The following is a 41703-nucleotide window of genomic DNA, read 5'->3' on the forward strand; positions in this document are numbered from 1 at the left end:
CTGGCCGGCCTGCCGGTGTCCATCAAGGATCTGTTCGATGTGCGCGGCCAGATGACGCGCGCCGGCTCGGTGGCGCTCGACGACACCGCCCCGGCCCAGGCCGATGCGCCCGCCGTGGCCCGCCTGCGCGCGGCTGGCGCGGTGCTGATCGGCCGGACCAATATGAGCGAGTTCGCGTTCTCGGGCCTGGGGCTGAACCCCCACTACGGCACGCCGCGCACCCCGTTCGACGCCGAGCGTATCGCCGGCGGCTCTACCTCGGGCGGCGCGGTCAGCGTGGCCGAGGATATGGCCGTGGCGGCGCTGGGCACCGATACGGGCGGCTCGATCCGCATTCCGTCGGCATTCTGCGGACTGACCGGCTTCAAGCCGACCGCGCGCCGCGTGCCGCTGTCCGGCGCGGTGCCGCTGTCCACCTCACTCGATTCGGCCGGCCCGCTGGCGCGCTCGGTGGCCTGCTGCGTGGCGGTGGACGCCGTGCTGAGCGGCGAGACGCTCGACACCCGGCCCGCCGACCTGTCCGGCTTGCGCCTCTACGTCACGCGTGACTTTGTGATGGATGGCGTGGAGGCCGAGGTGGCGCAGGCGTTCGAGGCCACGCTGTCGCGGCTGTCGGCCAAGGGTGCGCAAATCGTCACATTCGATTTCCCCGAACTGCGTCGCCTGCCCGAGATCAACGCCGGTGGCGGCCTGACCGCCGCCGAGTCGTGGACCTGGCACCGCGAGCTGCTGGCCAGGCAGGGCGACCGCTACGACCCGCGCGTGGCCCAGCGTATCCGTCGCGGCCAGCAACAAAGCGCCGCCGACTACATCACGCTGCTGGCCGAGCGCGCCGCCATGCAGGCACGCGCCGCCGAGCGCCTGCGCGATGCCGATGCCTGGCTGATGCCGACCGTGGCGGTGCGCCCGCCGCGCCTGGATGCGCTGACGCGTGACGAGGACTTCTTCGCCACGAACGGCCTGGTGCTGCGCAATCCGAGCGTGCTCAATTGGCTCGACGGCTGCGCGGCGTCCCTGCCGATGGGGCAGGGCATCGGCCTCGGCATCTGCGGCCTGCACGGGCATGACGCCCGCGTGCTGCAGGTGGCCGGCGCCATCGAGCAGGGCCTGGCGTAAGCCGGGCAGCAGCAAATCGGCCGGATTCCCACGGCCGCGGCCATGCGCTCCAGCACAACACAGCGCAAGCCAGAGGGCGCCGCCAATGTAGCGGCGCCCCGCCCACCACACCCAAGGAGTAGTCACCGATGTCTTCCGTGATGACCGGCGCCCCTGGCGCCCTGGAGAGCCTGCCGCCCGCGGAATTGGCTCAGCAACGCAACGAGGCGTACCGCAAGATCACCGTGCGCCTGATCCCATTCCTCGTATTCCTGTTCATCCTGGCCTGGATCGACCGCGTCAACGTGGGCTTCGCCAAGCTCCAGATGCTCCAGGACCTGCAGTTCAGCGAGGCCGTGTACGGCCTGGGCGCGGGGATTTTCTTCATCGGCTACTTCCTGTTCGAGGTGCCGAGCAACCTGCTGCTGGAGAAGATCGGCGCGCGCAAGACGCTGGCGCGCATCACCATTCTTTGGGGCCTGGCCTCGATGGCGATGATCTTCGTCAAGACGCCGGGGCAGTTCTACGCGCTGCGCTTCCTGCTGGGGATTTTCGAGGCGGGCTTCTTCCCGGGCGTGGTGCTGTACCTGACCTACTGGTTCCCGGCTGACCGCCGCGCCCGCATCAACGGCCTGTTCATGACCTCGTTTGCGATTGCCGGCGTGATCGGCGGCCCGCTGGCCGGCTTCATCATGAGCGCGATGGACGGCGTGGACGGCCTGGCCAACTGGCAGTGGCTGTTCGTGATCGAGGGGATTCCGTCGGTGCTGGCCGGTGTGGCGGTGCTGATGTTCCTGCCCGAGAAGCCGGTCAACGCCAAGTGGCTGACGGCCACCGAGCAGACGCTGGTGACACGCGAGGTGGAGGCCGAGGCGCGTGACCCGGCCAAGCATTCAGCGCTCAAGGACGCCTTCTCCAATTCGCGGGTCTGGATTTGCGCGGCGATCTACTTCTGCGTGGTGAGCGGCAACGCCACCATCGCGTTCTGGTCCCCGTCGATCATCAAGGAACTGGGCGTCAAGGGCAACCTGCAGATCGGGCTGATCTCGGCGATTCCGTTCGTGGCCGGCACCATCGCCATGGTGCTCAACGGCATCCACTCGGACCGCTCGGGCGAACGCCGGATGCACTGCGCGATGGCCACGCTGCTGGCGGCGGTGGGCCTGACGCTGACCGGCATGTGGCTGCACAGCGCCACGCTGGCGCTGGTGGCGCTAACCATCGCCTCCGTCGGCATCCTGGCCGCCTTCCCGGTGTTCTGGTCGCTGCCGTCGGCCTTCCTGGCCGGCACGGCGGCGGCGGGCGGTATCGCGCTGATCAACTCCATCGGCAACCTGGCCGGCTTCGTGGCGCCGTACATGATCGGCTGGTTCAAGACCAACACGGGCCAGCTGTCGTCGGGCCTGTATTTCGTGGCGGCGCTGGAAGCCTGCGCCACGGTGCTGGTGCTGGCTTTCATCCGCACCCGCCGCTAGGCCCCAACCGGGGCCGGATGGGGCGCAGGCCGGGGCAGGGGGCTGGATTCCCGCTTCGGCTTGCGCTACAATCCGCAGCCTTGTCGACCGTTGGAAGAAGTTACGCCAGCGGCACGGCCGGCATCCGACGGCAGATCATGAAAGGCGGGCAGTTCCAGCCGCCTTTTTTGCTTTGTCGAGGATGCGCAGCGCCAACCGACAACACGCGGCCGCCCGCCAGGGCAACCGCCGCAAGGACCGCGAGGGTGGCGAAATTGGTAGACGCACCAGGTTTAGGTCCTGACGCCAGCAATGGTGTAGGGGTTCGAGTCCCCTCCCTCGCACCAAAGTCCTTTTTCGTTGCGTCGCCGCAACGATTTCACTCCCCACCATTCAATACCCCTTCATGCCGATAGCCCTTATTCTATAAGGCGTGGCGGGTATCAACCCGGGTTTACGCTACACCCCCTCCCTGACCCTATTTGCCACTATCCGTTCGCTGGGCTCTCCCATTTTTCTCCCACGGTCCTCCCACGAACTCATGGCATCCATTCTCAAGACGGCAACCGGTTGGCGCGTACAGCTCACAGTAAAGGGCGCTCGGGACAGCCGCATGTTCGACACCAAGGCGCAAGCTCAGGAATGGGCGGTGAAGCGCGAGGCCGAGATGCGATCCATCGACGGCGGCATGGGGAGCAAGACCCACACGGTGGGCGACGTGCTCGACCAGTACCAAAAGACGGTCAGCCCGACCAAGCGCGGCGAGCGGTGGGAGAAGTTGCGGCTTGAGCTGATTGGAAAGAAGATGGTCGAGGGGAAGCCGTTCCGCGACATCCGGCTGGCCGACCTGAAGCCTCACCACATTGCCGCGTGGCGCGACGCGCGCGCTCGAGACACCGTCCCGGGATCTGGGGCGAAGATTTCCGGGTCGTCTGTATCCCGCGAAATGTCCCTGCTGTCTCATGCACTGGAGGTCGCCCGTAAGGAATGGGGCTGGCTGATCGCCGATCCGATGAAGGAGGTGCGCCGGCCGCCGGACAACCCGCCGCGCGACCGGCTCATCTCGGACAAGGAGATCGAGAAGATCACCCTGGCTCTCGGGTATCAGGAAGGGATGCCGGTGGTCCTGCCGTCGCAGCGGGTCGCTGTGGCATTCCTGCTGGCGATCGAGACGGCCATGCGCTCGGGGGAGATGCTGGGCTTGACCAGCAACACGGTGGACTTCGAGGCGCAGGTTGCCCACTTGCCCCTGACCAAGAACGGCGGCGCGCGGGACGTGCCGCTCTCCATGCGCGCGCTCGAGCTGTTGCGGATGCTGCCGAAGGTGGAAGAGGGCAAGCCGCTGTTCGCGCTCTCGGCTGCCAGCCGGGACGCGCTGTTCCGCAAGGCAAAAGAAAAGGCCGGCATTGCCGACCTGACCTTCCACGACACCCGCCATGAGGCGATCACCCGCCTGGCGAAGAAGCTACAGCCACTGGATTTGGCCCGGATGACCGGGCACACCAACCTCCAGGAGTTGCTGACCTACTACAACGAGTCCGCGCGGGACATTGCGCGCCGGCTCGGCTAGTCCGTCTTTCTCGGCCGGCCCGCCGGCTGCTCGCGGTACGACTCAGCCCAGGCGATGACCTCGGCCGCCTTCCAGCGAGGGAGGGCCTTCGCCAGCTCGTCCTTGCCCGACTGCACCGAAGGGATGCGAATCGGCTTCGGGAACCCGGGCAGAGTCACCACCCGCTCCCGCACCACCTTGGGCGAGCGGACCAGGTATTCGGCGATGCGCTCCACGTCCCACAGGGTAACGCTCACGGGCAGCGCTGGCCGCACGTGATTGGCCACGGCCACTGCAATGCGTTCGATCAGGTCTGCTTCACTCATGGTGATGCTCCAGTTTCTGGCTGTTGTTTCGATAATTCGTGCTGCTGCTTCGGTCATACCTTCCTGAACTCCACCACCCACACCCACGGATTCGCCTCCCACGCGCCGGCGCCGTTGATGCGGTCCCACAGGTCCGCGTAGACCGCGCGCGGGTCATGGTCGGCGAGGCCGGCGTACTGCTCGCCTGGGCTGACGACGTAGCGACCACTGGCAGGCAGGATGTGCAAGCCTTCGGCGACTGCGTCCGCGTCGCTGCACTCATTCAGCCGCTCGACGCGCACGCCGGTGATTTCCAGCACGAGGCGGCTATCCTCTCGCCGCATATGGATGGACGGGTGCCAGCGGTCTTGAATCGGCGCATCAGGATGTGTAGCGCGGTAGTACAGGTCTGGCGCGTATGCATCGCCGCCATAGCCGTGCGTCTCGCGCACCCACAGGCGGTCGCCGGCCTGGCCGTAGGGGCATGCCCGGTTTGCCGGGTCGGCAACATACTCCGGCGTGAAGTTGTCCGACTGCAGCCAATCCAGCGCCCAGCCTTTGACCGGCCGCCGCGTCTGCGTCTTCCGGCCGTCCAGGATGGCGCGCACCATGGCGCCGGAGAAGAGGATGGGGCGTTCTTTGGTCATGCTAGGATGCCTCCAGAATAACGACCGGTCATGGCCTCATGGACGCAACCACGCAAGCCTTCGTCACTGCCGTAGTGGCGCGCACGATTGTCGAGAACTGGGTTTACTGGATGCTGATGTTCTCGGTCTCTTTTCTCGCTGTCTTCCTCGGTGGGTACGTGCGTAAGCGGGCTGAAAATCTGGCGACGCGCGATGACTTCGAAGAGTTGAAGCGGCAGGTGCGCGAAACCACAAAGCTCACAGAAGAAGTGAAGCGTGAAATAGGGCACGCCGAATGGAAACTTCGCGAAGTCAATGCAATCAAGCGTGAGAAGCTCGAAGAATTGGTTCGCCATCTCGCCACTCTTGACACCTCCCTCAGGAGATACGTCAAGAAGGTCGCCGCAGGAAAAGACGCCGACGTAGATTCCGAGGGCCTCGACATCCTCAAGGCTATGGTGTCGCTCTATTTCCCCGAAATGGAAGAGGCGATGATCGATTATGCTGAGAGCTGCCGCGACATGATCCTTTGGGCAATGACCAGACGAGATCAAGTCAGAGCGACGGAGCGAGAAGGAGGGGATGCTGGTCGGTTGGCACTGGTACATCAGGCCACCGTAGATGGTTCGATTCAACATTTGAAAGAGAATTTCCGCTTGAAGGGCGAATTGGAACGAACCGCATGGACTTTGATGCAGACGCTTCTCGCAATGCCCGCGCGTGCACCTGATTCCGCTCATTGAGGATCCTCCGCCTGCTGGACCACCGACAAAGCCACCGCCACCGGCCTCACCCAAACGGGTGTAGCCGACAACATGAACGTCTCGCCAGTCTCGGCCAGAAGCAGGGTGGTACCCATCACCTCGGCAATCGCGCGCGCGGCGTCAGGCGGCACGGCGTTGCCGATGCGCTCGCGCCAGGCCTGATCACTCAGCCCGTCCAGCTCCAGATATTCCTCCGGTTCGATCAGCGATTGCAGCGCGGCCAGCTCCAGCGTGGTGAAGGGCCGGTGCCACGTGCCATCCAGCGCGCGGATGACCGCCACCAGCTTGTCATTCGGCGCCGGCATGCGCGGATCTGCCACCGACCACCGGCCGTTGTCGTGGCCGGCGGCCGCTGACACGGCGCCGCTCGACTGGTCCCATGCGACCACGCCATAGTGGCCGCCGGTCAGGTATGCGTCGCCGCGCTCCCGCCGCATGCTGGTGCGCGGATCCGCAACGGCGAAGGCGCCCTGGCCGGTGGTGCTGCCGCTGATGACCGTGCCAGTGGGGGCGTCGAAGGACGTCACGGCATACTTGCCAAAGGTCGGTCCGGCGCGCCGTGGATCCTGAACGCACTGGCCGGTGCCGTGCGCGCTCGTGACAGCGCCAGCGGCCTGGTCCCATGGAACGATGCGGAATTCGTTGTTGTGCTTGGCCGGGCCGGCGTGGCGCGGGTCGGCCACGCTGAACGTGCCTTGGCCGGGATTCGTCCCGGCCGTGATGGCGCCGGAGGCCTCACCCCAGTGCAGCACGCCGTACTGCTGATACTGCGCCGCGCCGGCCGCATGACGCGGATCCGCCACGGAGAATGCGCCATTGCTGGGGAGCGACTCACCGGCGACGGCGCCGACATGCTCTTCCCAGTCCAGGACGCCCAGATAGCCGTTGCGCCGCTCGGGGATGATCAGGTAGTCCCGCAGGTGGCCATTGTCGACGGCCAGCTTGTTCAGACTGCGCCAGTCGCTGCCGGCTTCCACGAACGCCAGCCGCACCCACGTCTTCCACTGTAGGGACGGCACACGGTGCATCGGCCCGCCGGTGGCGTCGCCCGGCTGCGGCATCCGTCCGAGCACGGTGCCGACGCCCTGCAGGCGCCGCAGCTCGGGCTCGTACAGGAAAGCGGGCACCTTTTCCATGTGGCGCGCCACCAGGAGGAAGCGTTTCCGGCTTTGGGCCAGCCCGCCCAGCTCGCCGCAGTCGTGCGTCGTCTCGTTCACCGCGTAGCCGTAGTGCCGCAGGATCTGGGCAATCTGGTCGAGCAGGTGCCGGCCGCGCGTGGCCAGGCGCGGCACGTTCTCGAACACGATCAACTCGACCGGGTCATCCTTCCACGCTTCGCACATCAGCCAGACGCAGCGCAGCGTCAACTCGTTCAGCGCCTGATACTTCGGCGTGCGACTCAGCGTCTCCGACAGCAGGCCGGACGCGCCCTTGCACGGGCTGCTGATGAAAACGCAGTGGGGCCGCTCGTGGCCGGCGGCGCGCACGATATCGTTCGGCGTGGCCTCGCGCCAGCCGGCGGGCGGCTCGGCGCCGTGGAATGCGGTGTACTGCTCGCGGGTGAACAGATCCATGACCGTGCAGGGCACGCCCACGAGCGTCTCGAAGTCGCGCGCGGCGGCGGGGTCGACATCGATGCCGCCGATGCAGCGCCAAGTGGCAACCATGTTGCCCACTTGGGAGGCGGCCTTCTTGAAGCCCTTGGCGCCGCCGCCCAGGCCGCAGCAGAAGCCGAAGGTTCGGTATTCGCGGCGGATCATGCGCGCACCTCGCCGTGTGCGTGGGTGGCCGCCTGCAGTTCTTCAATGCTCTGCCGCGCGCGCTCGCGCCAGCCGGCGCCGTGTTGGAGGGCAAGCTGGATCAGCCAGTGCAACACGTATGCCTGCTCTTCCTCGCAGCGCTTCGGGATGTCGGTGCCGGCGGCGCGCAGGGCATGCGCGATCGGCGTGGTGGTGTAGAGCATCAGGCCGAGCACTTCGAGCAACGCATCGGTCGGCTCGGTCCGGTAGGGGAGCGTGCCCGGCGCAATCTCCGCGGGATTTGCGGCGATTGGCGGCGTATTCGCATCGGCTGCGGCGGGCGGGGTGGCTTGAGCGATAGCGTGCTCGGCCCAGCGCACTGCCTTGGTGAAAGATTTCAGGTTGCACGGGCAATACGGGTTGCTGGTGCTGAAGGTACGGTGCCATCCCTGCTCGATTGCATCGGCACTCAGCTGCACCACGGCCGCGGCGTTGTTATTCTCAATGCTCATGTCATGCTCGCTGTAGGGTGGGCGGACAGGCGACATTCCCAACCAGGAGAAGGCGTCGCGCGCTGTTTAAGGACTCGGCGTTGTCCCGCCGCCGTCCGCCCGTTGATCGTCAGTCCACCGATTCCTGCGCGTCCTCGTCGACGCCGAGGCTCATGTGCACTTCCTGGCCGAGCAGCGCCAGCAGCTTCGCGGACGTCTTCTCGTCCGGGTGCGCCTGTACGCGGAAGGTCACGAAGACCGTGCCGCCCTCCTGGAGGTCGAAGGCCAGCTTGTTGATCTTCGCGTCGCCAAGCACGATGTCGTCCTGCTTGCGCACGCCGTTATGGATGGCCAGGCGCTGGTGGTCCCAGTCGCCCGCCCACTTCACTGGGCCGATGCTCGGGTGCTTCAGGTTGGGCAGGTAGCCGGCGTCGGTCACCAGGTCGCCCTGCACGGACTCGTCCTTGTGATAGAAGCTCTGCTTCAGCATGGGCGAGAACAGGGACAGCACGTCGTTCGACATGCGCGCCTGCAGCTTCAGGTCGACGGCCAGCACTGCTTCGTCGCCGTGCTTCTCGTTGCGCGCGTTGATGTGGTTGATCTTGACCAGTTCGGTGTCGAGTTCGAGCATTCGGTGGCTCCGGTGGTGGATGGGTATCAGGCTGCGGAGAAATCCATTTCGCAGATCCAGCCGATAACCTGTTCCTCGGTGGCCTCGAAATGGCTGACCAGCGCTGCGATGATCTGCGCGTCGGTCGGACGGGTTGGCACAGTGGGGCGGCGCGCCTGTGCCTGGCGGGCTACGGGTGCGGGGCGCGTGGCCGGAGCGGGTGCCGCTGCAGGGGCGGGCGCTGCGGCAGTCGCGGGCCGCTCTTCGCGCTCTATGGCATCTTGCGCTGCCTTCTCGGCCACCACCTTGGCAGCGGCGTCGCGCTCGGCCTTGGCCTGTTCCTCGCGGCGGATGCGGTCGCGCGTCGCTTCTTCCTCGCGCTGCTTGTCCAACTTGTGCTTCTCGATTCGGTTGGAGACGACCAGCTTGATGTCGTCGAGCTGGCGCGTGCAGAGCCCTTGCCGGTCGGCAAACAGGAACTCGAAGTCCTTGATCGCATCGTCCAGATAGGCGATGTTGTCGCGGATACGCTTCGCCGCGGCGTCGGCATCGATCTTCGAGTTCGCCAGCAGCGTGTCCACCGCATCCTGGATGCTTGCGACCGAGCGTTTGCCCTTCGCCGCGCCGGCGAAGTCGGGCATGCCCATCTGGACAAAGGCGCCGCCGGTTTCATCCTTGAGCGCCTGGACGTGCGCCGCAAACGCGTCACGGCCGCCCTTGATGATCGCTTCCTTGACTTCCACCTTGCGACGCGTCACCAGCTTGTCCAGGTCAAGCCGCACGCGGCGGGCCTCGGCGCTGATGTCGTCGATCGTGCGGAACAGCTCGTCGATGCTGGCGGTCTGCGACAGCGCGTGCTGCTTGGCGGCGGCCAGCCGATCCTCGACCATGCCGCACCACTTCACCGTCTTCTCAGCATCGGCGAAGTCCTGGTCGGTCTGGAGGTCCCTATTGATGCCGCCGAACACTGCGAGGGCATGCTCGCGGTACTCGCGCAGGTTGCTGGCCGTCACCTGGCCGGTGACCTCGACGAACAGCGCCGGCAGCGTCTCGGGTGTGCGGCCTTCAGGCTTGGCCTCAATCTCGCTCGGCTCGTAGTCTTCGACGTCCCGATCGAACTGCTTCCAGCCGGCCATGATGCGATTGAACCAATTCGGATCGGGTTCGACATCGGTCCAAACGAAGCGCTCGCGCGTGCCGTCCGACACCACGAAGCGCACGCGCTCGGCGCCGGTCACCATGAGGATCTGCTGGCACTGCGGCATGTGGCTGTCCGGGACGTTGCCGTTCTCCACGGCCAGCGCCAGTTCCTCGTTCCACTGCTTGTGCTCGAAAGCGATGTCGCCCGCCATGGTCAAGCCGTCGCACGACGCCGATTCCTTGCCCAGCGAGCAGGTGACCGGATACAGCTCTTCGCCCAGGTCTTCTTCGACCAGCGGGCGGGCCAATGCCTCAAGTTCGTGGCCACGGTCAAGGATGCGCTCCTGCACGAAGCTGCTGAACTCCTTCGGCATGGCCGTCTTCTTGAGATGCAGAAGCTCATTGCGTTTCATGTTCGACGACAGGCCGAGCATGGCGGCCGCCTCACTGGCGCCGTGGTATCGGAAGCGGAAGGCTTCCCACTCGGGGGAGCCCTGCACCAGGTTGTGAACGATGTAATCAGTCATTCTCGTGGCTCCACGAATCGATGGTGTTCTTCTGCGCGTCGGTCAGGGGCGCGCCCTTGGACTCGATGAAGGCGATCATCTGGGCGACGGTCTTCTTCTTCGACCTGACGATGTCGCGCCACGCCGCCTTATTTGCGTCGAAGCGCTCCTGCGGGTAGGTGGCCTTGGTCTCCGGCTGACGCTGCTGCTGCCGGCCCGGATCGGCGGGCTCGCGCGGCTTGCCGCCGTTGCCGTCGTCGTCATCGTTCTGCTCCGACAGGCCGGTGATGGCTTTCAGCGTGTACCGCTCCAGGTAGGACTTGGTGCTGGCCCGTGCCTGAATCTGGTTCTTGGCGCCGCCGGTGTCGGGCGGGCCGCCCATCGAGACGCTTTCCTCGTGGCCGGCTACGTGGCGCAGGTAGCACGTCACCTCGAGCCAGTCCTTCTCGTCCTTGGTGAGCCGCCACGACGACGACAGGCCGTGCCTGGACAGTGCGGGCGTCACGGCGTTGACCACCTCGTGCAGCTCGGCGTACGACTTGCCCTTCAGCGGACCGTCGGTGACCTGCTTGTTCTTGAGGATGGTGACCGCCTCAGCCTTGAACGCGGCGAAGGCGGCGTCGAACGCCTTCTTCGCTTCCTTGGCCTCCCAGCGGTCCTGCAACTGCATCAGACGCTCGAGGCGGTCGAGATCGGCATTGCTTTCCACCGCGATGCGCAGCAGGTCGGCGGGCGTGGTGGCGGCCAGCGCGCCGGTGGGGCGATTGGCCAGCAGTGCCGCGGCGCGCGGCGTGGGTCCGGTTTCGACGTCGATGACGTCTGCGACAGCGGTAGACATGACGTGGTGTCTCCTGGCGGAATTGAGAGTTAGAAGCCGGCGCGGATGGCGACGGTCAGATACCAGATGACGCCGGCGGCCAGGCCGAAGCCGATGGCGCGGGCCCACTGCCGGCCGCGCGAGCACTTCGCCACGGCCAGCAGCTTGTTGGATGCGGGGTCGTAGTTCATGCCAGCAACCAGGTGATGAACTCGACCAGGGCGTAGCCGACCGCCAAGCAAAAGAGGTTGTTGAGCCAGCGGTTGTTGCGTTCCTGGTCATGCATTGCCGATCTCCTGCGGCACGCGGGCCAGCACGGCGCGGGCCTTTTCGTCGGCCTCGCGTAGGGCGCCGATCAGCGCCTGCCTGTCTTGCGCAAAGCGCACGGCATCCATGTAGTCGCGCAGGGCGTCCAATGCCTCACGCATCAGGTTCTCGTGGCGGCACGCGCGAGCAATTGCCGTTTCCTGAGCGCCGGTCATGGCGACACCATCAGGCTGATAGCCGAGACGGCCAGCACGGCGAGCGGCGGCGCGACGCAGAAGAGCAGGGCGGTGAGGAAGAAGTCGCGGCTCACGATTGCTCTCCGCTGGCTTTGGTGAGGGCGGCACGGGCCAGTTTTGCCTCGTCTGAGTAGGGCCACAGCGCGGCGGCGGCTACTTCCAACGCCTGGACGCACTCGGCTAGGTGACCGTGCTTTGCCTTAACCGCCTTGACCAGTGCGCGGTTCCGCTTCTCTTCGTGAAGCAACTTGCTCCACAGCCACTGGCGCTCATGGTCGTACTTGATGACCTTCTCGTAGTCGCGGTACGGATACACGCAACCGGAGTAGGTGGCACGCAATTCGGCGAGTGCGGCGGGATCGATGCAGGTTCCACCGAAAAACACGTAGCACTTTCTCAGTGACTCCACATCCCCATGGGCGACAGACACGCTGCCGTTCAAGTGCCCGTTCCACCAGTGGTCCTTGATCGTCTCCACCGTGCCATCCTTCATCTGCAACTCGAACTCGCGGCCGGCAAAGGCTTTGAAGCCAGTGCTGGCTCGCGAGTAGTACAAGACGTCGCGGAATGGACCATCAGACCCGATGAAGCCTTTGCCGTCACGCTCGTAGGTCAGCTTCAGGCGGCGATTCAGAACCAGAGCCTCGCCCTTGTTCATCTCCACCACGGCCACAACCTTCAGGTCGGTTTGCTCGCTCATGCCGCCCTCACCACGCGTTGCGCCGAGTGCGCTGCGGCCTGGGCGTTGCCCAACAGCAGCTGCGCGTACAGCAGCACCTCGGTCTTGTCGATCGTGCCCCAGACCACGCGCCGTTCGGACGAGGCGATGTACTTGGAGAGCAGGGTGGCGGCGTTCGGGCTGCGCGCCAGCTCGGCGAGGTATGCCCGCTCGTCGCGCGTGCCGTAGGCGTTGTCGGTGGTATTCATGGCTGCCACGTGATCTGGTGAATGACGTTGAGGATTCCGCGATGTCCCACGCCGTACTCCCGGGCGAGGGCACGCGACCCATTTGCTCGGTCGCCCGGGATATACCGACTGCGGATCTCGGCAACCTGCTGCGCGGTGAGCTTGGAAGCCTTGTTCTGTTCGCCCTTCAGTGGCCTGGATCGGCCGCGTTCCGCCATGTCTCGCATGTTGTCCGCGTGCGTACCCAGCTCCAGGTGCTCCGGGTTCACGCAAGCGGGGTTGTCGCAGCGGTGCCGGACATGCATGCCTTTGATGTCGTCCAGTTGCAGGCCGTGTGCCTGGACGTAGGCGAGCCGGTGCGCCTTGTGATGACGACCTTTGATCGTCAGCTGGCCGTAGCCCCGGCACTTGCTTTTCGTCCATTCGATGCATGGCGTGTCCATGTCGATGCTCCCGGCTCAATCAACCGCGTAATACCGAAGTACACACACCCACTCGTCGCCATCGAGGCGAACGGCCTGAACGGCTGGGGAGCGGTACTGGTCAACGGAGATGGCCCGGGCGCTCGCTGCACGCACGACGGTGTCACGGTCAGCGCCCCGGAACTCGATCTCGGTCAGGCGGCTGCCGCGCGGCTGGCGCAGGAGGCGCTCGCGCACGCCAGCGGGCGATGGGCGGGCGGCCGGTGTGGGAAACGGCCAGGGGGTGCGTTGGACGGAGGTCATTGGTCGGACCTCGCGCCAACGTGGACGCAGGCCCAGCCCAAGAAGGCGCAGGCCAGTCCAGCCACGAAGAAGATGATGAGAGCGGTTGCCACGTTGGCCTCCATCGGTGGGTTGATGGAGTCATTAAACACTACGTTTAAACAAACGTCAAACAGAATGTTTAATCGAGGGCGAAAAAATTGCCCGCTCGGTGGCGGGCATGGTTCCCAGAGGGGCGGGGTCGCCGCCTGTCAGCTGTTCGAGCCGCATCCCTCAGCAATGGCGATCCACTTCTGGTCGACGGGCGTGGACTCGTAGACGCGGAGATGCGTGGTCCCGTTGTTGGTTCCCGTGAATACGAAGGCCGTGCCGGTGCCGAGGTCGTGATTCCAGGTGACCATCGCCTCTTTCTTGGCTGCGTCGTGGAGCAGGTCGATTCGAACTATCGTGGTGGCCTTCGCCTGGCGTGCCTTCGTGCATTCGGCGGCGGCTAGGTAGTTGCCCGGAAGGTCAGCTGAGTATGCGGGGGCCTTCTGGTCGAGGTCGCCAAGGGAAACGCAACCGCTCAATGCCAGGCTCAGCGCCCCAAGTGAGGGGATCATCCAACGCATGAAGTTCTCTCCAATTTGGGCTGCTCTCACAGCCTCGTCTTGATCTTGCGTGCCGGCACAGGGTGGGCGACGTAGTACATCCACGTAACAGCCTCAGGATCGAAGGTGAAGACCTCCGCATCGTTGTAGCTTCCCAGCCGGATGCCTTGGCGCCTGGACAGCAGGCGCTTGATCATGGTCTCGCCAGTATTCAGCCTCACCAGGACGTCATCCTCCAGTTCAGGCTCGGTGCCCGGCTCCACCAGCGCGAATTCGCCCGGGTTGAACCGAGGGATCATCGACAAGCCCACCACGGGCGTCAGAAACGCCTGGGGGTCGGCGCTTGCGACCTCCGCGTACTGTTGCGTTGCTCCCACAGGATAGTCTCCGTCCGTCCAGATCCGATCAGGGAGGCCGCCTTGCGCGCGACCTACCACCGGGATCGCTCGGTATTTTGCTACGTCCGCCTGGTATGTCAGCGGCGTCGGTTCGACCTCTGCCTTCTTCCTCGGCTTGGGTTCTTTGGCTGGGACGGGCCGCGGTCGGGGGTCGTCGAAGACCGCAGCCTTCGGCAAGCCTTTGCCCATCACCAGCCACACGGCGCTGAAGCCGAATGAGTCCTGTATCCCCACCGCCTGCTCGAGCGGCATCGTCCTGATGTCGCCTGAAAGCCATTGGCTGACCGTCTCTGGCGGTACTCCAGCTGCCTTGGCGAGGGCTTTCGGAAGGATTCCCGGCTCTTCGAGCACCACCTTTATCCGCTCGGCCAGACCATTGTCCATCTCGTTGGCGGCCTTGATGGTTGCATCGTAGGTCATGGACCCCCGGCCGGTCTGGAGCCAGGTCGCGCTGCACCCGAGGTGCTTCTGCGCCTCGATCATCCCCGGGCGCGACATGCCCCGCCGCTCCCAGTTGTTGATCGTCTGCTGGGATTGGTGGAGCGCCCGCGCGACGTCCGTGGGCGTCTCGAGGTTCTTCAGGGTGCGTGCGGCCTCGTAGAGGCGGACCATCGTTTCGTGCATGCGCGGGATGGTCTCACAAGTAAACGCTTCGTTGATAAACACGGCGTTTGCCTTTTCGTTAAACGTAGTGTTTAATGTGGTCATGGAACCCGACGCCTCTATTGCTATGGACCGTGAACTCATTGATCGCCTTGGCGGCCCCGCCAAGGTTGCCGAACTGCTTGGCTACGACAAGAAGGGCGGCGTCCAGCGCGTCCACAACTGGAAGGAGCGGGGCATTCCGTCTGCCGTCAAGGTGGCCCACCCGGACATCTTTCTGAATCCGCCGAAGTCCGATCAGCCGGCGGCAGCCTGAGGACACCCCCATGAAAAGAATGTACGCGCGCCTGGTGCTGTGGCTGATCCGGCCGGCGCTGGAGATGAGGGAACAGCGGCGCGCTGAAGCCGATGCAAAGGAATTCGTCGCGTTCCAAAGCCTGGCGCCTTGGTCAGGTGATCGCGCGACTGAGCCAATCTTGTTGGATGACCCGGAAGCGCAATCCCGCCTCATAGAGAGGGCGGTGTTTCCTTTCCAGCGCCCTTTGGGTTGATGGAGTTGATCACCTTGTTTATCCACCGCGCCCGTTCGGCAGTGAAGGATTCGATCGCGCCGTCGGTGGTGTTGCCGAACAAGCCTTCGTTGATGGCTTGTTCCGTGGCCGCGTTGTAGACCGCGAGCAACCGCAGCTTGTCCGGATGGGTCTCGACCAAGGCCGCGACCATGTACTGAAGGGCAGTTAGTTCGTTGCGGTTGATGCTGGACGTTTCCATGCGTACCCCTTTCGTGGGTGGTTGAGAAGGTGAGATGTCTTGATTGTTCCATGACTGTGGGTACGCACCCCAAAAAGTGAAGAAGGCGTCGTTAATCGACGCCTTCATTTGGCCCCCCGGCCAACTGTGGAAGCAACTGTGGAATCGATTGAATTTTCCAATCAGGAGAAGAAGAAATGCGGGTAGCCGAACAGCCGGAAACCGGCGCCGGTACTGGGTCTCAAGGCTTTTTCATCAACGGCAAGGGGCGGTTTCTGCCCGACGCTGAGATCGCAACGTGCAGCACCTACCGCGACGCCTGCGCGCTGGCGTGGGAACGCCGCACCCAGGCGGGGCTGACGCTCCAGGCGCTGGCGGCCCTGGCCGATCTCTACCCGTCGCATGTCAGCGACTACTTCCAGCGCGATGCCCTGAACGCCAAGGGCAACCCGCGCCGCTCCCTGCCGGCCGAGAAGATCGCCGACGTCGAGCGCGTGCTGGGTAACCGGATTCTCAGCCAGTACCTCATGCACCGCGGGGCCCTGACCATCATGGAAGCGGTGCTGGCGGCGAGGGGTGCATGAATTACCTGGAAGCGATCGAAGTGGCCAAGAAGGCGATGGAAGACGCGGTGGAGCAGGGCGGGGGAGACGACATCCGCATGACCAAGGCACTGGCCGACGCCATGCAGGACCCGCGCATCGCGCAGGCGTTCGAGACGGTGGGCCTTCACGACCTGCTGGCCGAGCAGAACACGCAGCACTGAGGACGCACATGGAAGCACAGCAGGCATTGAGAGCCCAGCGCGCTTGGATCGACGAGCTGCTGCACCGGATCACCACCGCCGAGTCGCGTGGCGCCCGCCTGCATCTGTGCGCCGAGGCGAAGCGCGAGATCGACGCGCTTCAGGCCATGCTGAAACAGGTGGTGCCGGGGACGCAGCAATGAATTACTACGAGCGCCACATTGGCGACTACATCCGCGACACGGTCGGGCTGAGCATGCTGGAAGACGGCGCGTACAGCCGCCTCCTGGACCAGCTTTACCAGACCGAGAAGCCGTTGCCGCTGGACCGCAAAGAGGTCTACCGAATGGCCCGCGCCACCAGCCCGGCGGAGCGCAAGGCGGTGGACTACGTGGTGGGCAAGTTCTTCGAGAAGGGCGATGACGGCTTCATCCAGAAGCGGGCCATGGAGATCCTGGCCGAGTACTGGGACCGCCCCGAGCAGCCCGAGAAGAAGAACTCGAAGGAAGGTAACCGGGAGCGCCAGCGCAAGTCACGCGAACGGCGCAAGGCGATGTTCGAGGTGCTGGCCGGTCATGGCATCGTGCCGCGTTACGACACGCCGATGCGTGAACTCGAAGCCATGTTGTCACGTGTGACGTCACAACCTGTCACACCTGAAAACTGTGACATGTCACAACCGGTCACGGAATCGGTCATGGCACCTGTCATGGGTAACCACTCCCCACCTCCCACTAACCACTACCCAGATAACACCCTAACCACTGCTGACGCAGTGGTCGTCGACAGCGACACCGCTGCCGATCTCGTCCTCGAACCGGACACGGGGAAACCCCGGAAGCCCGGGAGGCCAGACTGCCCGCATCAGGCCATCGTAGCCCTGTACCACGAGCTGCTGCCGATGTGCCCAAGCATTCGCGACTGGACGCCTGCACGCGCTCAAGCCCTGCGGGCCCGGTGGAACGAAGATCCGAAGCGCCAGACGCTGGACTACTGGCGCAAGCTGTTCGCGTACATCGCCGAATCGGATTTCCTGACGGGCCGCACGCGGCCACAGCCAGGCCGCAAGCCGTTCGTCGCATCGCTTGAGTGGATCGTGAAGGCGGAAAACTTCACGAAAATCCGCGAGGAGCGCTACCACGAGCAGGTGACCGCATGACCGCCTCAATCCTCTTCCGGTCGTCGCGTCAGCAGATCCTGGATGTCCGCTCGGCCGTTTCGCATCGTTTGGATGTGACGGCCCCAGTCTCGCGCCGCTTCCTCAGTCTCAAAAAGGCCAACCACGGTGTAGTGCGGCGGCGCCAGGCCGTCGCTCAGTGCTGCCAGGTTGCGCTGCAGCATGTCGAACGACGGCTCCACGCTCACCGCGAAGCGGGAAGGGGATTGGTAGTCGCTTATTGCCACCACCCACGAATCATCCAGGAGATTGCTCATGCTTGAGGGGCGCGTAATTTGGTTGAGTGACGCGGATTTTATCCCGGCGCGCATCGATGACGAGACACTGCCGGTCCAGTTCCGGCTAAAGCCCGAAGCCTTCGACGCCTCGCTGTCCGCCCATGTCGTTCTCTGGCGCGGCGAGGTCGTGAAGAACGTGGTCGGCCCGGCCAGCCAACGCCGATGAACGCGCCAGACGACTTCCCGCAGGCCCGGGCGCTGTTCAGCGTCGAGGCGGAACAGGCGGTGCTGGGCGGCCTGCTGCTCGACAACGACGCCGTCGACCGCATCAACGGTCTGGACGTCGCGCATTTCTACCGCGACGACCACCGTGTGATCTACGGGGCAATCGTCCGGCTCGTCTCGGCGAACAAGCCGGCGGACGTGCTGACCGTGTTCGAGCAGTTGCAGGTCGAGGGGCGGGCGGAGCGCATTGGCGGCCTGCCGTACCTGAGCGCCGTGGCCCAGAACACGCCGAGCGCCGCGAACATCGGGCGCTACGCCGAGATCGTGCGCGACCGCGCGCTGCTGCGCGAGACGGCGGTGGCCGCGCGCAAGGTGCTCGAGCTGGTCGAGACGCCCAGCGCGATGAAGGGCAGCGAGATCGTGGACAAGGCCCAGGGGCTGCTGGCGCACCTGGCGCAGGTCGGTGTCAGCCGTGGCCCGAAGATGCTCTACGACCTGATGAACGAGTTCGTCGAGCGCGTTGACGAGCGCTACCACGGGAGCGTGACGGCCGGCATCTCCACCGGGCTCGAATCGCTCGACGCGGCGCTGAACGGCGGGTTCCACCCGGGCAACCTGGTGATCGTTGCTGGCCGCCCGTCCATGGGCAAAACGGCGCTGACGACCGACATGGGCCTGAACATGGCCGACGCTGGTCTGAGCGTGCTGCTCGATTCGATGGAGATGTCCGATCAGGAGCTGGTGGCCCGGGCTGCGGCGAACCGCGGCGGCATCGGCCTGTCGGCTCTGCTGAGCGGCCGGCTGGGTGACACCGACTGGCCGCGGCTGACGTACGCCATCCAGACCATGAACGACATGCGGTTTGCCATCGATGACACGCCGGCCATGTCGTTGCTGGAGGTGCGTACGAAGGCCAAGGCCCACAAGCGCAAGCATGGGCTGGACGTGCTGATCGTCGACTACCTCGGGCTGATGACCGGCGGCGAGGAAAAGATGCGCACCCAGCAGATCGGCGCCTACTCGCGTGGCCTGAAGGCGCTGGCCAAGGAACTGAACGTGCCGGTGATCGCGCTGGCGCAACTGAGCCGGAAGAACGAGGACCGGCCGGACAAGAAGCCGATCCTGTCCGATCTGCGCGACTCGGGCGATATCGAGCAGGACGCAGACGTCGTGCTGTTTGTGCACCGGCCGGAGATGTACGACCCGGGCAACGAAGCGCTGCGGGGCTACGCCGAGGTGCTGATCCGCAAGAACCGTAACGGCGCGCTGAGCGACGTGCCGCTGCTCTATCGCGGCGCCCTGACCAAGTTCGAGGAATGGACCGGCCCGCTGCCGATGCTCAGCCATGGCCCGGCCGTCCGCAAGCGCGGCATCGCCGCCGACCTGTGAGGAAACCCATGACCGACTTCTTCGCCACCGTGACGGCCCAGGACCGACCGGCCACTTCCGATTTTCCGACCTCAAATGAGGCGCCGACAGTGGGCGGACCGCTCTGCAACGCCAACATCCTGGCCATCGACATCGGCACCACCACTGGCTGGGCGCTGGGCATGCGAGACGGGGCGCTGCACAGCGGCAGCGAGTCCTTTGCGCCGAAGCGCAACGACGGGCCCGGGCAGCGGTGGCTGAAGTTCGCGGCTTTCCTCGGCGAGCGCGCGCGCCAGGCGGGCGAGATCCAGGCGATCTACTACGAGCTGGTGCTGCGCCACACCGCCGTCCAGGCGGCACACGTCTACGGCGGCTTCGAGGCGCACCTGCAAGCATGGGCGGACCGCAACCGCGTGCGGCTTGTCGGCGTGCCGGTGCCGGTGATCAAGAAGTCGGCCACGGGCAAGGGCAACGCCAACAAGGACGCCATGGTCGCGGCCATGCGCGGGCGCGGCCACCGCGTCGTCGACGACAACCACGCAGACGCCCTGGCGCTGCTCGAGTACGCACGGAAGCAGGAGGCATGATGGACAAGAACTGGAACGGCTACTGCACCTACTGTGGCGGCTTCGGCCACCGCGCATCGAGCTGCCGGCGCTGGAAGGGCGTTCGGCTGGCGAGGCCGGGGATCTGACGCCATGGCGCTGTACCGCGAGTTCGTCCTGAAGTCGCCGGGCATCTGGCCCACGGTGCTGGCCTTCATCAAGGCCAACGCCACCGCCTGCGCGGAGAAGGGCACGCCCATCCGGCTGATAGTCACCGCCGACGAGCGCCGGCGCACCAACGAGTCGAACCGCTACTACTGGGGCGTGGTGCTGCGCGACATCGCCGAGCAGGCGTGGGTGGACGGGCGCCAGTACGACAAGGACACCTGGCACGAGTACTTCGCGGACCTGTACGGGGTGAAGACGGAGAAGCAGTTGCCCGACGGCCGGCTCCTGCTGGTGCGCAAGTCCACGTCCGACTACTCGGTCGGCGAGTTCAGCGATTACCTGACCCTGGTGCAGGCTCACGCGGCGAATGACTTCGGTGTGTCGTTCGATGGAGTGCTCGCATGACGCTGCCACGAATCACGCAGTTCGGCCCGCGGCTCAAACGGGCGCGACTGGAAAAGGGGTGGAGCGTTCGGGGGCTGGCTGAGCTGACCGGTGTCGATTTCCGGACCATCTACCTGTACGAGGACGAGGCCAGATCGCCCAACATCGAGGCCGCGGTGCGGTTGGCCCAGACGCTGGACTGCTCGCTGGACTGGCTGTGCGGGTTGGACGAACCGGCCGCCGTACAACCGCTACGTTGTAAAGCGGAAATACAACCTATCGGGTGTGAGGTCGACGCATGACGTTGCCGGCCTACATGTACCGGGACCCCGCCGAGGTCTACGAACAGAACGAGGCGCGCAGCTGCAAAGGCTGCCAGTGGGAGAGGGCGGCCCGGCTGATGGGCACCACGCACACGGTCTGCACGAAGCTGCTGCCGGGCGGAAAACGAAGAAATCACGGCAAGCGTTGCCAGTCTTACGGGGAAATGAAATGACCGACAAACCGCTGTTCGCAGACGTCTCGCACGCGCTGCACGTTTCCTACCTGGTGCTGTCCTTGCCGCCGCGCCAGAAGGCACCGTTCCGCAATATGCTGATCCAGCTGCTGGAGGCACTTGATCAGCCGACACTGGCACAAGAGCGCTGGCTCACGGAACTCCGCGGCGAGGTTTCGGAAAGAGGCTATGGCGGAAGCCTTTCAATGGACGAATACCGGGCGCAGTGCGCCATGATCACGGACGCGGTGAGGACTCGACTGCCCAGTCCAGAGTATGCGGCGGTGCTGGCGCGCTTCGGCCACGGTCCCGAGAAGCTGGCAGGGTGCAAGCGCCTGGCGGCTTACGCGCGCCGCTCCAGTGGTCTCACGGCGCTAACCCTGTTGCTGGACCTGACCGCTCGGCACTACCTGCCCAAGCAGCAGCGGCAGGACCTGACCTTCCGCGCGCTGGCCGACAAGCATGGCGGATCGCCGGCAACGCTGTTCCGTGCCGCCCGTTGGATGGACCAGAACTTTCGGAAGCTGGAGGTGCTGGCGATCGAGCGGCTGGAGCCGTCATTCATCGCCCATGGCATCGTCCCAGACCGTGCAACGTGCGATTCGGCGCAATCTGTTACTGCGTAAGGATTGGCGGGCTTTCGGACCTTGCTTTGTTGAAACAAATGCGCTAAATTCGCCTCATGCTACGGCAAGCCCCGCCCGGAATCATTTCCCGGCGGGGCTTTTGCATTCCTGCACCGGACGTCTTCCATGCCCTCCAAAGCCATCCTCGCCAATGGCAACCCCTTCGTGCTCGCTCTGAGGGATGCGCTCGGCCTCCCGAAGGAGACGATTGCCTTCGAGCTTCGATGCGCGCTGGACGAAGCGGTGACGGTCAAGTGCACCTACCACCCGCGCGCAGATGACGCGGCAGGCTTCGACCCCCGGCCGCTGGTCCGGACATATCAGCTCGTGCCGACTGGCGGCACAGTGCGCGGAGAGCCAGACCAGGCATTCGGGGACGAGGTCCACATTGAACATCGGGTCACGGTAGAAGGTGACCCAGCCTCGATTGTCGCTGCAATGCAGCAGGCGAAAGATGCCGCAATGGCAGAGATCCGCCGGCACCATGCACGGCCCATCGTGGAGAACCCTATCCCTCAGCCACGTCCGGCGCGCAAGCCGGCGATCTCGGCTGCCGCCGTCGGGTGGGGCGTCTTCGGCATGGTGTGCGTTGGCGCAGCGCTGGCTTACGCCTTCGGGCTCTGGCAGTGAGCAAGCAGCGCGGCCGCCTGCCGATGCTGGGCGGCAGGGTGGCGCCGGCAGGTAGCCGCACCCCGACCATGCAGCCGGGCTCCTGGCGCACCAGTGCCCTGACCAGCGCCCAGCGTGGCTATGGCTACCGCTGGCAGCAGGCGAGGGCGGCCCACCTCCGCGAGCATCCGTTCTGCGAGTACTGCCTGAAGGAGCGGCGCATCGTGGTCACCGCCGTGGCAGCCGTCATCCTTGAGTGCGCGGCGCGCGGGCTGGCCCTGCCATATGGGAACGTGGTGGACCACCGCATCCCCCATAGGGGTGATGAGACGCTGTTCTGGGATCGGGGCAACTGGGCCACGTTATGTATGCATCACCATTCTTCGCATAAGCAGCGAGAAGAGAACCGAGGCCTGTAAGGCTCACGTCGAGGTAACCCCTATGAAAGAGATCCCTGGCTACCCCGGCTACGCTGCCGGGGTGGATGGTCACGTCTACAGCGCGTACACCGGATATTCAACGCCGCTGTATGAGCACGTCGTCAAGGGCTATGCCCACGTGAAGGTGCGCGTCGGCGGTAGGGTTCTGAAGCGTCCCGTTCACAGACTGGTGCTACTCGCCTTCGTTGGGCCTCGCCCCGATGGCCATGTGTGCAGGCATTTGAATGGCAAGCCTCTGGACAACCGCTTGTCCAATCTCGCATGGGGCACCCATGCAGAGAACGCACAGGATGCGGTGCTACATGGCACGGTTGGCAAAGGCATGCTCGCCCATCACAGAAAGCTGACGGATGCACAGGTGCGCGAGGTGGTGCGCCGTGTGCAGGCAGGAGAGAGCGATGCATCAGTGGCGTCCGCCTTCGGTCTGAGCCGGCATTACCCCACAAAGCTCGCCCAGGGTGGCCGTTGGGGGCATTTGCACGCACATCTAGCGTGAGGGTAGGGGGGCATAAGAAGTCTAGGTGACCTTTTCGGCCTAGACCGCCCGTTCCCCCACGCAGAGGTTTTTTTCCTCCACCGGAATTTCAGCCCGGCTGGGTTATTGCGCAGAATCCGAAAAATGGCGAGACCGACATATAAACCGACTGTGGCAGCGCGTCGGAAGGTCGCTATTGCGGCTGGCGCGGGCATGTCGCACGAGGAAATCGCCATCGGACTGGGCATTTCCCGCAACACGCTGGAGAAACATTTCGAGGCGGAGCTGTCGCACGGCGCGTACGCCAAGCGGCTGGAGGTTCTGGTGGCGATGCATGCGGCGGCCAAGCGCGGCAACGTGGCTGCGCAGAAGGCGTACACCGCAATGCCGCCGCCGCGCGCCGCTGCCACGCCGCTGCCGGCCGACGAGCCCGCCGCCGGCAAGGCCAAGACGCCGGCCAAGGGCAAGAAGGAGCAGGCGCACGCTGATGCGATGACGGCGCAGGCCGGCACCGACTGGCAGGACCTGCTGCCCGGCTCGGCCGCGCTGCAATGACGTGGGATCTGTCCTGTCCGGACTGGGAAGAGCGCCTGGCCGGCCGACGGTCACTGGTCCCGGACCTGCCGATCGATGTTGCGCGCGGCGAGCGTGCCGTGGCCGTGTTCAACAAGCTGCGGCTGGCGGACGTGCCGGGCACGCCGACGCTGGCCGATGCCGGCGGCGAGTGGTTCCGCGACATTGTCCGCGCGCTGTTCGGCTCGCTGGACCCTGTCACGCGCCAGCGCGCCATCCGCGAGCTGTTCCTGCTGGTGCCGAAGAAGAACAGCAAGACGACCAACGGCGCGCTGCTGATGCTGACCGCGCTGCTGCTTAACGAGCGGCCGAACGCGTCGCTGATCATGACGGCGCCCGTCCAGGACGTGGCGCAGCTCGCCTTTGACGCGGCGGCCGGCGCCATCGCGCTCGACGACGTGCTGTCGAAGAAGCTACACGTGCGCGAGCACCTGAAGACCATCGTCCACCGGGAGACGAAGGCCGAACTGCAGATCATGTCGTTCGACCCGGCGGCGCTGACCGGCCAGAAACCGGTGGCGGTGCTGGTGGACGAGTTGCACGTGGTCGCCAAGATGAGCAAGGCGGCCAGCGCCATCCGTCAGCTGCGGGGCGGCATGCTGCCGTACCCGGAGGCCTTCCTGGCCTTCATCACCACGCAGAGCGAAGAGGCGCCGGCCGGTGTGTTCCGCGCCGAGCTGCTGAAGGCTAGGGCGATCCGCGACGGGCGCCAGCGCGGCGCCATGTTGCCGGTGCTGTACGAACTGCCCGAGGCGATCCAGAAGAAGCAGGACGCCTGGCGGGACCCGGCGAACTGGTCGATGGTGACGCCGAACGCCGGCAAGTCGATCACGATCGACCGCCTGGTGCAGGAGTTCGAGACGGCGCGCGACACCAGCGAGGAAGAGCTGCGCGCGTGGGCGTCCCAGCACTTGAATGTCGAGATCGGGCTGGCGCTGCGGTCCGACAGCTGGGCTGGGGCGCTGATCTGGGAGCAGCAGGCGCGCGCGGGCCTGACGCTGGCCGATCTGATCCGCCGGTGCGAGGTAATCGACGTCGGGATCGACGGCGGCGGGCTGGATGACCTGCTGGGGCTGGCGGCCACGGGCCGCGACCGGGAGACCGGCGAATGGCTGGCCTGGTGCAAGGCTTGGGCCCACCCGATGGTGCTGGAGCGCCGGAAGTCGGAGGCGCCAAAGCTGCTGGATCTGGAGAAGGCGGGCGAAATCGTGATCGTCGACCAGATCGGCGAGGACGTCGAGCAGCTCGCGCAGGATGTACTACTGATATACGAGGCGGGCCTGCTGGACAAGATCGGCGTCGACCCGAGCGGCATCGGTGCCGTGCTGGATGCGCTGGTGGCGGCCGGCATCCCGGAGAAGAACGCAAACGGCGAGGACATGATCGTCGGCATCCCGCAGGGCTACAAACTGAACGGCACGATCAAGACTACCGAGCGAAAGCTGGCCGAAGGCACGCTGTGGCACGGCGGCACTGAGCTGATGAACTGGTGCGTCGGAAATGCCAAGGTCGAACCGAAGGGCAATGCCATCCTGATCACGAAGCAGGCCAGCGGGACGGCCAAGATCGACCCGCTGATGGCGCTGTTCAATGCAGTCGCGCTCCTATCCCTGAATCCGGCGGCCAAGAAGGCTTCCGTCTACGAAAAACGCGGTATCCGCTACCTCTGAGGTCCCGATGAATGTCTTCGATTTCTTCCGGCGTGGAACTGAGCCGGAGGCGGGCGCTCGTGCCGCGTCGCCGCCGCGGGTAGAGCCCGGGCTGGCGCCAGGCCCCCGCGGCGCTCGTGCCGAGTTGCCGGCGGGCCAAATGTTCAGCGGGCTGGACGACCCGGCGCTATATGAGTTCATGAGGGGCAACCTGGACGGTGGCTTGGGCAACAAGGCGCAGAGCCTGCGCAACATGGCAGTCCTGCGGTGCGTCACGCTGATCTCGGGTTCGATCGGCATGCTGCCATTCAACCTGATGAAGAACACGCCGGACAAGGCTCTGGCGACGGACCATCCTGCATATCGGCTTCTGAAGCTGAAGCCCAACGACTGGCAGACCCCTCTCGAGTTCAAGAGCCTGTTGCAGCTCCACACGCTGCTTGATGGTCAGGGATTCGCGCGCGTCATCTGGTCGGGCAATCGGCCAATCCGCCTGATCCCGCTCGAGCGCAACTCATGCAAGCCCAGGCTTACCGATGGCTGGCAGATGGTCTACGACTACACGCGGCCGGACGGCGGCCAGATCACCCTGTCGGCGAAGGAGGTCTTCCATCTGCGAGACCTGTCGCTCGACGGCATCAACGGCCTATCGCGCGTGAAGCTGGCCCGCGAGGCGCTCGACCTCGCGAGCCAGGCCGAGCGCGCCGCCTCCCGGACATTCCGCACCGGCGTGATGGCAGGCGGCGCGATCGAGGTGCCGAACGAGCTGTCCGACGAAGCCTATGGCCGAATGAAGTCCTCGCTCGATCAAGGCTATGCGGGCGCCGAGAATGCCGGCAAATGGATGGTGCTCGAAGAGGGCGCTAAGGCGAACAAGTGGGCAGTGACGGCAGCGGATGCCCAGCACGTCGAGAACCGTGGTCACCAGATCGAAGAGGTGGCGCGCATGTACGGCGTGCCGCGCCCCCTTCTGATGATGGATGACACCAGTTGGGGCAGCGGTATCGAAGCGCTGACCATCTTCTTCGTGCAATACACCCTCGCGCAGTGGTTCACCGCGTGGGAGCAGGCGGCAGCCCGCGTGCTGCTCGATGAGCGCGAGCTGGAGCTATATCAGTACAAGTTCAACGAGAAGGCGCTGATGCGCGGCACCTCGAAGGACCAGGCCGACTTCTTTGCTAAGGCGCTCGGCGCCGGCGGCCAGAAGCCGTGGATGAAACAGAACGAGGTGCGCGACTCGCTCGATCTGCCGCGCTCCGACGATCCGCAGGCAGACGATCTGCGCAACCCGCTTACCCAGAAAGGTCCCAGCAATGAGCCTGCTCCAACTGCCTGAAATTCGCGCCGATCACCGTCTCGGCGGCGCCCAGTTCGATCTTCGCCCCGATGCGGTCGACCGATGGAATCCGGACGTGCGTGCGGCCAAGGACGACGACGAGACCACGATCTCGATCTATGACTCGATCGGCGAGAACTGGGACGGCACGGGCATCACGTCAAAGCGCATCAGCGCGGCGTTGCGCAACATCGGCGCTCGCGCGGTGACCGTCAACGTCAACTCGCCCGGCGGCGACTTCTTCGAGGGTGTGTCGATCTACAACCTCCTGCGCGAGCACAAGGCGAAGGTCACCGTGAAGGTGATGGGCGTTGCCGCGTCGGCGGCGTCGGTGATTGCCATGGCCGGCGACGAGATCCTGATGGGCGAGGGCGCCTTTCTGATGATCCACAACGCGTGGGCCGTCGCGATCGGCAATCGGCACGACTTGACGGCTACGGCCGCCGTGCTGGAGCCGTTCGACGCTGCCATGGCGAAGGTCTACGCGCAGCGCGCTGGCATCACCCAGGGGGAAGCCGCGGCCATGATGGACAAGGAATCGTGGATCGGTGCCGACGCCGCTGTCGAAGGCGGATTCGCCACCGGTCTGGTCGACAGCGCCGACATCTCGAAGCACACCAACGCCGCGGCCGATCGCAAGGCCATGGCACTCATCGAAGCATCGATGGCGAAGGCCGGCTACTCCCGGTCCACTCGCCGCGATGCATTCAAGGCCCTCTTCTCCGGCAAGCCGAGCGCTGCCGGGGATCCCACTGCCACGCCGCGCGCTGGCGAAGAAGTCGCAGCTTCGCTGCACAACCTCATCAACGCATTGAAAGGCTGATATGACCAAGAACATTCTCGCCGCCGCTCTGGTGGCAGCCCTGTCGGGCAACGCAGGCGCAGTCGTGCGCGGCATCGTCGCCGTGCGTGCCGACAGCGCCCCGCAGGTCAAGGAACTGATCGACAACCTGCAGAAGGCGTTCGCCGAGTTCAAGAGCGAACACACGAAGCAGCTCGACGCCGTGAAAGCTGGTCTGCCGACGGGCGACATCGACGCGAAGGTCTCGAAGATCAGCGCGGATATGGACAGCCTGCAGAAGGCCGTCGACGATGCCAACGTCAAGATCGCCGCCGCCCAGATGGGCGCCGGTGGCAAACAGCTGAAGGATGCGGAGTACTCGGACGCCTTCCGCGCGCACTTCAAGAAGGGCGACATTCAAGCCGCCCTTAACAAGGGTGCTGACGATCAGGGCGGCTACCTGACGCCGATCGAGTGGGACCGCACCATCACCGACAAGCTCGTGCTGGTATCCCCGATGCGGCAACTGGCCACCGTCACCCCCGTGTCCGGTACTGGCCTGACCAAGCTGTACAACATGGGCGGCACGGCCTCGGGCTGGGTCGGCGAAACCGCGGCGCGCCCGCAGACCGCGACCGGCACGTTCGCGTCGCTGGGCTTCGGGTGGGGCGAGATCTACGCCAACCCGGCGGCAACGCAGCAGATCCTGGACGATTCGGCCATCGATCTCGAATCGTGGCTCGCGGGCGAGGTCGAAACCGAGTTCTCGAAGCAGGAAGGCGCGGCATTCTTCTCCGGCGACGGATCGAACAAGCCTTTCGGCATCCTGACCTACGTGACGGGCGGGGCGAACGCAGCGAAGCACCCGTTCGGCGCAATCAAGGCCGTGAACAGCGGTGCTGCGGCGGCGCTGACGTCGGACGGCGTCCTCGACCTGATCTACGACCTGCCGTCGGCATTCACGCTGAACGCGCGGTTCTCGATGAACCGCAAGACGCAGGGCGTCGCGCGGAAGCTGAAGGACGGCCAGGGCAACTATCTCTGGCAGCCGTCCTACGTCGCTGGTCAGCCTGCGACGCTCGCGGGCTTCCCGGTGACCGAGGTGCCTGACATGCCGGATGTGGCGGCAAACGCGCTGCCCATCCTGTTCGGCGACTTCAAGCGCACTTACACCGTGTTCGATCGCGTCGGCATTCGCGTGCTGCGCGACCCGTTCACGGCCAAGCCCTACGTTCTGTTCTACACGACGAAGCGCGTTGGTGGTGGCGTGCACAACCCGGAGCCGATGCGCGCGTTGAAGGTAGCCGTCAACCCGTAAAGCAAGCGTGCAATGAGGGGTGCCTCCGGGCACCTCTGTGCGATTTCTCGGAGATTTCATCATGCCAAAGCTGATCAAGTTGTTCTTCGGTGTTCCCGATGGCGAGATCTACCCGCGCGAATTCGAACCTGGTGACGAATGCCCGCCCGAACTCGTAGAAGGCGCCAAGTCCCTGGGTGCGCTTGGGGACGAAGATGACGGCGATCCGCCTGATAGCCTGACCGTGGCGCAGCTACGCGCCGCTCTGGATGAGAAGGGCATCGAGTACAAGCCCACCGCGCGGAAGGCGGAGCTGGCTGAGTTGCTCGCAAACACTTCCGCCGCTGGCCAATCGGAGTAGCGCATGGCTTTCGTCACGATCGATCTTGCGATCAAGCACGTGCGTGCCGAGGTCGGGACGGAAGATGACCTGATCCAGTTGTACCTTGAAGGCGCGCAGCAGGCGGCGATGGCGTACGTCAATCGTCAAGTGTTCGCGACGCAAGAAGACCTGGACACGGCTCAGACCGCCGGCACGGCTGGCGACTTTCCCATGGTGGTCAACGCCGCAATCAAGGCCGCGATCCTCAAGACGACGGGCGATTTGTACGCGAACCGCGAGGATTCCGTGGTCGGGGCCACCGCAGTCGAACTGCCGGTCTCGGCGCGCCGCCTTCTGAGGCCTTATCGCATCACGCCGGGGGTCTGAAATGCTACGAGCAGGAAGGCTCAACCGACAGGTGACGATCCAGCGGCGGGCCGGGGGGCAGGACGCACTGGGGCAGCCTGCTACGGACTGGCTCGACGTGGCGACCGTCTGGGCCGACGTGAAACACAAGAGCGGTCTGGAGGTTATCCGCGCCGATTCGCCGGCCTCGATCGTCCAAGCCAGCATCCGCATTCGCTACCGAGATGATCTGAACGCCGGCATGCGCGTCGCGTGCGCAGGCGCGATGTACGCGATCACCGCGGTCATGCCGGATATCGACCGACGCGAGTACATCGACCTGGTGTGCGAGACGGGAGCATCTGATGGCTGATTCAGCGGAGGCAATCGTTGTGGCCGCGCTAGCCGGCATTGGCGTCAACGTGTATCCCGACGTGGCGCAGAGCAACGCGGCGCGCCCGTACGTCACGTACCAGGCGGTCGGCGGGCAGGACGTGAACGACCTGGACGGGCCTGCCGACCTCGAGAATCAGCGGGTGCAGATCAGCGTCTGGTCGGCGACTCGGGCCGAGACAGTCGCCACCATGCGGCTCGTGCGCAATGCGCTGGTAGGCGCCGGCGCGTTGCCGATTGGCTCGCCCGTGAGCGAGCACGAGCAGGACACAAACCTGTACGGCTCACGCCTCGATTATTCGATTTGGTTCAAGCCCTGAGCCGCCTGTGTTCCATCTGAACCACCACTGTTCCATCGCCCGCCCTGCGCGGGCTCTTTAATCTCGAAGAGGTCAACATGCCATCCACCGCAATCTCCGCGCAGGGCTCGAAACTGGAAGTCTCCGGCACGACCGGCGCGGCCAAGTCCATCACCGGCGTTGCCGTCGGCTTCCCCACGATCATCACCTCGACGGCGCACGCGCTGACGAACGGCGATGTCGTGACCCTGGCCGGCCTGACCGGTGCCGACGCGGCAACGCTGAACGGCCAGACCGTGGTGGCCAAGAACGTGACGGCCAACACCTTCGCCGTCGAGGTCAACACGGTGGGCAAGACCATCACCGCGGCCGGCACGGCGACGCCCGTCACATGGACCAAGATCGAGAACCTGATCTCGTTCAATGGCTTCGACGGCCAGGCCAGCGAGCTGGATGTCACCGATCTCGACTCGACGGCGAAGGAATTCATGCTCGGCCTGCAGGACTGGGGCTCGTTCACCTTCGACGTGAATAAGGACTTCAACGACGCGGGCCAGCAGGCGGTGGACGCCGCGAAGCGCGCCGGCACGAAGCGGTCCTACAAGCTCACGCTGCCCAACGGCAAGACGAAGACCTTCGACGCCTACTGCAAGAACAGCCCCCTGGAAGGCGGCGTGGACCAGGTGCTGAAGACCTCCGGCGTGACGCTGCGCATCACCGGCGATGTGGTGGACGCCTAACATGACGATCCTTTCGAAAGCAGCGATCCTGAGCGCGGCGGACCTCAAGACGGAAGACGTCGAGGTCCCCGAGTGGGGCGGCACCGTGCGCGTGGCGGTGATGTCGGGCCTCGCGCGCGACAACTGGATCAACCGCCAAGGCGACGGCAAGGTGCCCTACAGCGTGTTCACAGCGCGCGTGCTGGTGTCCACGGTCGTCGACGAGGACGGCGCGCCGGTCTTCGAAGAGGCTGACATCGAGATGCTGCGCGGGAAGAACCAGGCCGCCATGGACAGGGTGCTGGCCGTGGCCCTGAGACTGAACGGCCTGGCCGCTAGCGCTGTGGAGGAAGCCGAAAAAAACTCCGACGCCGCCCCGAGCGGCGATTCTGGTTCCGGCTCGCCCTCGCTCTCGGAAAGTCAGTAGGCCAGGCACAGGCGGAGATCCCCAGCGCGGAGTTCGTCGAATGGATGGCGTTCTACCAGCTGGAGCCGTGGGGCAGCCACTACGACGATCTCCGGGCCGGCACGATCGCCTCGATGGTGGCGAACGTCCACCGGAACCCGAAGGCGGCGCCGGACCCATTCCGCGCGCTGGACTTCATCCCGTGGAACGAGTACCACAGCGCCGCCAATGACGCCGAGCCGATCCTGCTGGACGATCCTGACGCGCAGGCGGACCTGATCGAGCGGGTGATGTTTCCGAAGAGGTCGTGATGGCGAGGAAGAACTTCGAGGTGGAGAACGCCCAGGCGCTGCGGGACACGCTGCTGGCACTCGATACGGTCGCGAGCGAGTCCGTGCTGCGGCAGGCCGCCGTGGCCGGCGCGCGCGAGATTCTTGCCGAGGTGAAGCTGCGCGCGCCAGTCGATAAGGGCATCTACGAAGGGAAGCAGGGCTCGCACCCGCCGGGTTTCCTGCGCAGCCACATCATCATCGCCTACGACGACGAGGTGTCGGTGTCCGGCCGGATTGCCTCGTATCTGGTGACCTGGTCGAAAGAGGCGTTCTATGGGCGCTTCCTGGAGTTCGGCACGTCCAAGATGGCGGCCCAGCCATTCCTGCGCCCCGCCTTCGAGGCGAAGAAGGGTGCGGCGGCGGCGGCTGTGGACGAAGTGATCCAGACCAAAGTGAAGGAATTGACTCGTGGCCAATGACACTATCGTCCGCGTCACCGCCGATGCCAGCGGCTACAGCGCCGGCATGGACGCGGCGAAGCGCAGCCTGGACAACTTCCTCAGCTCGCAGGAGGCCGCCGCGCGCCGCACCAAGGCCGCCCAGGACGCCATCGCAGAGGCAGCGAAGAACGGATCGGACGCCAGCGCGCGCGCGATCAACGCGTTCGTCAGCCAGACCGCCCGCATGGCCGACACTGTCGGCAAGACGAAGATCCAGCTGCTGGAGCAGAAGGCCGCTCAACTGGGCGTCACTGATGCGGTCTCCGACTACATCTCCAAGCTGAAAGCGGCCGAGCAGGCGGCCAGCGGCGGCCGGCGCGTGCAGGAAGCGCTTGACGGCGTCGGGGCATCGGCCCGCCAGACCGCCGCGGCGATGCGCATGGTGCCGGCCCAGATGACCGACATCGTGACGCAGCTCGCCGGTGGCCAGAGCCCGCTGCTGATCCTGACGCAGCAGGGCGGGCAGCTGAAGGACATGTTCGGCGGCATCGGCCCGGCCGCGCGCGCCGTGGGAACCTATGTCACCGGCCTGATCAACCCGTTCACGCTGAGCGCCGCGGCGGCCGGAGCGCTGGCCTACGCCATGTCGCAGGGCGCGAGCGAGTCGAAGGCGTTCAACCAGGCGCTGATCATGACCGGCAACTATGCCGGCCTGTCGGCGGACCAGTTGGCGACCATGTCGGCCACGGTGAGCCGCACAATCGGCACGCAGGGCCAGGCGGCGGAGGTGCTGGCCAAGATCGCGGCCACGGGCAAGATCGCCGGCGACCAGATCGTCGCCATCGGCATTGCCGCCGAGGCGATGGAGAAGGCCACCGGCACGGCCGTCGACAAGACCATCGAGCAGTTCGTGCAGCTCGGCGACGAGCCGGTGAAGGCGTCGCTGAAGCTGAACGAGCAGTATCACTACCTCACGGCGGCGGTCTACGACCAGATCGTGGCGCTGGAAGAGCAGGGCAAGAAGGATCAGGCCGCCGCGCTGGCCCAGCAGGCGTACGCCGAGCAGATGAAGGCGCGCGCCGACAAGGTGATCGGTAACCTTGGTTATATGGAGCGCGCCTGGAACGCTGTCACCGGTGCGGCGAAGGGCGCGTGGGACGCCATGCTGGGGCTGGGCCGGGCGGCCACGCTGGACGAGATCCGCAACAAGATCACTGGCGTGCAGAGCCAGATCGCGGATCTGGAGAAGGGCGGCGGCTTCGCCAGCAACGAAGGCGGCGCGGCATTCGGCTCCGGCGCGCGGGCGCGCGTTGCGCAGATTCAGCGGCTCCGGGAGGAACTGTCGAAGCTGCAGTCGCAGGCCAAGCCGCTTGAGGACGCTGGCGCGCAGGCATCCGCACAGGCCGCCAACCAGCGCCAGCAGGACGCGATGATCTCGGCGAAGGCGCGTCTGGATGCGCAGACCAAAGCCACGCGTTCGCGCGCCGACCAGCGCAAAGACGAGATCGACCAGCTCAAGCGCGACGCCGAGACGGTCGGCATGGCAGCCGACGAGTACAACAAGCGCGTCGCGGCGATCGAGGAAAAGTACAAGGATCCGAAGACCCGGACGGCCAAGCCCAAGGCCTACCAGGACGATGCGGCGACGAAGTTCCTGCAGCAACTGCGCGACCAGGACGCCGCAACGCGCGCGGCGCTGGAGTCGAGCGAGAAGCTCACTGCAGCTGAGCGCCAGCAGGCCGAGTTCCTGCAGAAGATAGGCGACCTGAAGGGCAAGACCATCCTGACGGCCGAGCAGAAGAGCCTGCTGGCCAACCAGGACCAGATCAAGGCACAGCTGGCCCAGAACGTCGAGAATGAGCGCGCGCTGAAGCTCAAGACCGACATCACGAAGCTGGAAGAGCGGTCGGCCGCCGTCAACGCCCAGATCGGCAACTATCAGAAGTCGCAAGCTGAGCAGTACCAGCGGCAACTGGACGCGCTGGGCCGGGGTAGCGAGGCGCAGAAGCAGGCCGAGGCGGTGCGCTCGATCTACCGCGAGTACGAAAACCTGCAACTGCAGCTGGAGAAGGCCACGCCCGAGGCGGCACGCAACTCCGCCGCGTACACGAAGGCGCAGGATGACATCCGCGCGGGGCTGGATCGGTCGCTGCAGGACTATGACGACTACTACGCCTCGCTGCGCGAAAAGCAGGAGAGCTGGGTCAACGGCGCGACGGAGGCCATGGCCAACTATGCAGAGTCATCGCGCAACGCCATGGCGCAGAGCAGCAACGCCGCGACGAACGCATTCAAGCGCATGGAGGATGGCATCGTCACCTTCGCCACGACGGGGAAATTCAACTTCGGCGATTTTGCTCAGTCGGTCATCGCCGACCTGATCCGCATCCAGGCGCGCGCGGCGCTTTCTGGGCTGTTCACCCAACTGGGCGGCTTGATCATGGGAGCGGCGGGCGGCGCTGGCGGGACAGATACTGGCACGGCTGGGATCTCCAGCACTTCGCCCGTCGATATGTCTTCGGTGCAGGGCATCGAGTTGCGCGCGACCGGCGGCCCGGTGAATGCCGGTCAGCCTTACATAGTCGGTGAGAAAGGTCCGGAGATGTTCGTGCCGCCGGCTTCCGGGAACATCCTGCCCAACGACGCGCTGGGCGGAGCGGGCGCCGCCGGTGGCGGTGATGTGACGATCGTCCAGCACATCAACGTCGACAGCCGGTCTGACCAGGCTTCCATCATGCAGGCGATGGTGCAGGCGAAGAACGCGGCCGTTGCAGAGGTGAAGCAGAACCTATCGCGCGGCGGCGACATCCACCAATTGGCCCGGAGGTGAAGCATGGCAACTCTCGACTGGCCAGCTGATCTTGTACCGTCGAAGACCACGTGGGGCCTCCAGTCGAACACGGAGACCTTCATCTCTCCGCTGAATAGATCGGTCCAAACGGTAGAGCGCCCCGGCGCTCGGTGGAAGGTTGCGCTCGAGTTCCCGCCGATGGACGCGATCCAGACCGGGCGGCTGCAAGCGTTCCTAGCTTCCCTGGGCGGTATGGCGGGGCGCTTCACGCTGTGGCCGCATGGTCGCCCCGGCGGTTCCGCGTTTGCGCCACTTGTGACCGGCACGATGACCAACTTCCGGGAGCTGCCGACGAAGTCATGGCCAGTTAGCACGCTGGTGCTGCGCGCCGGTGACTATCTGGCCGTCGGCGGTGAACTGAAGATTGTCACCGCTGACGTCACCAGTAGCGCGGGAGGATTGGCCACAGTGCCGGTGGCGCCTCCATTCCGCAATGCACCGGCGAACAACGCGGCCATCACGCTGAACAAGCCGCGCGCCACGATGATGCTGACGGCCGACGAGTACTCGGTGTCGATGTTGCCCGGCCGCATTGCCGAATCAATTGTGGTCACCGCCGCGGAGATTTTCTGATGAACCGGAGCATGGACGCCGGGACGGCGGCGGGAGTGATCGCCAGCCATGTCCCCTATCTCTTCTTCGTGAGAATGGATTTCTCCCAGCCGCTATGCGTTTGTAGCGCGTCGTACGACGTGTTCTGGAACGGGATCAACTGGGTAGGACTGTGCACGCTGGGGAACATCGAACCGATTCAGGAGCAAGCGAGTCTTGAAGCGATCGGCATTCGCCTGACACTTTCTGGTGTGCCGAGCGAACTGATCGCAATCACGCTGGGCGAGCAATACCAGGGCCGACCGTGCCAAATCTGGTTCGCGCCGTTGCGGGACGATATGCGGCTACTGGTCGATCCGGTCCGGCTCTTCTATGGGCGCATGGACACCATGGATACCGAAGTGGGTGACACGGCGACCATCACTGTGTCTGCCGAGTCGAGAATGGCCTCGTGGGATCGACCCAAGATCCGCCGCTACAACAACGAAGACCAGCAGGGCCGCTACGCCGGTGATCGTGGCTTTGAGTACGTGGCGCAGATGGTGGAAAAGAACTTGCTTTGGGGGCGTTGATGCAGCGCATGAGCGACTGGCCAGAGCGACTGGCCACATTCATTGAAGCCCGCCGCGAGCGGGCTTTTTCTTGGGGAGACTCGGACTGTTGCCTCTTCGTCTGCGACGGCATCGAAGCCATGACTGGGACCGATCCGGGCGAGCGTTGGAGGGGTCTGTACCAATCGGAGAAGGGCGCGCGTCGCGTCCTGCGGGACAACGGTGGTGTCGCAGGCCTGGCCAGTCTCATCCTTGGCTCACCGCGCCCTCCTGCTTTGGCCGGCCGTGGCGACGTGGTGCTGATCGACACACCGGGCGGCGAAGCACTGGCGCTCTGCGTCGGGGCGAATATCGTCGCCCAAGGCGTGGCCGGTCTCGAATTTCACCCCATTAGTGCTGCGAAAGCAGCCTGGAAGATTTAGGAGACAGTCTATGCCAGCAGCAGCTGCCGCGGCGGTGGCCGCCGCCGTTGCAGCTGCCGGAACAACTGCGGCAGTTGTTGCGGTGGCCTACACGATTACATACGCCGTGGTGGCGTTGGCCATTTCGTTCGCCGTGGGTGCCCTGATGGGCGCTATCTTCAAGCCGCGTTCCAACAATGGCTTCGCAGCGGAGGCGCAAGGCCGAACGCAGGTTGTCCGCTCCAACGTGCAGCCTCGCAACATGATCTACGGCCGGGCGATGACATCCGGGCCGCTGATCTTCGCCGCAAGTACAGATGCTCCGGGCAAGACGAATCAGTACATGCACCTCGTCATCGCCTTGGCGGATCACGAGTGCGACGCAGTGGAAGAGGTCTATCTCGGTGAATCACCTGTGGGCGCTCTGGATCCCAACGGCTATGTGCTGACCGCGCCATTCAAGAAGATCCAGATGGTCAATCGGCGGTTCAGCCAGGCTGTGCCGATGGGAGAGACCACGGCGGTGCTGTCTCCGGGCGAGGCAATCCACAAGATCATCTCGATCGAAACCTTTGGTGGCGAGAACTACGCGGGCTCGGTGAACTTCTCTTTCACGCCCGATTCGATGTCGGTCACCGTCACCGACATTGAGCCCGGTGTCAACAAGGTGATCATGGAGTACGAAGCGGAGGTCGGCTCCCCGCTGGTGCGCGTGAGAACACACCTCGGCTCGCCATATCAGGAGGCCGACCCGGTGATGGTGTCCGAGATTCCTGGCTGGACGTGGACACACCAGCTGCGTGGCGTCTGCTACCTATATGTGCGGCTGGAATACGACATCGACGTGTTTCCCAACGGCCTGCCGAATATCAAGGCCCTGGTGCGCGGCAAGAAGGTGCTGGATCCCCGCGTCGGTACCGTCGCGTGGAGCGACAACTGGGCGCTGTGTGTCAACGACTACCTGCGGGACGAGCGCGGCTTCGGCTGCACCGATACCGACGTCGACGTTCAGTCCGTGATCATTGCGGCGAACATCTCGGACGAGTACGTGGCGGTCGCGCCGGAGCGCTACCAGCGCAGCTACAGCTGCAACGGCATCGTCATGCTGGATAAGTCGCCGCGCGACAACCTCGCGGAGATGGTCACGGCCGGCGGCGCCACTGTGACGATCACCGGTGGTGTTTTCCGGGTCTTCGCCGGTGCCTACGACCTCGCGACCGTGACGCTTACGGAGAGCGACCTGCGCGGCCCGGTGAAGGTCCAAGCGCGCACGCCGCGCCGGGATCTCTTCAACCGCGTCAAGGGAACCTTCATCAATCCGTCGAACAGCTGGCAGCCGAGTGACTTCCCGGCCGTCGAGAACCTGCTGTATGCCCAGCAGGACGGCGAGGTGATCGACCGCGACATTGAGCTGCCATTCACGACCGACTCCTTTCAGGCCCAGCGCCTAGCGAAGATCATCCTGGAGCGGTCGAGGCAGGGCATCGTCGTCGACTTTCCCGCGAAGCTTACGGCGTTCCCGCTGACCGCCTACAGCACCGTCAAGGTCACGCTGCCGAAGTTCGGCTGGTCGGAAAAGGTTTTCCGCGTCATGTCGTGGAAGATGTCCGACGACGGGGGCATCGACCTGATGCTGAACGAGGAAGCCGCGGCGGTCTATGACTGGGCCTACGGCGACGCGACTGTGGTGGACCCGGTACCGGACACGAACCTGCCGGACCCCTTCAAAGTCGAGACGCTGGGGGCGTTCACGCTCGATTCTGGGGAAGACCAGCTTGTCATGGGCGGCGGCGGCCAGGTGGTCACGCGGATCCTCGCTAAGTGGCCGCCTGTGGTGGACGCGGCGGTATCCCAGACGGGACGCATCGAGCTGGAGTACAAGACGCTCGAAGCCGAGACCTGGAGCGCGCTGGCGCCGGTGAGCGCGAGCACCACCAGCACCTACATTTCGCCAGTCGAAGACGGCGGCCGGTATCTGGTGCGCGGGCGCGTGGTTTCGGGCATCGGCGTGCGCAGCCCGACATGGACGTACTCGGCACTCCACACGGTTGTGGGCAAGCTCGCGCCGCCGGCGAACCTGACGGGGCTGTCGCTGGCCGCCATCAACGGATTCGCCAACCTGACGTGGGACGCGGCGGAGGAACTGGATGTCCGGGTGGGCGGGCAGGCGCGGATCCGGCACACGACCGACACGGAACAGCCGAGCTGGGGAAGCGCGATCGACATCGGCGGCTATATCTCCGGTGCGGCCAACTCCGCGCAGCTGCCGCTGCTCTCTGGCGTCTACCTGGCCAAATGGATCGACTCGACGGGCCACGAGTCACCGAGCGCGACCATGGTGGTGACCACCGCGCCGTCCCTGAGCAGCCTGAACATCGTCGCGGCGGTGATCGAGCAGCCGGCATTCGCTGGCGCGAAGTCGAACATCGTCTACGACCCTGCGCTCAACGGCATCAAGCTGGTCGGCTCAGGCCTGATTGATGATCAGGGCCTGAGCGACGCCGGCGGCCTGTGGGATAGCCAGGGCACGATCGATGGGCTGGGACTTATCGACACGGTCGTTGGCGCGGGTGGCTGGGGGCTGATCGACTCGCTCGACGGCATCGTCTCGAACGGCACGTACCAGTTCGCCAACACGTTCGACCTCGGCGTGGTGGAGAAGTCGCGCCTCACGGCAACGATCGACGCGATCTCGTTTGACACCGGCGATCAGATCGACTTCCGGTATGACCTCGTCGACACGTGGGAGTCTATCGACGGCAACCGCATCAGCGACACCGTCGTTTCGCTCTATGTGCGCACCACGAACGACAACCCGGCAGGCTCGCCAGTTTGGGGGGAGTGGCAGCACTTCGCGATGGGCGACTACGAGGCGCGCGCGTTCCAGTGGAAGGTTGAGCTGGAAAGCGGCTCGACATCGCACAACGTGGTCGTGACGGGCCTGACGGTCAATATCGACATGCCGGACCGTAGGGAGTCGGCGCGCGATGTCATCTCTGGCGCAGGCGCCAAGGTCATCACCTTCGACAAGGTCTTCCGAATCCCGCCTGTGCTGGGCATCACGGCCCAGAACATGGGGCAGGGCGACTACTTCGTCATCACCGGCAAGGCCGAGTTTGGATTCACTATCACCTTCTACAACGCCGCAAGCACTCCCGTGTCGCGCAAGTTCGACTGGGATGCTGTTGCCTACTAACGCGAGAGGAAAGCATGTCCCAACATGACATGGACGTTGCCAACCAGGCAGGTGCAGCGTTCCGCGCCGATATGAACCAGGCGCTGCAGGCGCTGGCCAGCACGAGTTCGGGATCGGTGGCGCCAACCACGACCTTCGCATATCAGTTCTGGGCGGACACCAACGCCGGGCTCCTGAAGATGCGGAATGCCGCGAACAATGCCTGGATCACCATCGGCCTGCTTGGCGTCCAGAACCTGGGGCACATCCTCCCCGGAACAGTCGTGTTCCATGCCAAGAGCGTGGCGCCAGCCGGCTACCTCAAGGCCAATGGCGGTGCTGTATCCCGGAATACCTACGCGGATCTGTTCGCCGAGATCGGGACGACCTTCGGTGCCGGGGACGGTTCGACGACCTTCAATCTGCCGGATCTTCGTGGGGAGTTCGTTCGAGGATGGGATGACGGTCGCGGCCTCGACACCGGACGCGGGTTCGGTACTTTGCAGACCGAGATGATTGGACCGCACACCCACAACACTATTGCCGCTGCATCTGGCGTCACGGGCGGCGCTGAAAGCATTGCATATATGCCCGGCGATAACAACGGGTTGCATGTGGTGATCAGTAACGGCTCACACGGCGTGCAGCCAAACACCGGCACGGAGAATCGCCCGCGCAACGTCGGCCTGCTGGCCTGCATCAAGTACTAAGGACTCCCATGGACATCTTCAACTACCACCCGAAGACCGGCGAGTTTCTGGGCGCCGGCGTTGCCGAGCCGAACCCGCTGGAGCCGGACGACCCGCTGGTGCCGGGCTACGCGACCACCTTGGCCCCGCCGCAGGCAGAGGAACGCCGCGCGCCGGTCTACCGCAACGCCGGCGGCCAGCCGCCGCAGAACTGGCCGGACGGCTCCTGGACGCTGGTGCCGGACTACCGCGCGGTGCCGCTGTTCCGCACCGCCGACGGTTCCGCGTTCGGGCTGGGCGACGAGTACAACGGGCTGGGCGATCTGCCGGCTTTCCTGACGGATGAGGCCCGGCCTGGTCCCGCCTATAAGTGGGTGGCCGACGAATGGGTGCTCGACGAGCAGCTGGAGACGCAGCAACTCACCGCGCAGGCGCTCGCGCAGCGTGATGCGCTCCTGGCCGAGGCCGACCAGTTGATCGCGCCGCTGATGGATGGCTTCGTGCTGGACGAACTCACGCCGGAGGAAGAGATCCGCCTGAAGGCGCTGAGCCAGTACCGCAAGGCGCTGCGCGCGGTGAACGGCCAGGCTGGCTTCCCGCGCACCATCAACTGGCCGGTGAAGCCCGCGTAGCACCCGCCGCGTTCTGTACCGGCCGCCTTCGGGCGGCTTCTTCATTTTCAGGGGTTCACCATGACGATCGGTATGTCCACCGCCCTGCGCAACTCGCGCCTTGACGCAATTACCACGGCCGCCGGCGCCAGCGCGAAGCTGCGGCTATACACGGGCACTCGACCGGCAACCGGCGCGGCGATCACTTCGCAGACGCTTCTGGCCGAAATGACCTGCGGCGCGACGTTCGCGCCGGCGGCTTCCGGCGGCGTGCTGACCCTCAATGCCATCACCGGGGACTCGTCGGCGGACGCCAGCGGCACGGCCACGTGGGCCCGCCTCCTGAAATCCGACGGCACGACCCACGTGCTCGACATGGACGTCGGGACCAGCGGCTCCGACTTCAACATGAACTCGAACGTGATCTCGGCCGGCGCGGCGGTCAGCATCACTTCGGCCACGCTGACGGAAGCGAACGCGTAACCATCCACGGGGAGGGCGGCTGTGACAACTGTTGTCCTCACGACCGGCACCACCTGGACGGTCCCGGCCGACTGGGTATCTGCTGGCAGCGTGGTCGAGACTACTGCCGCGAGCGGCGGCGGAGATTCCCAAGGGAACAATAACGGCGCCGGTGGCGGCGGTGGCGCCTATTCCTCGATCGCGAACGTCAGCCTGACGCCCGGTCAAGTCGTGCAGATCCGCTTCGGCGCGGCCGGCGTAGCGGGCGGCCCGTCCGCGACGGCCACGGCTGGCGGCGACACGTGGTTCAACGGCACGACGCTCGCAGGCTCTTCGTGCGGCGCGAAAGGTGGCGGCCCGGCCTCGTCGAACACACCAGGTGCCGGCGGCGCGGCGGCCGGCGGCGTCGGTACTACCAAGTTCTCGGGCGGTGCTGGCGGGACTGGTGCCGGCGGCCGTGGCGGTGGTGGCGGCGGTGCGGCGCACTCCGGCGGTAACGGCACGGCGGGCGCCACCGCCTCGGGCACCACCGGCGGAGCGGGCGGCGCCAGCG

The 41703-nt window shown here is 65.2% G+C and carries 58 protein-coding genes, 1 tRNA gene and 1 pseudogene; 43 read left to right on the top strand and 17 right to left on the bottom strand.

The features are described from left to right. The 4 genes from KHO18_RS21380 to KHO18_RS21395 form a co-directional block, all read left to right on the top strand. The coding region (locus KHO18_RS21380) for an amidase (protein ID WP_211943822.1) at nucleotides 1-1116 on the top strand (1116 nt) is incomplete at its 5' end. 128 nt (nucleotides 1117-1244) lie between these two features. Then, nucleotides 1245-2570, top strand: a complete 1326-nt coding sequence (locus KHO18_RS21385; protein WP_144195680.1) for an MFS transporter — start codon at nucleotides 1245-1247, stop codon at nucleotides 2568-2570. A 239-nt stretch (nucleotides 2571-2809) separates the two neighbouring features. Then, nucleotides 2810-2896, top strand: a tRNA-Leu gene (locus tag KHO18_RS21390). Between the two features lie 266 nt (nucleotides 2897-3162). Continuing rightward, a complete protein-coding gene (locus KHO18_RS21395) occupies nucleotides 3163-4119 on the top strand; it encodes a tyrosine-type recombinase/integrase (protein ID WP_244844976.1) in 957 nt (318 codons plus the stop codon). On the opposite strand, the gene KHO18_RS21400 is transcribed toward KHO18_RS21395, so the two are convergent. Both KHO18_RS21400 and KHO18_RS21405 read right to left on the bottom strand, forming a co-directional pair. Continuing rightward, on the bottom strand, nucleotides 4116-4481 hold the full coding sequence (locus tag KHO18_RS21400; RefSeq protein ID WP_244844978.1) for a hypothetical protein: 366 nt from the start codon (nucleotides 4479-4481) through the stop codon (nucleotides 4116-4118). The genes KHO18_RS21395 and KHO18_RS21400 overlap by 4 nt on opposite strands. Then, entirely contained in the window at nucleotides 4478-5050 is a 573-nt protein-coding gene (locus tag KHO18_RS21405; protein ID WP_211943824.1) for an ASCH domain-containing protein, read from the bottom strand. Before KHO18_RS21405 ends, KHO18_RS21400 begins: the two co-directional genes overlap by 4 nt. 38 nt (nucleotides 5051-5088) lie before the next feature. On the opposite strand from KHO18_RS21405, the gene KHO18_RS21410 reads away from it, so the two are divergent. Continuing rightward, nucleotides 5089-5772, top strand: coding sequence for a hypothetical protein (locus tag KHO18_RS21410; protein ID WP_211943825.1), 684 nt, complete (start codon nucleotides 5089-5091; stop codon nucleotides 5770-5772). Here KHO18_RS21410 and KHO18_RS21415 read toward each other — a convergent pair. The 13 genes from KHO18_RS21415 to KHO18_RS21475 all read right to left on the bottom strand — a co-directional run bounded on the left by KHO18_RS21415 (nucleotide 5766) and on the right by KHO18_RS21475 (nucleotide 14905). Further along, entirely contained in the window at nucleotides 5766-7553 is a 1788-nt protein-coding gene (locus KHO18_RS21415) for a DNA cytosine methyltransferase (protein ID WP_211943826.1), read from the bottom strand. The two genes, KHO18_RS21410 and KHO18_RS21415, sit on opposite strands and share 7 nt — an antisense overlap. Beyond that, nucleotides 7550-8044, bottom strand: a complete 495-nt coding sequence (locus KHO18_RS21420) for a hypothetical protein (RefSeq protein WP_211943827.1) — start codon at nucleotides 8042-8044, stop codon at nucleotides 7550-7552. Before KHO18_RS21420 ends, KHO18_RS21415 begins: the two co-directional genes overlap by 4 nt. A gap of 109 nt (nucleotides 8045-8153) precedes the next feature. Further along, nucleotides 8154-8654, bottom strand: a complete 501-nt coding sequence (locus tag KHO18_RS21425) for a hypothetical protein (RefSeq protein ID WP_211943828.1) — start codon at nucleotides 8652-8654, stop codon at nucleotides 8154-8156. A 26-nt stretch (nucleotides 8655-8680) separates the two neighbouring features. Beyond that, entirely contained in the window at nucleotides 8681-10300 is a 1620-nt protein-coding gene (locus KHO18_RS21430) for a YqaJ viral recombinase family protein (RefSeq protein WP_211943829.1), read from the bottom strand. Next, a complete protein-coding gene (locus tag KHO18_RS21435; RefSeq protein ID WP_211943830.1) occupies nucleotides 10293-11117 on the bottom strand; it encodes an ERF family protein in 825 nt (274 codons plus the stop codon). Before KHO18_RS21435 ends, KHO18_RS21430 begins: the two co-directional genes overlap by 8 nt. 29 nt (nucleotides 11118-11146) lie before the next feature. Further along, nucleotides 11147-11287 (bottom strand): hypothetical protein, encoded by a 141-nt coding sequence (locus KHO18_RS21440; protein ID WP_211943831.1) that lies wholly within the window; start codon nucleotides 11285-11287, stop codon nucleotides 11147-11149. An 87-nt stretch (nucleotides 11288-11374) separates the two neighbouring features. Then, nucleotides 11375-11524 (bottom strand): hypothetical protein, encoded by a 150-nt coding sequence (locus tag KHO18_RS21445; RefSeq protein WP_211943832.1) that lies wholly within the window; start codon nucleotides 11522-11524, stop codon nucleotides 11375-11377. 145 nt (nucleotides 11525-11669) lie between these two features. Next, a complete protein-coding gene (locus KHO18_RS21450; protein ID WP_211943833.1) occupies nucleotides 11670-12299 on the bottom strand; it encodes a hypothetical protein in 630 nt (209 codons plus the stop codon). Next, nucleotides 12296-12526 (bottom strand): hypothetical protein, encoded by a 231-nt coding sequence (locus tag KHO18_RS21455; RefSeq protein ID WP_211943834.1) that lies wholly within the window; start codon nucleotides 12524-12526, stop codon nucleotides 12296-12298. The genes KHO18_RS21450 and KHO18_RS21455 overlap by 4 nt, the downstream gene beginning before the upstream one ends. Then, nucleotides 12523-12948 carry an HNH endonuclease signature motif containing protein gene (locus KHO18_RS21460; RefSeq protein WP_211943835.1) on the bottom strand — a complete coding sequence of 142 codons (426 nt, stop codon included), beginning with the start codon at nucleotides 12946-12948 and terminating at the stop codon, nucleotides 12523-12525. Before KHO18_RS21460 ends, KHO18_RS21455 begins: the two co-directional genes overlap by 4 nt. A 15-nt stretch (nucleotides 12949-12963) precedes the next feature. After that, nucleotides 12964-13230, bottom strand: a complete 267-nt coding sequence (locus KHO18_RS21465; RefSeq protein ID WP_211943836.1) for a hypothetical protein — start codon at nucleotides 13228-13230, stop codon at nucleotides 12964-12966. 230 nt (nucleotides 13231-13460) lie between these two features. Next, nucleotides 13461-13820, bottom strand: coding sequence for a hypothetical protein (locus KHO18_RS21470; RefSeq protein ID WP_211943837.1), 360 nt, complete (start codon nucleotides 13818-13820; stop codon nucleotides 13461-13463). Nucleotides 13821-13846: 26 nt separating this feature from the next. Continuing rightward, the gene (locus KHO18_RS21475; RefSeq protein WP_211943838.1) at nucleotides 13847-14905 is read right to left on the bottom strand and encodes a S24 family peptidase; all 1059 of its coding nucleotides are present in this window, start codon (nucleotides 14903-14905) and stop codon (nucleotides 13847-13849) included. Here KHO18_RS21475 and KHO18_RS21480 point away from each other — a divergent pair. Both KHO18_RS21480 and KHO18_RS21485 read left to right on the top strand, forming a co-directional pair. Beyond that, the gene (locus KHO18_RS21480) at nucleotides 14904-15116 is read left to right on the top strand and encodes a hypothetical protein (protein ID WP_211943839.1); all 213 of its coding nucleotides are present in this window, start codon (nucleotides 14904-14906) and stop codon (nucleotides 15114-15116) included. The genes KHO18_RS21475 and KHO18_RS21480 overlap by 2 nt on opposite strands. A gap of 10 nt (nucleotides 15117-15126) precedes the next feature. Next, the gene (locus KHO18_RS21485; protein WP_211943840.1) at nucleotides 15127-15351 is read left to right on the top strand and encodes a hypothetical protein; all 225 of its coding nucleotides are present in this window, start codon (nucleotides 15127-15129) and stop codon (nucleotides 15349-15351) included. Here KHO18_RS21485 and KHO18_RS21490 read toward each other — a convergent pair. Next, nucleotides 15308-15571 carry a hypothetical protein gene (locus tag KHO18_RS21490; RefSeq protein ID WP_211943841.1) on the bottom strand — a complete coding sequence of 88 codons (264 nt, stop codon included), beginning with the start codon at nucleotides 15569-15571 and terminating at the stop codon, nucleotides 15308-15310. The two genes, KHO18_RS21485 and KHO18_RS21490, sit on opposite strands and share 44 nt — an antisense overlap. A 176-nt stretch (nucleotides 15572-15747) precedes the next feature. On the opposite strand from KHO18_RS21490, the gene KHO18_RS21495 reads away from it, so the two are divergent. Genes KHO18_RS21495 through KHO18_RS28525 form a run of 4 tightly spaced genes read left to right on the top strand, consistent with a single transcriptional unit; the run spans nucleotide 15748 to nucleotide 17454 of the window. Beyond that, complete coding sequence (locus tag KHO18_RS21495) at nucleotides 15748-16134, top strand: XRE family transcriptional regulator (RefSeq protein ID WP_211943842.1); 387 nt, start codon at nucleotides 15748-15750, stop codon at nucleotides 16132-16134. Then, a complete protein-coding gene (locus tag KHO18_RS21500) occupies nucleotides 16131-16316 on the top strand; it encodes a hypothetical protein (RefSeq protein WP_211943843.1) in 186 nt (61 codons plus the stop codon). The genes KHO18_RS21495 and KHO18_RS21500 overlap by 4 nt, the downstream gene beginning before the upstream one ends. An 8-nt stretch (nucleotides 16317-16324) precedes the next feature. Next, complete coding sequence (locus KHO18_RS21505) at nucleotides 16325-16498, top strand: hypothetical protein (protein WP_211943844.1); 174 nt, start codon at nucleotides 16325-16327, stop codon at nucleotides 16496-16498. Beyond that, a complete protein-coding gene (locus tag KHO18_RS28525) occupies nucleotides 16495-17454 on the top strand; it encodes a YdaU family protein (protein WP_244844980.1) in 960 nt (319 codons plus the stop codon). The genes KHO18_RS21505 and KHO18_RS28525 overlap by 4 nt, the downstream gene beginning before the upstream one ends. A gap of 5 nt (nucleotides 17455-17459) precedes the next feature. Here KHO18_RS28525 and KHO18_RS21515 read toward each other — a convergent pair whose 3' ends face one another. Continuing rightward, complete coding sequence (locus tag KHO18_RS21515; protein ID WP_211943845.1) at nucleotides 17460-17729, bottom strand: hypothetical protein; 270 nt, start codon at nucleotides 17727-17729, stop codon at nucleotides 17460-17462. On the opposite strand from KHO18_RS21515, the gene KHO18_RS21520 reads away from it, so the two are divergent. The 32 genes and pseudogenes from KHO18_RS21520 to KHO18_RS21675 all read left to right on the top strand — a co-directional run. After that, nucleotides 17728-17916, top strand: coding sequence for a hypothetical protein (locus KHO18_RS21520; RefSeq protein ID WP_211943846.1), 189 nt, complete (start codon nucleotides 17728-17730; stop codon nucleotides 17914-17916). The genes KHO18_RS21515 and KHO18_RS21520 overlap by 2 nt on opposite strands. After that, nucleotides 17913-19304 carry a replicative DNA helicase gene (dnaB, locus tag KHO18_RS21525; protein ID WP_211943847.1) on the top strand — a complete coding sequence of 464 codons (1392 nt, stop codon included), beginning with the start codon at nucleotides 17913-17915 and terminating at the stop codon, nucleotides 19302-19304. The genes KHO18_RS21520 and dnaB overlap by 4 nt, the downstream gene beginning before the upstream one ends. Before the next feature lie 8 nt (nucleotides 19305-19312). Beyond that, the gene (locus KHO18_RS21530) at nucleotides 19313-19870 is read left to right on the top strand and encodes a hypothetical protein (protein WP_244844982.1); all 558 of its coding nucleotides are present in this window, start codon (nucleotides 19313-19315) and stop codon (nucleotides 19868-19870) included. A 111-nt stretch (nucleotides 19871-19981) separates the two neighbouring features. Further along, on the top strand, nucleotides 19982-20401 hold the full coding sequence (locus KHO18_RS21535) for a recombination protein NinB (RefSeq protein ID WP_211943848.1): 420 nt from the start codon (nucleotides 19982-19984) through the stop codon (nucleotides 20399-20401). Then, nucleotides 20398-20682 (top strand): helix-turn-helix domain-containing protein, encoded by a 285-nt coding sequence (locus KHO18_RS21540; RefSeq protein WP_211943849.1) that lies wholly within the window; start codon nucleotides 20398-20400, stop codon nucleotides 20680-20682. Before KHO18_RS21535 ends, KHO18_RS21540 begins: the two co-directional genes overlap by 4 nt. After that, nucleotides 20679-20876, top strand: coding sequence for a hypothetical protein (locus KHO18_RS21545; RefSeq protein WP_211943850.1), 198 nt, complete (start codon nucleotides 20679-20681; stop codon nucleotides 20874-20876). The genes KHO18_RS21540 and KHO18_RS21545 overlap by 4 nt, the downstream gene beginning before the upstream one ends. Next, nucleotides 20873-21502, top strand: coding sequence for a hypothetical protein (locus KHO18_RS21550; RefSeq protein WP_211943851.1), 630 nt, complete (start codon nucleotides 20873-20875; stop codon nucleotides 21500-21502). Before KHO18_RS21545 ends, KHO18_RS21550 begins: the two co-directional genes overlap by 4 nt. 126 nt (nucleotides 21503-21628) lie before the next feature. Further along, complete coding sequence (locus tag KHO18_RS21555; protein ID WP_211943852.1) at nucleotides 21629-22132, top strand: hypothetical protein; 504 nt, start codon at nucleotides 21629-21631, stop codon at nucleotides 22130-22132. Beyond that, nucleotides 22129-22530 carry an HNH endonuclease signature motif containing protein gene (locus KHO18_RS21560; protein WP_377731467.1) on the top strand — a complete coding sequence of 134 codons (402 nt, stop codon included), beginning with the start codon at nucleotides 22129-22131 and terminating at the stop codon, nucleotides 22528-22530. The genes KHO18_RS21555 and KHO18_RS21560 overlap by 4 nt, the downstream gene beginning before the upstream one ends. A gap of 22 nt (nucleotides 22531-22552) precedes the next feature. Continuing rightward, nucleotides 22553-23047, top strand: a complete 495-nt coding sequence (locus KHO18_RS21565; protein ID WP_211943853.1) for an HNH endonuclease — start codon at nucleotides 22553-22555, stop codon at nucleotides 23045-23047. Between the two features lie 192 nt (nucleotides 23048-23239). Beyond that, nucleotides 23240-23581, top strand: coding sequence for a hypothetical protein (locus KHO18_RS21570; RefSeq protein ID WP_211943854.1), 342 nt, complete (start codon nucleotides 23240-23242; stop codon nucleotides 23579-23581). Continuing rightward, nucleotides 23578-25269 (top strand): terminase large subunit, encoded by a 1692-nt coding sequence (locus tag KHO18_RS21575; RefSeq protein WP_211943855.1) that lies wholly within the window; start codon nucleotides 23578-23580, stop codon nucleotides 25267-25269. Before KHO18_RS21570 ends, KHO18_RS21575 begins: the two co-directional genes overlap by 4 nt. 7 nt (nucleotides 25270-25276) lie before the next feature. Further along, on the top strand, nucleotides 25277-26584 hold the full coding sequence (locus KHO18_RS21580; RefSeq protein ID WP_211943856.1) for a phage portal protein: 1308 nt from the start codon (nucleotides 25277-25279) through the stop codon (nucleotides 26582-26584). Next, nucleotides 26562-27407 carry a head maturation protease, ClpP-related gene (locus KHO18_RS21585; protein ID WP_211943857.1) on the top strand — a complete coding sequence of 282 codons (846 nt, stop codon included), beginning with the start codon at nucleotides 26562-26564 and terminating at the stop codon, nucleotides 27405-27407. Before KHO18_RS21580 ends, KHO18_RS21585 begins: the two co-directional genes overlap by 23 nt. Nucleotide 27408: 1 nt before the next feature. Then, on the top strand, nucleotides 27409-28683 hold the full coding sequence (locus KHO18_RS21590) for a phage major capsid protein (RefSeq protein ID WP_211943858.1): 1275 nt from the start codon (nucleotides 27409-27411) through the stop codon (nucleotides 28681-28683). A gap of 61 nt (nucleotides 28684-28744) precedes the next feature. After that, a complete protein-coding gene (locus KHO18_RS21595) occupies nucleotides 28745-29023 on the top strand; it encodes a HeH/LEM domain-containing protein (protein WP_211943859.1) in 279 nt (92 codons plus the stop codon). Between the two features lie 3 nt (nucleotides 29024-29026). Then, nucleotides 29027-29371 (top strand): head-tail connector protein, encoded by a 345-nt coding sequence (locus tag KHO18_RS21600; protein WP_211943860.1) that lies wholly within the window; start codon nucleotides 29027-29029, stop codon nucleotides 29369-29371. 1 nt (nucleotide 29372) lies between these two features. Beyond that, nucleotides 29373-29702 (top strand): phage head closure protein, encoded by a 330-nt coding sequence (locus tag KHO18_RS21605; RefSeq protein WP_211943861.1) that lies wholly within the window; start codon nucleotides 29373-29375, stop codon nucleotides 29700-29702. Continuing rightward, on the top strand, nucleotides 29695-30042 hold the full coding sequence (locus KHO18_RS21610) for a DUF3168 domain-containing protein (RefSeq protein ID WP_211943862.1): 348 nt from the start codon (nucleotides 29695-29697) through the stop codon (nucleotides 30040-30042). The genes KHO18_RS21605 and KHO18_RS21610 overlap by 8 nt, the downstream gene beginning before the upstream one ends. 77 nt (nucleotides 30043-30119) lie before the next feature. After that, nucleotides 30120-30761, top strand: a complete 642-nt coding sequence (locus KHO18_RS21615; RefSeq protein ID WP_211943863.1) for a phage tail tube protein — start codon at nucleotides 30120-30122, stop codon at nucleotides 30759-30761. Between the two features lies 1 nt (nucleotide 30762). Continuing rightward, nucleotides 30763-31167 carry a hypothetical protein gene (locus KHO18_RS21620; protein WP_211943864.1) on the top strand — a complete coding sequence of 135 codons (405 nt, stop codon included), beginning with the start codon at nucleotides 30763-30765 and terminating at the stop codon, nucleotides 31165-31167. Nucleotides 31168-31184: 17 nt separating this feature from the next. Continuing rightward, complete coding sequence (locus tag KHO18_RS21625) at nucleotides 31185-31457, top strand: phage tail assembly protein T (RefSeq protein WP_457912093.1); 273 nt, start codon at nucleotides 31185-31187, stop codon at nucleotides 31455-31457. Continuing rightward, complete coding sequence (locus KHO18_RS21630; RefSeq protein ID WP_211943866.1) at nucleotides 31457-31897, top strand: HK97-gp10 family putative phage morphogenesis protein; 441 nt, start codon at nucleotides 31457-31459, stop codon at nucleotides 31895-31897. The genes KHO18_RS21625 and KHO18_RS21630 overlap by 1 nt, the downstream gene beginning before the upstream one ends. Further along, nucleotides 31887-34688, top strand: coding sequence for a phage tail tape measure protein (locus KHO18_RS21635; RefSeq protein WP_211943867.1), 2802 nt, complete (start codon nucleotides 31887-31889; stop codon nucleotides 34686-34688). Before KHO18_RS21630 ends, KHO18_RS21635 begins: the two co-directional genes overlap by 11 nt. A 3-nt stretch (nucleotides 34689-34691) precedes the next feature. Then, nucleotides 34692-35282, top strand: coding sequence for a hypothetical protein (locus KHO18_RS21640; RefSeq protein WP_211943868.1), 591 nt, complete (start codon nucleotides 34692-34694; stop codon nucleotides 35280-35282). Beyond that, the gene (locus KHO18_RS21645; RefSeq protein WP_211943869.1) at nucleotides 35282-35833 is read left to right on the top strand and encodes a hypothetical protein; all 552 of its coding nucleotides are present in this window, start codon (nucleotides 35282-35284) and stop codon (nucleotides 35831-35833) included. Before KHO18_RS21640 ends, KHO18_RS21645 begins: the two co-directional genes overlap by 1 nt. An 8-nt stretch (nucleotides 35834-35841) precedes the next feature. Then, nucleotides 35842-36234, top strand: a complete 393-nt coding sequence (locus tag KHO18_RS21650; RefSeq protein ID WP_211943870.1) for a DUF6950 family protein — start codon at nucleotides 35842-35844, stop codon at nucleotides 36232-36234. A 10-nt stretch (nucleotides 36235-36244) separates the two neighbouring features. Next, entirely contained in the window at nucleotides 36245-39409 is a 3165-nt protein-coding gene (locus KHO18_RS21655) for a phage tail protein (RefSeq protein ID WP_211943871.1), read from the top strand. Between the two features lie 14 nt (nucleotides 39410-39423). Continuing rightward, on the top strand, nucleotides 39424-40098 hold the full coding sequence (locus KHO18_RS21660; protein ID WP_211943872.1) for a phage tail protein: 675 nt from the start codon (nucleotides 39424-39426) through the stop codon (nucleotides 40096-40098). An 8-nt stretch (nucleotides 40099-40106) separates the two neighbouring features. After that, nucleotides 40107-40709, top strand: coding sequence for a tail fiber assembly protein (locus KHO18_RS21665; protein WP_211943873.1), 603 nt, complete (start codon nucleotides 40107-40109; stop codon nucleotides 40707-40709). Nucleotides 40710-40769: 60 nt separating this feature from the next. Continuing rightward, the gene (locus KHO18_RS21670; protein WP_211943874.1) at nucleotides 40770-41171 is read left to right on the top strand and encodes a hypothetical protein; all 402 of its coding nucleotides are present in this window, start codon (nucleotides 40770-40772) and stop codon (nucleotides 41169-41171) included. A 21-nt stretch (nucleotides 41172-41192) separates the two neighbouring features. Continuing rightward, a pseudogene (locus KHO18_RS21675) lies at nucleotides 41193-41703 on the top strand (hypothetical protein); the annotation flags it as partial.

The organism is Cupriavidus campinensis, assembly GCF_905397395.1.
GTDB classification, from domain to species: Bacteria; Pseudomonadota; Gammaproteobacteria; order Burkholderiales; family Burkholderiaceae; genus Cupriavidus; species Cupriavidus campinensis.

Bases quoted from the DNA above. Each gene is read 5' to 3' on its own strand.
- KHO18_RS21385 (WP_144195680.1), top strand. From the start codon at position 1,245: ATGTCTTCCGTGATGACCGGCGCCCCTGGCGCCCTGGAGAGCCTGCCG.
- KHO18_RS21395 (WP_244844976.1), top strand. From the start codon at position 3,163: ATGTTCGACACCAAGGCGCAAGCTCAGGAATGGGCGGTGAAGCGCGAG.
- KHO18_RS21400 (WP_244844978.1), bottom strand. From the start codon at position 4,481: ATGACCGAAGCAGCAGCACGAATTATCGAAACAACAGCCAGAAACTGG.
- KHO18_RS21405 (WP_211943824.1), bottom strand. From the start codon at position 5,050: ATGACCAAAGAACGCCCCATCCTCTTCTCCGGCGCCATGGTGCGCGCC.
- KHO18_RS21410 (WP_211943825.1), top strand. From the start codon at position 5,089: ATGGACGCAACCACGCAAGCCTTCGTCACTGCCGTAGTGGCGCGCACG.
- KHO18_RS21415 (WP_211943826.1), bottom strand. From the start codon at position 7,553: ATGATCCGCCGCGAATACCGAACCTTCGGCTTCTGCTGCGGCCTGGGC.
- KHO18_RS21420 (WP_211943827.1), bottom strand. From the start codon at position 8,044: ATGAGCATTGAGAATAACAACGCCGCGGCCGTGGTGCAGCTGAGTGCC.
- KHO18_RS21425 (WP_211943828.1), bottom strand. From the start codon at position 8,654: ATGCTCGAACTCGACACCGAACTGGTCAAGATCAACCACATCAACGCG.
- KHO18_RS21430 (WP_211943829.1), bottom strand. From the start codon at position 10,300: ATGACTGATTACATCGTTCACAACCTGGTGCAGGGCTCCCCCGAGTGG.
- KHO18_RS21435 (WP_211943830.1), bottom strand. From the start codon at position 11,117: ATGTCTACCGCTGTCGCAGACGTCATCGACGTCGAAACCGGACCCACG.
- KHO18_RS21440 (WP_211943831.1), bottom strand. From the start codon at position 11,287: ATGAACTACGACCCCGCATCCAACAAGCTGCTGGCCGTGGCGAAGTGC.
- KHO18_RS21445 (WP_211943832.1), bottom strand. From the start codon at position 11,524: ATGCGTGAGGCATTGGACGCCCTGCGCGACTACATGGATGCCGTGCGC.
- KHO18_RS21450 (WP_211943833.1), bottom strand. From the start codon at position 12,299: ATGAGCGAGCAAACCGACCTGAAGGTTGTGGCCGTGGTGGAGATGAAC.
- KHO18_RS21455 (WP_211943834.1), bottom strand. From the start codon at position 12,526: ATGAATACCACCGACAACGCCTACGGCACGCGCGACGAGCGGGCATAC.
- KHO18_RS21460 (WP_211943835.1), bottom strand. From the start codon at position 12,948: ATGGACACGCCATGCATCGAATGGACGAAAAGCAAGTGCCGGGGCTAC.
- KHO18_RS21465 (WP_211943836.1), bottom strand. From the start codon at position 13,230: ATGACCTCCGTCCAACGCACCCCCTGGCCGTTTCCCACACCGGCCGCC.
- KHO18_RS21470 (WP_211943837.1), bottom strand. From the start codon at position 13,820: ATGCGTTGGATGATCCCCTCACTTGGGGCGCTGAGCCTGGCATTGAGC.
- KHO18_RS21480 (WP_211943839.1), top strand. From the start codon at position 14,904: ATGGAACCCGACGCCTCTATTGCTATGGACCGTGAACTCATTGATCGC.
- KHO18_RS21475 (WP_211943838.1), bottom strand. From the start codon at position 14,905: ATGACCACATTAAACACTACGTTTAACGAAAAGGCAAACGCCGTGTTT.
- KHO18_RS21485 (WP_211943840.1), top strand. From the start codon at position 15,127: ATGAAAAGAATGTACGCGCGCCTGGTGCTGTGGCTGATCCGGCCGGCG.
- KHO18_RS21490 (WP_211943841.1), bottom strand. From the start codon at position 15,571: ATGGAAACGTCCAGCATCAACCGCAACGAACTAACTGCCCTTCAGTAC.
- KHO18_RS21495 (WP_211943842.1), top strand. From the start codon at position 15,748: ATGCGGGTAGCCGAACAGCCGGAAACCGGCGCCGGTACTGGGTCTCAA.
- KHO18_RS21500 (WP_211943843.1), top strand. From the start codon at position 16,131: ATGAATTACCTGGAAGCGATCGAAGTGGCCAAGAAGGCGATGGAAGAC.
- KHO18_RS21505 (WP_211943844.1), top strand. From the start codon at position 16,325: ATGGAAGCACAGCAGGCATTGAGAGCCCAGCGCGCTTGGATCGACGAG.
- KHO18_RS28525 (WP_244844980.1), top strand. From the start codon at position 16,495: ATGAATTACTACGAGCGCCACATTGGCGACTACATCCGCGACACGGTC.
- KHO18_RS21520 (WP_211943846.1), top strand. From the start codon at position 17,728: ATGCTTGAGGGGCGCGTAATTTGGTTGAGTGACGCGGATTTTATCCCG.
- KHO18_RS21515 (WP_211943845.1), bottom strand. From the start codon at position 17,729: ATGAGCAATCTCCTGGATGATTCGTGGGTGGTGGCAATAAGCGACTAC.
- dnaB (WP_211943847.1), top strand. From the start codon at position 17,913: ATGAACGCGCCAGACGACTTCCCGCAGGCCCGGGCGCTGTTCAGCGTC.
- KHO18_RS21530 (WP_244844982.1), top strand. From the start codon at position 19,313: ATGACCGACTTCTTCGCCACCGTGACGGCCCAGGACCGACCGGCCACT.
- KHO18_RS21535 (WP_211943848.1), top strand. From the start codon at position 19,982: ATGGCGCTGTACCGCGAGTTCGTCCTGAAGTCGCCGGGCATCTGGCCC.
- KHO18_RS21540 (WP_211943849.1), top strand. From the start codon at position 20,398: ATGACGCTGCCACGAATCACGCAGTTCGGCCCGCGGCTCAAACGGGCG.
- KHO18_RS21545 (WP_211943850.1), top strand. From the start codon at position 20,679: ATGACGTTGCCGGCCTACATGTACCGGGACCCCGCCGAGGTCTACGAA.
- KHO18_RS21550 (WP_211943851.1), top strand. From the start codon at position 20,873: ATGACCGACAAACCGCTGTTCGCAGACGTCTCGCACGCGCTGCACGTT.
- KHO18_RS21555 (WP_211943852.1), top strand. From the start codon at position 21,629: ATGCCCTCCAAAGCCATCCTCGCCAATGGCAACCCCTTCGTGCTCGCT.
- KHO18_RS21565 (WP_211943853.1), top strand. From the start codon at position 22,553: ATGAAAGAGATCCCTGGCTACCCCGGCTACGCTGCCGGGGTGGATGGT.
- KHO18_RS21570 (WP_211943854.1), top strand. From the start codon at position 23,240: ATGTCGCACGAGGAAATCGCCATCGGACTGGGCATTTCCCGCAACACG.
- KHO18_RS21575 (WP_211943855.1), top strand. From the start codon at position 23,578: ATGACGTGGGATCTGTCCTGTCCGGACTGGGAAGAGCGCCTGGCCGGC.
- KHO18_RS21580 (WP_211943856.1), top strand. From the start codon at position 25,277: ATGAATGTCTTCGATTTCTTCCGGCGTGGAACTGAGCCGGAGGCGGGC.
- KHO18_RS21585 (WP_211943857.1), top strand. From the start codon at position 26,562: ATGAGCCTGCTCCAACTGCCTGAAATTCGCGCCGATCACCGTCTCGGC.
- KHO18_RS21590 (WP_211943858.1), top strand. From the start codon at position 27,409: ATGACCAAGAACATTCTCGCCGCCGCTCTGGTGGCAGCCCTGTCGGGC.
- KHO18_RS21595 (WP_211943859.1), top strand. From the start codon at position 28,745: ATGCCAAAGCTGATCAAGTTGTTCTTCGGTGTTCCCGATGGCGAGATC.
- KHO18_RS21600 (WP_211943860.1), top strand. From the start codon at position 29,027: ATGGCTTTCGTCACGATCGATCTTGCGATCAAGCACGTGCGTGCCGAG.
- KHO18_RS21605 (WP_211943861.1), top strand. From the start codon at position 29,373: ATGCTACGAGCAGGAAGGCTCAACCGACAGGTGACGATCCAGCGGCGG.
- KHO18_RS21610 (WP_211943862.1), top strand. From the start codon at position 29,695: ATGGCTGATTCAGCGGAGGCAATCGTTGTGGCCGCGCTAGCCGGCATT.
- KHO18_RS21615 (WP_211943863.1), top strand. From the start codon at position 30,120: ATGCCATCCACCGCAATCTCCGCGCAGGGCTCGAAACTGGAAGTCTCC.
- KHO18_RS21620 (WP_211943864.1), top strand. From the start codon at position 30,763: ATGACGATCCTTTCGAAAGCAGCGATCCTGAGCGCGGCGGACCTCAAG.
- KHO18_RS21630 (WP_211943866.1), top strand. From the start codon at position 31,457: ATGGCGAGGAAGAACTTCGAGGTGGAGAACGCCCAGGCGCTGCGGGAC.
- KHO18_RS21640 (WP_211943868.1), top strand. From the start codon at position 34,692: ATGGCAACTCTCGACTGGCCAGCTGATCTTGTACCGTCGAAGACCACG.
- KHO18_RS21645 (WP_211943869.1), top strand. From the start codon at position 35,282: ATGAACCGGAGCATGGACGCCGGGACGGCGGCGGGAGTGATCGCCAGC.
- KHO18_RS21650 (WP_211943870.1), top strand. From the start codon at position 35,842: ATGAGCGACTGGCCAGAGCGACTGGCCACATTCATTGAAGCCCGCCGC.
- KHO18_RS21655 (WP_211943871.1), top strand. From the start codon at position 36,245: ATGCCAGCAGCAGCTGCCGCGGCGGTGGCCGCCGCCGTTGCAGCTGCC.
- KHO18_RS21660 (WP_211943872.1), top strand. From the start codon at position 39,424: ATGTCCCAACATGACATGGACGTTGCCAACCAGGCAGGTGCAGCGTTC.
- KHO18_RS21665 (WP_211943873.1), top strand. From the start codon at position 40,107: ATGGACATCTTCAACTACCACCCGAAGACCGGCGAGTTTCTGGGCGCC.
- KHO18_RS21670 (WP_211943874.1), top strand. From the start codon at position 40,770: ATGACGATCGGTATGTCCACCGCCCTGCGCAACTCGCGCCTTGACGCA.